Annotated in this window: 56 protein-coding genes, 1 tRNA gene and 1 other RNA gene (2 of these 58 running past the window's edge); 38 read left to right on the top strand and 20 right to left on the bottom strand. The window is 68.0% G+C overall.

The annotated features are described in order from the left end of the window. The 6 genes from ACVCL3_RS09455 to ACVCL3_RS09430 form a co-directional block, all read left to right on the top strand. Positions 1-156, top strand: the final stretch of a protein-coding gene (locus ACVCL3_RS09455) for a hypothetical protein (protein ID WP_447101092.1). Its footprint begins 396 nt before the window's first position; only the last 156 of its 552 coding nucleotides appear in the window; its start codon lies off the left edge, out of view; its stop codon occupies positions 154-156. 74 nt (positions 157-230) lie between these two features. After that, entirely contained in the window at positions 231-1,109 is an 879-nt protein-coding gene (locus ACVCL3_RS09450) for an energy transducer TonB (RefSeq protein WP_447097446.1), read from the top strand. Positions 1,110-1,229: 120 nt separating this feature from the next. Further along, on the top strand, positions 1,230-2,015 hold the full coding sequence (locus ACVCL3_RS09445; protein WP_447101091.1) for a DUF2884 family protein: 786 nt from the start codon (positions 1,230-1,232) through the stop codon (positions 2,013-2,015). 79 nt (positions 2,016-2,094) lie between these two features. Further along, positions 2,095-2,670: a DUF924 family protein gene (locus tag ACVCL3_RS09440; RefSeq protein ID WP_447101090.1), complete on the top strand. Its 576-nt coding sequence runs from the start codon at positions 2,095-2,097 to the stop codon at positions 2,668-2,670. 46 nt (positions 2,671-2,716) lie between these two features. Then, the gene (locus ACVCL3_RS09435; protein WP_395121112.1) at positions 2,717-3,019 is read left to right on the top strand and encodes a hypothetical protein; all 303 of its coding nucleotides are present in this window, start codon (positions 2,717-2,719) and stop codon (positions 3,017-3,019) included. 75 nt (positions 3,020-3,094) lie between these two features. After that, a complete protein-coding gene (locus tag ACVCL3_RS09430; RefSeq protein ID WP_447101089.1) occupies positions 3,095-3,937 on the top strand; it encodes a mechanosensitive ion channel family protein in 843 nt (280 codons plus the stop codon). 9 nt (positions 3,938-3,946) lie between these two features. On the opposite strand, the gene ACVCL3_RS09425 is transcribed toward ACVCL3_RS09430, so the two are convergent. Together ACVCL3_RS09425 and ACVCL3_RS09420 are read right to left on the bottom strand one after the other, a co-directional pair. Next, complete coding sequence (locus ACVCL3_RS09425) at positions 3,947-7,531, bottom strand: ABC transporter permease/M1 family aminopeptidase (protein ID WP_447101088.1); 3,585 nt, start codon at positions 7,529-7,531, stop codon at positions 3,947-3,949. Between the two features lie 23 nt (positions 7,532-7,554). Further along, a complete protein-coding gene (locus ACVCL3_RS09420) occupies positions 7,555-8,439 on the bottom strand; it encodes an ABC transporter ATP-binding protein (RefSeq protein ID WP_447101087.1) in 885 nt (294 codons plus the stop codon). 232 nt (positions 8,440-8,671) lie between these two features. On the opposite strand from ACVCL3_RS09420, the gene aceF reads away from it, so the two are divergent. The 3 genes from aceF to dapB all read left to right on the top strand — a co-directional run bounded on the left by aceF (position 8,672) and on the right by dapB (position 12,839). Beyond that, positions 8,672-10,021, top strand: a complete 1,350-nt coding sequence (gene aceF / locus ACVCL3_RS09415) for a dihydrolipoyllysine-residue acetyltransferase (RefSeq protein ID WP_447101086.1) — start codon at positions 8,672-8,674, stop codon at positions 10,019-10,021. 14 nt (positions 10,022-10,035) lie between these two features. Continuing rightward, complete coding sequence (gene lpdA / locus ACVCL3_RS09410; protein WP_447101085.1) at positions 10,036-11,934, top strand: dihydrolipoyl dehydrogenase; 1,899 nt, start codon at positions 10,036-10,038, stop codon at positions 11,932-11,934. Positions 11,935-12,038: 104 nt separating this feature from the next. Then, complete coding sequence (gene dapB, locus ACVCL3_RS09405) at positions 12,039-12,839, top strand: 4-hydroxy-tetrahydrodipicolinate reductase (RefSeq protein ID WP_447097440.1); 801 nt, start codon at positions 12,039-12,041, stop codon at positions 12,837-12,839. A gap of 96 nt (positions 12,840-12,935) precedes the next feature. Here dapB and ACVCL3_RS09400 read toward each other — a convergent pair whose 3' ends face one another. Further along, positions 12,936-13,400 (bottom strand): hypothetical protein, encoded by a 465-nt coding sequence (locus tag ACVCL3_RS09400; RefSeq protein ID WP_447097439.1) that lies wholly within the window; start codon positions 13,398-13,400, stop codon positions 12,936-12,938. Beyond that, positions 13,397-13,978 (bottom strand): RNA polymerase sigma factor, encoded by a 582-nt coding sequence (locus ACVCL3_RS09395; protein WP_395121126.1) that lies wholly within the window; start codon positions 13,976-13,978, stop codon positions 13,397-13,399. The genes ACVCL3_RS09400 and ACVCL3_RS09395 overlap by 4 nt, the downstream gene beginning before the upstream one ends. A 115-nt stretch (positions 13,979-14,093) precedes the next feature. On the opposite strand from ACVCL3_RS09395, the gene ACVCL3_RS09390 reads away from it, so the two are divergent. The 4 genes from ACVCL3_RS09390 (at position 14,094) to ACVCL3_RS09375 (ending at position 17,487) form a co-directional block, all read left to right on the top strand. Next, on the top strand, positions 14,094-14,420 hold the full coding sequence (locus ACVCL3_RS09390) for a hypothetical protein (RefSeq protein WP_395121128.1): 327 nt from the start codon (positions 14,094-14,096) through the stop codon (positions 14,418-14,420). 57 nt (positions 14,421-14,477) lie between these two features. Then, positions 14,478-15,104, top strand: a complete 627-nt coding sequence (locus ACVCL3_RS09385; protein ID WP_447101084.1) for a trimeric intracellular cation channel family protein — start codon at positions 14,478-14,480, stop codon at positions 15,102-15,104. Positions 15,105-15,223: 119 nt separating this feature from the next. Continuing rightward, positions 15,224-16,174, top strand: a complete 951-nt coding sequence (locus ACVCL3_RS09380; protein WP_447101083.1) for an ABC transporter ATP-binding protein — start codon at positions 15,224-15,226, stop codon at positions 16,172-16,174. After that, positions 16,171-17,487 (top strand): ABC transporter permease, encoded by a 1,317-nt coding sequence (locus ACVCL3_RS09375; protein WP_136257288.1) that lies wholly within the window; start codon positions 16,171-16,173, stop codon positions 17,485-17,487. The genes ACVCL3_RS09380 and ACVCL3_RS09375 overlap by 4 nt, the downstream gene beginning before the upstream one ends. A 7-nt stretch (positions 17,488-17,494) precedes the next feature. Here the strand turns inward: ACVCL3_RS09375 and coq7 are convergent, their stop codons facing one another. Further along, positions 17,495-18,136, bottom strand: a complete 642-nt coding sequence (coq7, locus tag ACVCL3_RS09370) for a 2-polyprenyl-3-methyl-6-methoxy-1,4-benzoquinone monooxygenase (RefSeq protein ID WP_395121133.1) — start codon at positions 18,134-18,136, stop codon at positions 17,495-17,497. A gap of 194 nt (positions 18,137-18,330) precedes the next feature. Here coq7 and rplM point away from each other — a divergent pair, with 194 nt between their 5' ends. From rplM to ACVCL3_RS09350, 4 genes are all read left to right on the top strand, one after another. Then, positions 18,331-18,759: a 50S ribosomal protein L13 gene (gene rplM, locus ACVCL3_RS09365; protein WP_136258848.1), complete on the top strand. Its 429-nt coding sequence runs from the start codon at positions 18,331-18,333 to the stop codon at positions 18,757-18,759. Between the two features lie 10 nt (positions 18,760-18,769). Continuing rightward, entirely contained in the window at positions 18,770-19,162 is a 393-nt protein-coding gene (gene rpsI, locus ACVCL3_RS09360) for a 30S ribosomal protein S9 (protein WP_136258847.1), read from the top strand. Positions 19,163-19,175: 13 nt separating this feature from the next. After that, positions 19,176-19,250: transfer RNA gene (locus tag ACVCL3_RS09355), tRNA-Gln, on the top strand. A 164-nt stretch (positions 19,251-19,414) separates the two neighbouring features. Further along, positions 19,415-21,337, top strand: a complete 1,923-nt coding sequence (locus tag ACVCL3_RS09350) for a chloride channel protein (RefSeq protein WP_395121135.1) — start codon at positions 19,415-19,417, stop codon at positions 21,335-21,337. Positions 21,338-21,405: 68 nt separating this feature from the next. Here the strand turns inward: ACVCL3_RS09350 and rpiA are convergent, their stop codons facing one another. The 6 genes from rpiA to ACVCL3_RS09320 form a co-directional block, all read right to left on the bottom strand. Then, positions 21,406-22,047, bottom strand: a complete 642-nt coding sequence (rpiA, locus tag ACVCL3_RS09345) for a ribose-5-phosphate isomerase RpiA (RefSeq protein ID WP_447101082.1) — start codon at positions 22,045-22,047, stop codon at positions 21,406-21,408. 130 nt (positions 22,048-22,177) lie between these two features. Further along, positions 22,178-22,630, bottom strand: a complete 453-nt coding sequence (locus ACVCL3_RS09340) for an EVE domain-containing protein (protein WP_395121139.1) — start codon at positions 22,628-22,630, stop codon at positions 22,178-22,180. Then, complete coding sequence (locus tag ACVCL3_RS09335; RefSeq protein WP_447101081.1) at positions 22,627-23,259, bottom strand: 5-formyltetrahydrofolate cyclo-ligase; 633 nt, start codon at positions 23,257-23,259, stop codon at positions 22,627-22,629. The genes ACVCL3_RS09340 and ACVCL3_RS09335 overlap by 4 nt, the downstream gene beginning before the upstream one ends. 78 nt (positions 23,260-23,337) lie before the next feature. Beyond that, positions 23,338-23,524: non-coding RNA, 6S RNA (ssrS, locus tag ACVCL3_RS09330), on the bottom strand. A gap of 65 nt (positions 23,525-23,589) precedes the next feature. After that, complete coding sequence (locus ACVCL3_RS09325; protein ID WP_395121142.1) at positions 23,590-23,898, bottom strand: cell division protein ZapA; 309 nt, start codon at positions 23,896-23,898, stop codon at positions 23,590-23,592. Positions 23,899-23,906: 8 nt separating this feature from the next. Continuing rightward, a complete protein-coding gene (locus ACVCL3_RS09320) occupies positions 23,907-24,140 on the bottom strand; it encodes a TIGR02449 family protein (RefSeq protein WP_136258838.1) in 234 nt (77 codons plus the stop codon). Positions 24,141-24,248: 108 nt separating this feature from the next. Between ACVCL3_RS09320 and ACVCL3_RS09315 the strand changes: the two genes are divergently transcribed. From ACVCL3_RS09315 to cydB, 4 genes are all read left to right on the top strand, one after another. Then, positions 24,249-24,812, top strand: a complete 564-nt coding sequence (locus ACVCL3_RS09315) for a UPF0149 family protein (protein WP_447101080.1) — start codon at positions 24,249-24,251, stop codon at positions 24,810-24,812. Positions 24,813-24,883: 71 nt separating this feature from the next. Then, on the top strand, positions 24,884-26,149 hold the full coding sequence (locus tag ACVCL3_RS09310) for an aminopeptidase P N-terminal domain-containing protein (protein WP_447099591.1): 1,266 nt from the start codon (positions 24,884-24,886) through the stop codon (positions 26,147-26,149). A 100-nt stretch (positions 26,150-26,249) separates the two neighbouring features. Beyond that, positions 26,250-27,617 carry a cytochrome ubiquinol oxidase subunit I gene (locus ACVCL3_RS09305; RefSeq protein WP_447101079.1) on the top strand — a complete coding sequence of 456 codons (1,368 nt, stop codon included), beginning with the start codon at positions 26,250-26,252 and terminating at the stop codon, positions 27,615-27,617. A gap of 2 nt (positions 27,618-27,619) precedes the next feature. After that, positions 27,620-28,630 carry a cytochrome d ubiquinol oxidase subunit II gene (cydB, locus tag ACVCL3_RS09300; RefSeq protein WP_447101078.1) on the top strand — a complete coding sequence of 337 codons (1,011 nt, stop codon included), beginning with the start codon at positions 27,620-27,622 and terminating at the stop codon, positions 28,628-28,630. A gap of 120 nt (positions 28,631-28,750) precedes the next feature. On the opposite strand, the gene pepQ is transcribed toward cydB, so the two are convergent. The 6 genes from pepQ to rph all read right to left on the bottom strand — a co-directional run bounded on the left by pepQ (position 28,751) and on the right by rph (position 35,431). Continuing rightward, complete coding sequence (gene pepQ / locus ACVCL3_RS09295; protein WP_447101077.1) at positions 28,751-30,067, bottom strand: Xaa-Pro dipeptidase; 1,317 nt, start codon at positions 30,065-30,067, stop codon at positions 28,751-28,753. Between the two features lie 111 nt (positions 30,068-30,178). Further along, positions 30,179-30,538, bottom strand: a complete 360-nt coding sequence (locus ACVCL3_RS09290; protein ID WP_395121153.1) for a PilZ domain-containing protein — start codon at positions 30,536-30,538, stop codon at positions 30,179-30,181. Continuing rightward, positions 30,535-32,868 (bottom strand): DUF1631 family protein, encoded by a 2,334-nt coding sequence (locus ACVCL3_RS09285; protein WP_395121155.1) that lies wholly within the window; start codon positions 32,866-32,868, stop codon positions 30,535-30,537. The genes ACVCL3_RS09290 and ACVCL3_RS09285 overlap by 4 nt, the downstream gene beginning before the upstream one ends. A gap of 73 nt (positions 32,869-32,941) precedes the next feature. Continuing rightward, a complete protein-coding gene (hemW, locus tag ACVCL3_RS09280; RefSeq protein ID WP_447101076.1) occupies positions 32,942-34,108 on the bottom strand; it encodes a radical SAM family heme chaperone HemW in 1,167 nt (388 codons plus the stop codon). Beyond that, positions 34,105-34,704, bottom strand: coding sequence for an RdgB/HAM1 family non-canonical purine NTP pyrophosphatase (rdgB, locus tag ACVCL3_RS09275; RefSeq protein WP_447101075.1), 600 nt, complete (start codon positions 34,702-34,704; stop codon positions 34,105-34,107). Before rdgB ends, hemW begins: the two co-directional genes overlap by 4 nt. A gap of 1 nt (position 34,705) precedes the next feature. Further along, the gene (rph, locus tag ACVCL3_RS09270) at positions 34,706-35,431 is read right to left on the bottom strand and encodes a ribonuclease PH (protein ID WP_395121160.1); all 726 of its coding nucleotides are present in this window, start codon (positions 35,429-35,431) and stop codon (positions 34,706-34,708) included. 76 nt (positions 35,432-35,507) lie between these two features. Here rph and ACVCL3_RS09265 point away from each other — a divergent pair, with 76 nt between their 5' ends. The 9 genes from ACVCL3_RS09265 (at position 35,508) to ACVCL3_RS09225 (ending at position 41,929) form a co-directional block, all read left to right on the top strand. Further along, positions 35,508-36,368, top strand: coding sequence for a YicC/YloC family endoribonuclease (locus ACVCL3_RS09265; RefSeq protein WP_395121161.1), 861 nt, complete (start codon positions 35,508-35,510; stop codon positions 36,366-36,368). Positions 36,369-36,505: 137 nt separating this feature from the next. After that, positions 36,506-37,045, top strand: coding sequence for an AHH domain-containing protein (locus tag ACVCL3_RS09260; protein WP_447101074.1), 540 nt, complete (start codon positions 36,506-36,508; stop codon positions 37,043-37,045). Further along, entirely contained in the window at positions 37,042-37,590 is a 549-nt protein-coding gene (locus ACVCL3_RS09255) for a hypothetical protein (RefSeq protein WP_447097427.1), read from the top strand. The genes ACVCL3_RS09260 and ACVCL3_RS09255 overlap by 4 nt, the downstream gene beginning before the upstream one ends. Before the next feature lie 96 nt (positions 37,591-37,686). After that, positions 37,687-38,316, top strand: coding sequence for a guanylate kinase (gene gmk / locus ACVCL3_RS09250; RefSeq protein WP_447097426.1), 630 nt, complete (start codon positions 37,687-37,689; stop codon positions 38,314-38,316). A gap of 74 nt (positions 38,317-38,390) precedes the next feature. Next, positions 38,391-39,227 (top strand): ABC transporter ATP-binding protein, encoded by an 837-nt coding sequence (locus ACVCL3_RS09245; protein ID WP_447097425.1) that lies wholly within the window; start codon positions 38,391-38,393, stop codon positions 39,225-39,227. Further along, positions 39,224-40,000, top strand: coding sequence for a lipid asymmetry maintenance ABC transporter permease subunit MlaE (gene mlaE / locus ACVCL3_RS09240; RefSeq protein ID WP_447097424.1), 777 nt, complete (start codon positions 39,224-39,226; stop codon positions 39,998-40,000). The genes ACVCL3_RS09245 and mlaE overlap by 4 nt, the downstream gene beginning before the upstream one ends. 34 nt (positions 40,001-40,034) lie before the next feature. Next, positions 40,035-40,889 (top strand): outer membrane lipid asymmetry maintenance protein MlaD, encoded by an 855-nt coding sequence (gene mlaD, locus ACVCL3_RS09235; RefSeq protein ID WP_395121169.1) that lies wholly within the window; start codon positions 40,035-40,037, stop codon positions 40,887-40,889. A 60-nt stretch (positions 40,890-40,949) separates the two neighbouring features. Next, complete coding sequence (locus ACVCL3_RS09230; protein ID WP_395121170.1) at positions 40,950-41,633, top strand: MlaC/ttg2D family ABC transporter substrate-binding protein; 684 nt, start codon at positions 40,950-40,952, stop codon at positions 41,631-41,633. After that, positions 41,630-41,929, top strand: coding sequence for an STAS domain-containing protein (locus ACVCL3_RS09225; RefSeq protein WP_447097423.1), 300 nt, complete (start codon positions 41,630-41,632; stop codon positions 41,927-41,929). Before ACVCL3_RS09230 ends, ACVCL3_RS09225 begins: the two co-directional genes overlap by 4 nt. Positions 41,930-41,945: 16 nt before the next feature. Here the strand turns inward: ACVCL3_RS09225 and ACVCL3_RS09220 are convergent, their stop codons facing one another. Next, on the bottom strand, positions 41,946-42,746 hold the full coding sequence (locus ACVCL3_RS09220; protein ID WP_395121174.1) for an MlaA family lipoprotein: 801 nt from the start codon (positions 42,744-42,746) through the stop codon (positions 41,946-41,948). 226 nt (positions 42,747-42,972) lie between these two features. On the opposite strand from ACVCL3_RS09220, the gene rpoZ reads away from it, so the two are divergent. The 7 genes from rpoZ to ACVCL3_RS09185 all read left to right on the top strand — a co-directional run bounded on the left by rpoZ (position 42,973) and on the right by ACVCL3_RS09185 (position 51,332). Beyond that, positions 42,973-43,263, top strand: coding sequence for a DNA-directed RNA polymerase subunit omega (gene rpoZ, locus ACVCL3_RS09215; protein WP_007509529.1), 291 nt, complete (start codon positions 42,973-42,975; stop codon positions 43,261-43,263). Between the two features lie 121 nt (positions 43,264-43,384). Beyond that, entirely contained in the window at positions 43,385-45,553 is a 2,169-nt protein-coding gene (locus tag ACVCL3_RS09210) for a RelA/SpoT family protein (protein ID WP_447101073.1), read from the top strand. 253 nt (positions 45,554-45,806) lie between these two features. Beyond that, positions 45,807-46,190 carry a RidA family protein gene (locus ACVCL3_RS09205; protein ID WP_447101072.1) on the top strand — a complete coding sequence of 128 codons (384 nt, stop codon included), beginning with the start codon at positions 45,807-45,809 and terminating at the stop codon, positions 46,188-46,190. A gap of 81 nt (positions 46,191-46,271) precedes the next feature. Continuing rightward, positions 46,272-48,386 (top strand): ATP-dependent DNA helicase RecG, encoded by a 2,115-nt coding sequence (gene recG / locus ACVCL3_RS09200; protein ID WP_447101071.1) that lies wholly within the window; start codon positions 46,272-46,274, stop codon positions 48,384-48,386. A gap of 70 nt (positions 48,387-48,456) precedes the next feature. Then, complete coding sequence (locus ACVCL3_RS09195; RefSeq protein WP_447101070.1) at positions 48,457-49,392, top strand: nucleoside hydrolase; 936 nt, start codon at positions 48,457-48,459, stop codon at positions 49,390-49,392. A 74-nt stretch (positions 49,393-49,466) separates the two neighbouring features. Beyond that, entirely contained in the window at positions 49,467-49,721 is a 255-nt protein-coding gene (locus ACVCL3_RS09190) for a type B 50S ribosomal protein L31 (protein WP_395121183.1), read from the top strand. Positions 49,722-50,036: 315 nt separating this feature from the next. Beyond that, a complete protein-coding gene (locus tag ACVCL3_RS09185; protein ID WP_447097419.1) occupies positions 50,037-51,332 on the top strand; it encodes a citrate synthase in 1,296 nt (431 codons plus the stop codon). An 81-nt stretch (positions 51,333-51,413) separates the two neighbouring features. On the opposite strand, the gene ACVCL3_RS09180 is transcribed toward ACVCL3_RS09185, so the two are convergent. Together ACVCL3_RS09180 and ACVCL3_RS09175 are read right to left on the bottom strand one after the other, a co-directional pair. Continuing rightward, a complete protein-coding gene (locus tag ACVCL3_RS09180; RefSeq protein ID WP_395121187.1) occupies positions 51,414-52,088 on the bottom strand; it encodes a hypothetical protein in 675 nt (224 codons plus the stop codon). A 57-nt stretch (positions 52,089-52,145) separates the two neighbouring features. Continuing rightward, positions 52,146-54,677: a penicillin-binding protein 1A gene (locus ACVCL3_RS09175; RefSeq protein WP_447101069.1), complete on the bottom strand. Its 2,532-nt coding sequence runs from the start codon at positions 54,675-54,677 to the stop codon at positions 52,146-52,148. Between the two features lie 254 nt (positions 54,678-54,931). Between ACVCL3_RS09175 and ACVCL3_RS09170 the strand changes: the two genes are divergently transcribed. After that, positions 54,932-55,114, top strand: the beginning of a protein-coding gene (locus ACVCL3_RS09170) for a pilus assembly protein PilM (RefSeq protein ID WP_395121191.1). Its footprint extends 876 nt past the window's final position; the window shows 183 of its 1,059 coding nt (coding positions 1-183); its start codon is at positions 54,932-54,934; its stop codon lies beyond the right edge, outside the window.

The following is a 55,114-nucleotide window of genomic DNA, read 5'->3' as shown; positions in this document are numbered from 1 at the left end:
CACGACCAGGCCGCCCTGCAACAAGCCGTGCTGCACGCGCGCCGCAGCTACCTGCTGGCGCTGGTGCTGAAAGGCCTCGCCGTGCCGGTGCTGCTGTGGCTGAGCTGGCGGCTAGGCACGCCGGCGGTGCGCATGCAGTTTCACGAGCGGCGCTGAGAAGTCCGGCTGCGCAAAAGCCACGGAAGCATCTTCGGGCGGAACAGGCTGCCCGACAGCCAGGGGGAGAAACAATGAAGCGCTGCATGCTTGTCTTGTGCTGCATGATGTTGGCTGGCGTGGCCATTGCGAACGGGCGCGACGACCTGCGCGACCGCGTTCAGGCGAGCATGCTGGTCACCGGCACGATCGAAGTCGCGCCGGACGGCAGTGTCGTGACATACACGGTCGATCACCCGGACAAGCTGCCACCGGTGGTGAAGGACTTGCTTGCCAGGGCCGTCCCGGCGTGGAGGTTCGAACCGGTGACGCGTGACGGCAAGGCGGTCGGAGCCAAGGCGCCGATGGGGCTGCGCGTCGTGGCGAAGCCGGTGGGTCATGGCGGCTACGCCCTTGCCGTGGCCAGCAGCTGGTTCGGGCATTTGAACGACGAAGGCAGGCACGAGGCCGCGGCGGACGACTTCACGTACAAGCATCGGTTGTCGGTCGCGTACCCTTCCGATGCGGCGAGCGCCGGCGTATCCGGCACGGTGTATGCGCTGCTGAAAGTGGGCCGCGACGGCAAGGTCATCGACGCGGCGGCGGAGCAGGTGAATCTCCGCATTCGTGCCAGCGAGAGGGACATGGCGACATGGCGGAAAAAGCTGGCGGATGCTGCCTTGCGTGCCCTGCGACGCTACACATTCCATGTCCCCACGACAGGCCCGGATGCCGCCGAACCTTATTGGCTGGCCCGCGTCCCCGTGGATTTCGCTCTCCATGGATTCCATGCGCCGAAAGTTGCGCGGAAAGCGGATTACGGCCAATGGCAGCCCTACGTCCCGGGCCCGCTGCAGGAGCCGGACTGGGCCGACAAGCGCCGTCTCGCGGGGAGCCCGGATGCCACGCCCGAGGATGGGTCGCTGCTCGCCGACATGTCATTGCACCTGCTTGCACCGCTCGGTGGCAGCTGACCCGTTCCGCGGCGTGCGAGGCGTGCTGGCGAAGGCGCCTGAGCGGCGCGGTATTCCGTTCAGCACGGGTTGGCGGGTAGCTCGGTATCCATGCAGGTTGTCGTTTAAGGAAGATTGCCGATGCGCGTCCTGTTTTCAGCAGTGATCGCTGCCGCCGTGCTGGCGGCGATGCCCGTGCAGGCGCAGGACCTGGCGGCGACCTGCCACGCCAGCAGCAGCTATGACGTGACCCTGCAGCCGCAAGGCGTGCTGTTCGATCGCTCCACGCCGGCGCCGACGCGGGTGGAGCTGCACGACGGCAGCCTGCGCACGGATGGCGTGGCGGTGGTGTTGACGCCGCCGCAGCAGGATCGGCTCAGCGTGTTCCAGCGCGACCTGCAGGCGCTGGCGCCGCGGGTCCGCCAGGTGGCGCAGAGCGGCGTGGACATGGCGGCGCAGGCGTTGCGCGAGGAAGTGGCCGGGCTGGGCTTGGCGGCGGCGACCCGGGCCGAGTTCGACCGCCGGCTGGCCGCGCACGCGAGCGAACTGAAACAGCGCATCGCGCGCAGCCAGAGCACGCACGACTGGCAAGGCGACCTGATCCAGCAGTATGCCAACCAGGTCAGCGCCGACCTGATGCCGCTGGTCGCCGGCGACCTCGGCCAGCAGGCGATCGACGCGGCGCTGGCCGGCGACCTGCAGAGTGCGGCAGACCTGCGCGATCGCGCCGGTTCATTGGTCACCACCTTGCAGCCGCGCCTGCAGCAACGCATGCAGGCGCTGCGTCCGCAGATCGAGGCGCTGTGTCCGTCGATCCAGCGCCTGGCGCGGTTGCAGCAAGGCTTGCACGACGCGCACGGCCAACCGTTGAACCTGCTGCATGTGGACGCGACCTCCGGCGCATCGGCGGCGGCGCCGGCGGATTGAATCGCCGCGCCGGCTTGCCCGTCGCGTGTCGCCACGTGAAGATGGACGTCCTTCATCGCAGGCTTCGGGCGAGGTGCGCATGGCCGTGCAACCGCGGGACGTTCTTGATTTCTGGTTCGACCCGGCGCATGCCGCGCACTGGTTTGCGAAGGATGCCGCGTTCGACGAGCAGATCCGTCGACGCTTTGCCGTAGCGGCCGACGACGCCGCGCAGGGGCGCCTCGATGCGTGGGCCAGCAACCCCGCTGACTGGCTGGCGCTGCTGATCCTGCTCGACCAGTTTCCGCGCAATCTCCATCGCGGCGATGCGCAGGCCTGGGCGGCCGACGTCAAGGCGCAGCGCATTGCCTTGTCGGGTCTGGCCGGCGGTTTCGATCAGGCACTGCCGCCGCTGCAGCGGGTGTTCGCCTACCTGCCGCTGGAGCACGCCGAGGACATGGGCTTGCAGCAGCGCGCGGTGACCTTGTTCGAGGCGCTGCACGCGCAGGCGCCCGTTGCGGGGCGTGCCCGCTTTGCCGAATTCCTGGACTATGCTCGGCGCCATCGCGAGGTGATCGCGCGCTTCGGCCGCTTTCCGCATCGCAATGCCGTGCTGGGCCGCGACAGCACGGCCGCGGAACGGGAGTATCTGGCGCAACCGGGCGCAGGCTTCTGACCGATCTGCGCGAGCACACCCCCCATCACCGACCAGGGAGCAGGTCATGCGCAAGATTCTCATCGTTGTCCTCGGGTTCGCCCTCGGCACGGCCGCGCAGGCGTCCAGCACCTTGCGCGTCGGCAGCCAGGTGCTGGTGGCTGGCGACAGCCAGGAGCGGGTGGTCGAGCTGCTGGGCAAGCCCTCCTCGAAAGTGCATCCGCATCGCGCGCGACACTCGCGCCGGCGCGTGCAAGTGCTGGAGCGCACCGACGGCGGCGAGCGCTGGCGCTATCGGCGCGAGGGTCACATCACCGTGGTCACGATCGTGGATGGCCGCGTGGTCGACATCGACGACCGCAAACTCTGACGCGACGAGTCGCAAGCGTTTCCCTGATGGCCGATTTGCTAGGCTGTCGCGGCCTTGTCGCAACGAGTCGATGTCATGCACGATTTTCTGGAGCAACTGCTGGGCAGCACGCTTTCCGAGGGCGTCATCCAGGCCGGGCTGAACCTGCTGGTGGCACTGGTGATCCTGCTGGTCGGGACCTGGCTGGCGGCGCGGCTGGCCAATTTCAGCCAGCGCGCGCTGCAGCGCGCCGCGGTCGACGTCACGCTGGCCGGTTTCCTGCGCAACCTGATCTACGGCGTGCTGGTGGCGGTGCTGATCGTGATGGCGCTGACCAAGGCCGGCGTGCCCTCGGCACCGCTGGTGGCGGCGCTCGGCGCCGGCGGGCTGGCGATCGGCCTGGCCCTGCAGGGCTCGCTGAGCAACCTCGCGTGGGGCGTGCTGCTGGTGGTGTTCCGGCCGTTCCGCGTCGGTGACTACGTCAGTGCCGGTGGCACCGAAGGCACGGTGCAGAGCATCAACCTGATGCATACCCTTGTTCTGTTGCCGGACAACCGCGAGGCCACCTTGCCGAACGCGAAGATCGGCAGCGACGTCATCGTCAATTTCAACCGGCGCGGCACGCGGCGTTTCGAACTCAAGCTCGGCATCGGCCATCGCGACGATACCGACCAGGTGATGGCAGGGATCGTGCGCCTGCTCGAAGCGGACGCGCGCGTCCTGAAGGACCCCGCGCCGGGCGTGTGGATCGACAGCCTGGCCGGCCAGACGGTGAACCTGGTGGTGCGCGGCTGGACCTCGAGCGCCGACGGCTGGAACACGCAAACCGACCTGCTGCGTGCGATCAAGCGGCAGATCGACGCCGGCCAGATCAGCATCCCGACCGCGCCGCTGGATGTCCGGCTGATGGGCGATGCGGCGGCGTCCGCGCGGGACTGAGCGCGGACGCTACTGCAGCGTCACCGCACGCCGGTTGTCACTGGAGACCTTGTCGATCAGCTTGTTGTACGGGTCGATGCCGGCCACCGCGGGCTTGCCGTCGACGGTGACGGTGACGGTGCTGTCGCCGTCACCGATCATCCGTTTCTCCAGGTACAGCGGCTTGCCTTCGATGCCGGCGCCTGCGGGCGCGGCGAACACGCCGACCTCGATCGGGAAGTCGATCTTCCCGCGGGTTTCCTTGCCCTTGCCGTCGACGTGGATCTTGCCGGCGTGCAGCTTCATGGTCACCTCGTACTTGCCGTCGGGCAGTTTCTTCGCGGTGGCGTCGGTCATGCGGTTGTCGAACAGGGTGATCTTCCAGAAGAAGTCGTCCAGCATCGGCTGCCACGTCGGGCCGAGGTACTTGCCCAGCGCGTCGACGAAGATCTTCGAGGTCACGTAGGGCGGCTGCTGGAAGCCGTAGTCGACGAGGAACTGCTTGAGGAAGGCGTCGAGCCTGTCCTCACCCACGTAGTCCTGCAGCGCGTAGAAGATCAGCGAGCCCTTGCGGTAGTGGATGTAGGGCTGGTTCTCCACCTTGGCCAGCGGCTCCTCGGCCACCTTCTCCGTGGCGCGTCCGGTGAGGTACATGTCCAGCTCGTACTTGAGGAACTTGCGCATGTGGTCGGCGCCGTACTTGTGCTTGAGCACCATCAGCGAGCTGTACTGCGACAGCGATTCGCTGAGCATGGTCGAGCCCTGCATGTCGGCGCCGATCACCCGGTGCGCCCACCACTGGTGCGCGATCTCGTGCGCGGTGACGTCATAGACGTAGTCGATGCGGCTCTTGTCGCGCAGGTCGGCGATGAATCCGATGGATTCGGAGAACGGAATGGTGTTGGCGAAACTCTGCGCGAACGCCATGTAGCCCGGGAACTCCAGGATGCGCAGCTGCTTGAACTGGTACGGCGTGTAGTGGCTGTCGTAGTAGGCAAGCGAATCGCGCGCGCTCTCCAGCATGCGGTCCACGTTGAAGGCATGCGCGGGGTCGTGATAGACCGACACCTTCACCCCGCCGACATCTTCGCTCTTCACGGCATAGCGCGCGGAAAGATAGGCGAAAAAGTTCAGCATCGGCTGCTGCATCACGTAATGGAAGTAGCGGCGATCGCCCTGCACCCACTCCTTCTGCAGCGTGCCCGGCGCCAGCGCGATCTGGTCGGCGGCCGTCGACACCGTGGTGTCGAAGCTGATCCAGTCGGCGTCGTGGCTGATGTAGGTGTTGGCGCGCGCGGCCTGGTCGCCCAGCGGCGGCATGCGCGGCACGTCGAGCCTGAGGCCGTACTTCCTGCGGTCATTGCGGTCGGTGAGCTGGAACCGACTCTGGTAGCCGAACTGGGGCAGCGTCTGGTTGTTGAAGAAGGTGCCGTTGTGCACCAGGAAGGTTTCGCCCGAGTCGTTGGTGAAGCCCCTGGGTGCGTAGTCGAGGGTGAAGTCGAAGGACATCGACGCGCCAGGCGCCAGCGGCGTCCTGAGCCGGTAGATGGTCACGTTGAGGCGCTTGTCCTGCTTCACCGTGTCGTGCGGCGCGAAGTCCAGCCTCGTGGGCGCGAAGCCGTCGGCATGGTTCACGAACAGCTCGGTCACCGGCACCGCGAGCTTGTTGGTGAGGGTGTAGTGCCCGCGGATGAGCAGCTTGCGCCGGTAGGGGTAGATGTCCACGTCGGCCTTGACTGCCGTGATGCGCGGCTGCGGCATCGTGGCGTATTCCGCATAGCGCTTTTCGTAGTCGGCCTGTTCGCGTTTCTGCTCCGTGCTGCTGGTGTAGGTGTTGAGCACGTGGGTGTTGTAGTAGATGAAGCCGCCCAGCCCGGCGAAGCCGAGCAGCGACAACGTCAGCACCGCGGCCAGCGCCGGGTTCGCCCGCGCGCGCGCCTCGCGCAGGCGGCCGCGCCAGCCGGCACCGGTGCCGCGCACCCACAACAGCGCGGCGAGCACCAGCAGGGCCAGCGCCAGGCAGCCCCAGTACGCGTTGAACCACAGCGCGCCGACGATGAAATGGCCGAAGCCGTTCATGTCCGAGTACGGCACGCTGGGCGCGCTGCCGTAGTTGTAGAGGTTGTCTTCCCAATGCAGCAGGCTGAAAGCCAGTGAGCTGACCAGCCACAGGATGCTGAGCAGATACGCGGCGAACTTGTGGTTGCAGACCACCTGCAGGAACAGCGCCAGCGCCGCCACCAGCACGAACGGGATCGCGTACAACCCCAGCATGCGCAGATACAGCCACGGTTCGATATGCGTGTAGCCGTGGGCGAGTTGCCAGCCCATGCCGACCAGGGCGCCGGCAAGAAGCATCAAGACGATCACCGCGAGCAGCGCGCCGAGCTTCGCCAGCATCGCCACCCAGTCGGGCGCGGGGAAGGCGTCGCTCACTCCGGCCATGCCGTGCGTGCGTTCGCGCCACACCAGTTCGCCGGCGTAGAAGATCACCACGATCATCAGCGACAGGCTGAAACTGCCGTTGATGGTGGCGAGCACCTGGTGGGTGACCGGCCATACCGGCGTGCCGTAGACCAGGCCGGCCGTCGACAGCGAGACGAACATCACCGCCAGCGCCAGCAGCAGCAGCACCAGGAACGCGGCGCCGCGCAGCACGCCCAGCGTGTCGAACACGAACTGTGCACGCAGCTGCGCCAGTCGTGCGCGACGGTCGTTGCCGATGGAAACTTTCGGCAACGCGAGCGCGCTGCTGCCGGCCTGCGGGCGCAGCATCGGCGGCTCCGCGCGTTTCTTGCGCCGCGGCAGCTTCAGGCCTTCGCGGTCGGTGCGGAACAGCGCGAACGCGGCCACCAGCAGCAGCGCCGACACCGCCAGCCACAGCAGGCGGTTGAACAGCAGCACGCCATCCAGCGCGGGCAGCAGGTGGTTGGTCTGCTCGGCCGTCCAGTAGCGGGTGACCAGGCCAACGGTGCGCCCGCCGAAGGGATCGAGCATCGCCGCGAGCCAGCGGTTGTCGAGGTCGCGGCTGAGTGCGCCGACGATGCCTTGCAGCACGAAGTAGGCGATCACGCCGATGTAGCTGGCCAGCAGCGAGCGCGTGACCGTGGCCAGCAGGAACAGCAACGCGGCGATGAACAGCAGATTGGGCAGCACCAGCACGCCGAAGCCCCAGGCGTAGCCGCGCCAGTCGGGCGCGCCCATGCGCGCGGCGTCCACCCACGGCATCGCGCCGCCCAGCGCAATGGCCAGCGCGCAGGCGGCGAGGATCGCCACCAGCACCAGGTAGCCGGCCAGAAAGCGCCCGCCGAGGAAGGCCTTGCGGCTCATCGGCGTGGCGAACAGCAGCTCCGCCGTGTTCTGCTCGAAATCGCGCGTGGCGGCGGCGGCGATGAACACCACCACCAGCAGGATGCTGAACACCGTCATCACGTCGAGCAGGCGCGCGATCACCAGTGGCGCGTTGCGCGTCACGTTGCCGGTGGCGCCGGCCACCACGATGGCATCGGTGCTGGCCAGTGCGAAGGCGATGCCCACGGCGGCGGCGAGGATGACCCAGAACAGCGGCGCCCTGAGCTGCTGGCGCCATTCGAAGCGGAGGATTTCGAGCAACATGGCTTCCTTCCCGATGGGCGACGTCAGGCGGCGCGCGCGGTGGCCTGCGCGCGCAGGCGGCCGAAGTAGACGTCTTCCAGGTCCGGCGCCACCGGTTCGAAGCCCGCTTCGGGCCGCTCGTCGGCGAGCACGTGCAGCAGGGTGCGCCCCGCGGCGAGGCGCGTGGAGAGGATGTTCATGCGCGCGCGGTAGCCGTCCAGCTCGGCCTTGTCGATGCTGCGCCGCCAGACCCTGCCCTCCAGCGCACGGATCGCCTCGTACGGTTCGCCGGTCAGCAGCACCTGGCCCTGGCCGATGATCGCCATGCGCGAGCACAGGTCGGTGACGTCCTCCACGATGTGGGTGGACAGGATCACCACCATCCGCTCGCCCAGCTCGGCGAGCAGGTTGAGGAAGCGGTTGCGTTCTTCCGGATCGAGGCCCGCGGTGGGCTCGTCGACGATGATCAGGCGCGGTTCGCCGATCAGCGCCTGGGCAATGCCGAAGCGCTGGCGCATGCCGCCGGAGTAGGTGCCGAGCTTGCGCTTGCGCACGTCCCACAGGTTGACCTGGCGCAGCAGCGCCTCGACCAGCTCGCGCCGCTCGCCCTTCACGGTGACGCCCTTGAGCACGGCGAAGTGCTCCAGCATGGCCTCGGCCGAGACTTTCGGATACACGCCGAACTCCTGCGGCAGATAGCCAAGCAGGCGGCGGGTGGCCTGCTTGTCGGCGAGCAGGTCCATGTCGTCCAGCGTGATGGTGCCTTCGTCCGGGTCCTGCAGCGTGGCGATGGTGCGCATCAGCGAGGACTTGCCCGCGCCGTTGGGACCGAGCAGGCCGAACATGCCGGCCGGGATGTCCAGCGATACGCCGCGCAGCGCCCGGACGCCATTGGCGTAGGTCTTCGAAAGGTCACGCAGGATCAGCATCGAGAAGGTTCCTGTGCCGCGTGCTGCGGCTTGTCATGGCATCAGGGTAGGGCACGAACGCGAACGCCGCGCCCGCTCAAGGTAATGCATACGCCTGCGAATGGAAGGTGCCGTTGGTATGGCCCGGCATGGCGCCGCCCGGGCGCACCGCGCGCGCCTTGGTTATGATTGACGTCTTGACTGGCGCCGCGCCATCCCCGAGCGCCGCACCAAAAGCCTTGCAGGAGTCATCATGGCCGACCTCAAAGAAGCCCGCGTCCCCGACATCGGCCACGACGGCGTGCCCGTCATCGAAGTACTGGTCAAGGCCGGCGACAGGGTCGAGAAGGACCAGAGCCTGGTCACGCTTGAATCGGACAAGGCCACGATGGAAGTGCCCGCGCCGTTCGCCGGCACCATCAAGGAGATGAAGCTCAAGGTGGGCGACGAGGTTTCCGAGGGCGCGGTGATCGCCCTCATCGAAGCCGACGGCGCAGCCGCCGAAGCGCCTGCCGCCAAGCCTGCCGCCGCAGCGCCGGCTCCGGCTCCGGCGGCTTCCGCGCCTGCCCCCGCCGAACCGAAGCCCGCCCCCGTCGCCGCCCCGGCCGCCCAGCCGGGCCACGCGCCCGAAGGCGACGTGTCGCCGCAGGCGCGCCCGCCGATGGATGCCAGCATCGTGATGCCCGGCGACGCGCCGTATGCCAGTCCCGCCGTGCGCGCCTTCGCGCGCGAGCTGGGCGTGGACATCCGCCAGGTCAAGGGCAGCGGCCGTGGTGGGCGCATCCAGCGCGACGATGTCAGCGGCTATGTCAAGCATGCGCTGGCCTCCGGTGCGCGGCCGTCGGGCGGGGCCAGCGCTGCGGTCGGCGGCCTCAGCCTGCTGCCGTGGCCGAAGGTCGACTTCGCCAAGTTCGGCGCGATCGAGGAGAAGCCGCTGTCGCGCATCCAGAAGATCTCCGGCGCGAACCTGGCGCGCAACTGGGCGATGATCCCGCACGTCACCCAGCACGAGGACGCCGACATCACCGAGATGGAGGCGTTCCGCAAGCAGCTCGGCGCCGAGAACAAGGAGCTGAAGATCAGCCCGCTGGTGTTCCAGATCAAGGCGGTGGTGGCCGCGCTGAAGGCGTTTCCGCAGTTCAACGCCTCGCTCGACGACTCGGGCGAGAAGCTGATCCTGAAGAAGTACTTCCACATCGGCATCGCGGTGGACACGCCCGACGGCCTGGTGGTGCCGGTGATCCGCGATTGCGACAAGAAGGGCCTGCTCGACCTGGCCCGCGACCTGGCCGAGATCTCGAAGAAGGCGCGCGACAAGAAGCTCGGCCCGGCCGAGATGTCCGGCGGCTGCTTCTCGATAAGCTCGCTCGGCGGCATCGGCGGCACCTACTTCACGCCGATCGTCAACGCGCCGGAAGTGGCCATCCTCGGCGTCTCCAAGTCGGTGACCAAGCCGGTGTGGAACGGCAAGGAATTCGCGCCGCGGCTGATCCTGCCGCTGTCGCTGTCGTACGACCATCGGGTGATCGACGGCGCGCTCGCCGCGCGCTTCGCCAGCTTCCTCGCCAATCAGCTCGGCGACATCCGCCGGCTGCTGCTCTGACGGGGGCGATGACCATGGCGAACACGATCGAGATCAAGGTTCCCGACATCGGCGGCCACGACAGCGTGCCGGTGATCGAAGTGCTGGTGAAAGTCGGCGACACGGTGGCGACGGAACAGAGCCTGATCACGCTGGAGTCGGACAAGGCGACCATGGAGATTCCCTCCAGCGCCGCCGGCGTGATCAGGGAGCTGAAGCTCAAGGTGGGCGACGAGGTTTCCGAGGGTGCGGTGATCGCCGTATTGGAAACCGACGGCGCAGCCGTCTCGCCGTCCCCCTCTCCCGCTTCGGGAGACGACCGCAAGGATGCGGGAGGTAGAGCAATGCAAGGAGCAATTGCCGAGGGCAGGGGTGAGGGTGCGGGGTCGCCGGGCAGCCCCAACGAAGAAGCGACCAAGAGCAGCCAGCCTCCTGCGAGCACCCACCCCTCACCTCAATCTTCTCTCCAGGGGAGAGAGGAAGCGAAGGCGCCGCAGGCGGCAGCGGCATCGTCCAAGCCCGCCGACATCGAGTGTCAGCTGGTCGTGCTCGGCTCCGGCCCCGGCGGCTATTCGGCCGCGTTCCGCGCCGCCGACCTCGGCGTCGACACCGTGCTGGTGGAGCGCTATGGCACGCTCGGCGGCGTCTGCCTCAACGTGGGCTGCATCCCGTCCAAGGCACTGCTGCATGCCGCCGCGGTGATCGACGAGGCCGCGGCGATGGCCGCGCACGGCGTCAGCTTCGGCGCACCGAAGATCGACCTCGACAAGCTGCGCAGCTTCAAGAGCAAGGTGGTCGGCCAGCTCACCGGCGGCCTCGCCACGATGGCGAAGCAGCGCAAGGTGCGCACGCTCGTGGGCACCGGCATGTTCGTGTCGCCGCACGAGATGGAAGTCCAGACGGCCGAAGGCACGAAGCTGATCCGCTTCGAGCACGCGATCATCGCCGCCGGTTCGCAGTCGGTGAAGCTCCCGGCGTTCCCGTGGGACGACGAGCGCGTGGTGGATTCCACCGGCGCGCTGGAACTCAAGGACGTGCCGAAGAACCTGCTGGTCGTCGGCGGCGGCATCATCGGGCTGGAAATGGCCACGGTGTACTCGGCACTGGGCAGCGCGGTGACCGTGGTCGAGTTCATGGACCAGCTGATCCCCGGCGCCGACGCCGACCTGATCAGGCCGCTGGCCAAGCGGCTGGGCAGCAGGCTCAAGGGCGTGCACCTGAAGACCAAGGTGGTCAGCGCCAAGGCGACGAAGAAGGGAATCGAGGTCGGCTACGAGGGCGACAGCATCCCCGAGACCACGCTGTTCGACCGCGTGCTGGTCGCGGTGGGCCGCTCGCCGAACGGCAACACGATCGGCGCGGACAAGGCCGGCGTGGCGGTGAGCGAGCGCGGCTTCATCAACGTCGACACGCAGATGCGCACCAACGTGCCGCACATCTACGCCATCGGCGACCTGGTCGGCCAGCCGATGCTGGCGCACAAGGCCACCCACGAGGCGCACGTCGCGGCGCAGGCCGTGGCCGGGCAGAAGAGCCACTTCGACGCGCGGGTGATCCCGTCGGTCGCCTACACCGACCCGGAAATCGCCTGGGTCGGCGTGACCGAGCGCGAGGCGAAGGAGAAGGGCCTGAAGGTCGGCGTCGGCAAGTTCCCGTGGGGCGCCTCGGGCCGTGCCATCGGCATCGACCGCACCGAGGGTTTCACCAAGCTGATCTTCGACGAAGACACCCACCGCATCGTCGGCGCCGGCATCGTCGGCGTGCACGCCGGCGACCTGATCTCCGAGCTGGCGCTGGCGATCGAGATGGGTGCCGAGGCGGCCGACATCGCGCTCACCATCCATCCGCATCCCACCCTGGGCGAGTCGGTCGGCATGGCGGCGGAAGTCTACGAAGGCACCATCACCGACCTGTACCTGCCGAAGAAGAAGTAGGCAGGGCGGTGGCGGAAAACGGAAGCCCGGGGTGATCCGGGCTTTTCCGCGGGCAGATCCGTAAGGTAGCGCGAGCGCCGGGCGCTCAAGGCAGCGAGGCCGCCATGTCATTGAAGGTATGCGTCGCCGGCGCCACGGGATGGGCCGGCTCCGAACTCGCCCGTGGCATCGCCGCGGCCGGGGACCTGGCACTGCTGAGCGCGGTGTCGCGTCGCCATGCCGGGCAGCTGCTCGGTGACGTGCTGGGCGAACCGCGGCTGGCGGCGCCGGTGTTCGCCACGACCACCGAGGCACTGGCGCAACCCTGCGACGTGTTTGTCGAGTACACCCATCCGGACAGCGCCAAGGCGAACATCCTCGCTGCGCTGGAGCAGGGCGCGCACGTGGTGGTGGGCACCTCGGGCCTCACCGACGCGGATTACGCGCAGATCGACGCGCTGGCGCGCGAGCGGCGGCGCGGCGTGCTGGCCTGCGGCAACTTCGCGCTGACCGCAGTGCTGCTGATCAAGTTCGCCGAGATGGCGGCCAAGCTGATCCCGCAGTGGGAACTCATCGACTACGCCGGCGCCGGCAAGCCGGACGCGCCCAGCGGCACCGTGCGCGAGCTGGCCACGCGCATGGGCAAGGTGCGCCAGCCGCAGCTGGAGGTGCCGCTGGAGCGGACGGTCGGCCTGCGCGAGACGCGTGGCGGCACGCTGGCCGGCAGCCAGGTGCACGCGTTGCGCCTGCCCGGTTTCGTGCTCGGCGCCGAGGCGATCTTCGGCCTGCCGGACCAGACCCTGACGATCCGCCACAACGCCGGCGGCAGCGCCAAGCCCTACGTGGACGGCGCGCTGCTGGCGATTCGCAAGGCGCCCGGCCTGCTCGGCCTGCACCGCGGGCTGGACGCCGTGCTGGATCTGTAGGAGCCCGCTGGCGGGCGATGCTTTTACGTCACGCGACGAAGAGCATCGCCCGCCAGCAGGCTCCTGCAAGCCGGGTGGAAGGGCATCGTGGCCGGCTCAGTTTGGCCGCTTCCCTATCTGCCGCTGCCATAGTCCCAGCAGCCACGACGCGCCGAGGCAGCCGCCCAGCGCCAGCAGCCAGTGCGTGGCCGGGGCGTGCGGGGCCGGCAGCAGCGCCGCGAACGAGGGCAGCCAGGTGCCGCCGTAGATCGCCACCACCGCGCCCGCGGCCACGGCCAGGGCAATCGCCAGCGCCAGCGCCAGCAGGGATTCGACCGAGCGACCGGCGGGACCGGCCGCGACCCGCGCAGCCAGCTGTCGCGCGAAATCCGCCGGCAGCGCGTCCGGCAACGGTTCGCGCAGGGTGCGCGCGAGCAGGCGGTAGCGTCGGCTGCGCGCATCGTCGCCGGTGGAGTCGAGCTGCAGGCGCTCGCGCCGCATGGCGTTTTCCTGCGCCAGCCATTCGCGCTCCTGCGCGGCGTCGTCGAAGGGCGGGATGTGGTCGTCGATGTGCTGGATCATGCTGCAACTCCGGTCCGTGTTTCGAGCGCACCGCGCAGGCGCAGGCGCGAGCGGAACAGGTGGCTCTTGATGGTGCCGTTGGCCAGTCCTGTCATCCGGGCGATCTCCGGAATGGTGGCCTCTTCGAGGTAGTACAGGGTCAGCAGCGTGCGCTGCAGGGGCGGCAACTGCTCGATCGCGGCGTGTAGGTGCCGCGCCGTTTCCTCATCCGCGCAGGCCGCCTCCAGGTCGAAGCCGTCGCCGATGTTTTCCACCAGCGCGTAGTCGTCGCTGTCGTCGCTGGGCTCGACCAGCGCAATGCGCTTGTGCTGCAGGTGGCGCAGCGCGATGGTGTACGCCACGCGGCCGATCCAGGATTTCAGCGCGCTCTCGCCGCGGTACTGGTGCAGGCACTGGTGCACGCGCAGGAAGGTGTCCTGGCACAGCTCGCGCGCGTCCTCCGGGTTGCGCACCATGCGCTGGATGATGTGCCAGCACAGCCCCTGGTGTTCGCGCACGAGGCGTTCGAACGCGCCCGGCCGGTTGGCCAGCACGGCGTCGACCAGCTCGCGGTCGGGGCTGCTGCGGATGTCATCCATGGGCAATGGATACGTGCCGGCGGGAAACGGTTGCGGCGATCTTGCTGCAACCGTTCGGTGAAAGCCCGTATCCAAGGTCACGAAGGTCCACCATCCGCCACCGAGGAGTCACCCCATGAATTTCGAAGCCCTGATCCCGATCAGCCTGTTCGTCTGCATTGCCTATGCCATCAAGGTCGTGGTCGACGCGCGGGTGCGCCAGCGCATGGTCGCCGCCGGTGGTTCGGCGGATCTGGTCGACTCGGTGCTGCGCGACGAGGAGCTGCGCCGGCGCCATTCCTCGTTGCGCTGGGGCATCGTGCTGGTCGCGCTGGCGCTCGGCTTCGGCCTGATCCAGTGGTTCGGCTGGCAGGACGTCACCCCCGGCATGGTCGCCGTGCTGGCCGGCGCCACCGGCCTGGGCAACCTGGCGTTCTTCGCGATCTCGCGCAAGCTCGCCTGAAGCTGGTTCAATGGCGGGCATCGCCGCGCTGTCGGCATGCCCGCATGAGCCGGTCGCGTGAACGAACAACTGCTGTTCAACCTGGTGGACCTGGCCGGCACGTTCGCGTTCGCGATCAGCGGCGCGACCGCAGCCAGGCGCGGCAACCTCGATCTGTTCGGCATCCTGGCAATCGCCTTCATCACCGCGTGCGGCGGCGGCATCGCGCGCGACCTGTGCATCGGCGCGATCCCGCCGGCCGGCCTGTCGGACTGGCGCTACCTGTTCACCGCCGTGGTCGCCGCGCTGCTGACCATCGTGGCCTATCCGTGGGTGGAGCGGCTGACCTATCCGGTGCGGCTGTTCGATGCGATGGGGCTGGGCCTGTTCGCGGTGTATGGCGCGCACAAGGCGCTGGCGTACGGCAACAACGCCGAGGTCGCGATCCTGCTCGGCATCGTCACCGCGGTCGGCGGCGGCATGGCGCGCGACGTGCTGCTGACCCGCGTGTCGATCGTGCTGCAGCGGGAGATCTACGCTTCGGCGGCGCTGATCGGCGCCGCACTGACGGTGCTTGGCGAACATCTCCACTGGCCGGCGGTGTGGGCGACCTGGCTGCCGATCCTGGTGTGCTTCGGCCTGCGCTTCCTGTCGCTGCGCCTGCACTGGAACCTGCCGCGCTTCGGACGCAGCAAGCCGCACTGACGTGCCGCTCTTCCTCCCGTGCGCGGCACGCACTGCCATTGGTCACCTTTGCCCGGTTGGCATCGCATGCTAGTTTTCCGGATTCGGGCGGGGAGCCCGTCATTCCAGGGAACTGCTACATGACTGCAGCGAGCGTGCGCATCGAGTCCGTCACCAAGCGTTTTTCCGGGCACACGGCGGTGAATCGCCTGTCCATGGAAATCCCCGGCGGCGGCATCTTCGGGCTGCTTGGCCCCAACGGCGCCGGCAAGTCCACCACGATCCGCCTGATCATGGGCATCCTGGAGCCGGACGAAGGCAGGATCGTGCTGTTCGACTCGCCGCACAACAGCCGCGCGCTGTCCCAGCGCATCGGCTACCTGCCGGAAGAGCGCGGGCTGTACAAGAAGATGAAGGTGCTCGACCACCTGATCTTCCTGGGCGAGACCAAGGGCATCGGCCGCGCCGACGCGCGCAAGCGCGCGCAGGCCTGGCTGGAGCGGCTCGGCGTCAGCGACTGGGCGCAGAAGAAGGTCGAGGACCTGTCCAAGGGCATGCAGCAGAAGGTGCAGTTCGCCGGCGCGCTGCTGCACGAGCCCGAGCTGGTGATCCTCGACGAACCGTTCTCCGGCCTCGACCCGGTCAATGCGCAGGTGATGAAGGACATCGTGGTGGCGATCGCCGCCGAGGGCCGCACCGTGCTGTTCTCCACCCACGTGATGGAGCAGGCCGAGCGCATGTGCGACCGCATCGCGATCATCGCGCGCGGCGAGATGGTGGTGAACGGCACGGTGGCGCAGGTCAAGGAGGATTTCGGCGGGCGCCACGTGGCGCTGGGCTTCACCCACGACAAGGCGCGCGCCGCGAACATCCTGGCCGATCGCGCGCTGATCGCCCGCGTCGACGATTATGGTGCCTCCGCCGAGCTGCAGATGGCCGATGGCGCCGACCCCGAACAACTGCTCGCGGCGCTGGTGCGCGAAGGCGTCGGCCTGCGCCGGTTCGAGGTGGTCGAACCGTCGCTGCATGCCATTTTCATCGCCAAGGTCGGCACCGAAGCCGCCACCGCCCACGCCGGAGTCGCCGCATGAAGAAGATCATTGCCGTTGTCCGCCGCGAGTTCGTCGAACGCGTGCGGACCAAGGCGTTCGTGATTTCCACCGTGCTGCTGCCGGTGTTCATGGTGGCGATGGTGCTGTTGCCCGCGCTGATGATGAGCGGCGGCGACCGCACCAGCCGCGTGGCGCTGGTGGACGCCTCCACCACGAATCTCGGCCAGCGCGTCAGCCAGGCACTCGGATCGGAAAAGATCGGCAAGGGAGCCGACGCCAAGTCGCGCTACACCGTGCAGGTGTTTCCGGCTACCGGCGATGATCTTGCCAAGGTGCGCGACGGGCTGATCGCCGAGACCGGTTTTTCCAGCAGCAAGAAGAAGGATGGCTGGAACGGCGTGCTGGTGCTCACCGACGAGACGCTGGCCACCGGCAAGCTTGCCTACTACGGCGGCAATGTCGGTTCGCTGGAAGCCATGAGCAAGTTGCAGCGCGTGGTGTCGAGTGCGCTGACCGGCGTGCGCCTGGCCAAGTCCGGCGTGGATACGGCCCTGCTCAAGGAGGCGATGAAGCCGGCCGACATGGACACCACCAAGGTCACCGACGGCAAGCAGACCGGCCAGAGCGGCACCGAGTCGTACCTGATCGCGTACTTCATGGGCTTCATCCTGTACATCGCGATCCTGATCTACGGCCAGCAGACGATGACCTCGGTGATCGAGGAAAAGACCTCGCGCATCATGGAGGTGCTGACCTCGTCGCTGACCCCGTTCCAGATGCTGCTGGGCAAGGTGCTCGGCGTGGGCCTGGCCGGGCTGGCGCAGATGGGGATCTGGGGCGGCACCGCGCTGGTGCTCAGCAGCCAGCGGTTGCCGCTGGCCGGCATGTTCGGCATGAGCGCCGATGCGGCGCAGAGCTTCCCGATCCCGAGCATGCCGCCGGGGTTGCTGGTGGTGTTCCTGCTGTATTTCGCGCTGGGTTTCATGCTCTACGGCGCGCTGTACGCGGCGATCGGCGCGATGTGCAACACGATCCAGGAGACCCAGCAGTACGCGATCTTCGTCACCGTGTTCATCATCGTGGGCTTCTTCGCGGTGTTCGCCCTGATCAAGGACCCGACCGGTCCGCTTGGCGTGACGATGTCCTACGTCCCGTTCTTCGCGCCGTTCACGATGCCCGTGCGCTGGTCGCTGACCTCGGTGCCGCCCATGGAACTGGTGTTGTCGCTGACGCTGATGGTGCTCGCCCTGCTGGCCTGCGTGTGGCTGGCCGCGAGGATCTACCGCACCGGTATCCTGATGTACGGCAAGAAGCCGTCGTGGGGCGAGCTGTGGCGCTGGATCAGGGCGTGATGCGGGTTCAGATGCGGTAGGCGACGGTCTTCATCAGCATCGAGCTCACGTGCATCAACTGCGGCAGGGGAAACGGCAGCTCGATGCCGCCACGCTGCTGCGCGGCTTCGGCGTGGCGGATCTCGTCGGCCTGCATGGTGGTCAGCACCGCGCGCGAGCGCGCATCCTGCGGCGGCAGCTTTTCCAGGTGTTCGGCCAGGTGGGTTTCCACCTGGCGTTCGGTTTCCACCACGAAACCGAGGCTGAGCGGGTCGCCGGCCAGTGCGGCGGCGGCACCGATGGCATAGCTGCCGGCGTACCACAGGGGATTGAGCAGGCTGGGGCGGCTGTGCAGTTGCTGCAGGCGTTCGGCGCACCAGGCCAGGTGGTCGGTCTCCTCGCTCGCGGCGTGCAGCAGGTGTTCGCGGTTGTCGGCGTCGCGCGCCAGCGCGGCCTGGCCCACGTAGAGCGCCTGGGCGCAGACCTCGCCGGTGTGGTTGACCCGCATCAGGCCGGCGGCGTGGCGGCGCTCGGTCTCGTCCAGGTCCGACTCGGCGATGCCGGCGGCGGGCGAGGGGCGTGTGGCGGGCGGCGTGCCCGCGATCGCTTCCAGGGCGCGTTCGCCGGCCATCAGCAGGCGATCGAGGCGGCTCAGGTGACGGATGCTCATGGTCTTCCAGGCGGCGGGCAGGGGCGGGACTTCTCAAGCCCGCCGGCGTTCATGCTATCATTGCCGACTCACAGCTCGCCGGCCGGTGGGCTTGCGCCCTGGATGACAGCTCCGCTATCATCTTGCGCCTTTGTTCCACCGAAGCATGCTTCCCATCATGGGTACCGCCTCCCGGCGGTCGACAGGTATTTGAAATGAAAACGTTCAGCGCCAATGCCGACAACGTCAAGCGCGACTGGTTCGTGGTCGATGCCACGGACAAGACGCTCGGTCGCCTGTCGACCGAGATCGCCCGTCGTCTGCGCGGCAAGCACAAGCCGGAATACACCCCGCATTGCGACACCGGCGATTATATCGTCGTGGTCAATGCCCAGAAGGTGCATGTCACCGGCGCCAAGCTGGACGACAAGATGTACCACCGCTTCACCGGCTACGTCGGCAACCTGAAGACCATGAGCCTGAAGGACCTGCTGGCGACCCACCCGGAGCGCGTGATCGAGATCGCCGTCAAGGGCATGCTGCCGAAGAACCCGCTGGGCCGCGAGATGTACCGCAAGCTCAAGGTGTACGGCGGCGCCGAACATCCGCATACCGCACAGCAGCCGCAGGCGCTGGAGATCTAAGGAAATGAGCATGACGACCCAGCAGAATTACGGCACTGGCCGCCGCAAGACCTCCGCCGCCCGCGTGTTCCTGCGCAAGGGCAGCGGCGCCATCGAAGTCAACGGCAAGTCGCTCGAGCAGTTCTTCGGTCGCGAGACCTCCTGCATGATCGTGCGCCAGCCGTTGGAACTGACCGAGAGCACCGGCAAGTTCGACATCAAGGTGACGGTCGCCGGTGGCGGCATCACCGGCCAGGCCGGCGCGATCCGCCTGGGCATCGCCCGCGCGCTGGTCGAGTACGACGAAAGCCTGAAGTCGCCGCTGCGCAAGGCCGGTTTCGTGACCCGCGACGCCCGCGAGGTCGAGCGCAAGAAGATCGGCCTGCACAAGGCCCGTCGTGCGACCCAGTTCTCCAAGCGCTAAACTGAAGCTCTACAGCCCCGTCGCCAAGCGGTAAGGCACCTGACTCTGACTCAGGCATTCGGTGGTTCGAATCCATCCGGGGCTGCCAAATCCGATCGAAAGCCCGCCTTCCGGCGGGCTTTTTCGTTGGCGCGGCCGGTTGTGGCAGCGATACGCAAATTCGCAGAAAATTACGTGATCTGGCGCGGCCTTACCCTTTTTTTCTGCATTGCAGCAGCGTAAAATTCCCGCTTTCCACGCTGTGAAACCTCGATGACGCCAGCCACTGACGATCCTGTCGGGCACGCCGACGTGCGCACGGTCGGCAGCACCGACGCGCTACCGATCGCCCCCGCCCTGGGGCTGTCGCTGGATGCGGCGCGGATGCCGCGCAAGTCCACCCTGGTCAACCACCGCATCCTGCTGATCAGCGTGCTGGCGGTGATCCTGGGCGTGGCCTCGGCCTACGTGGCGCAGCTGCTGATGCTGCTGATCAACCTCATCACCGACCTGTGCTACTACGGCCGCATCTCCGACGTGATCGGGCCGAACGCGAGGCCAGGTTCGTTCGTGTTGTCGCCGGCCGGCACTGCCATCGGCGCCTGGGTGATCCTGATGCCGGCCATCGGCGGCCTGACTGCCGGCATCATGGCGCGCTGGGGCTCGCGCGCGATCCAGGGTCACGGCATCCCCGAGGCAATGGAGCAGATCCTCACCAACGAATCGAACATCCCCGCGCGGATGACCTGGCTCAAGCCGGTGTCCTCCGCCTTCGCCATCGGCACCGGCGGTCCGTTCGGTGCCGAGGGCCCGATCATCTCCACCGGCGGCGCGCTGGGTTCGCTGATCGGGCAGTTGCTGCGCGTCACCGCCAACGAGCGCAAGGTGCTGCTGGCAGCCGGCGCGGCGGCGGGCATGGCGGCGGTGTTCGGTGCGCCGGTGGCCTCGCTGGTGCTGGCCGTGGAGCTGCTGCTGTTCGAATTGCGCCCGCGTTCGCTGATCCCGGTGGCGCTGGCCACGGTGACCGCGGTGGGCGTGCGCTACGCCAGCTACGGCGCGGCGCCGGTGTTCCCGATGCCCGACGTGCCCGAGCCCGGCAGCCTGGCGCTGGCCGGTTTCGTGCTGATCGGCGGGCTGGTCGGCTACGCCTCGATCTGGGTGACCCGCGCGGTGTACGGCGTCGAGGACCTGTTCGAGAAACTGCCGATCCATTGGATGTGGTGGCCCGTCATCGGAGCACTGGTCGCCGGTTTCGTGGGCTGGATCGACCCGCGCACCCTGGGCGTGGGCTACGACAACATCGACGCCCTGGTGCAGGGGCATTTCGGCCTTGCCGTGCTGCTCAGCTTCGGCGCGCTGAAATTCATCTCCTGGGTGATCTCGCTGGGCAGCGGCACCTCCGGCGGCACGCTGGCGCCGCTGTTCATGATCGGCGGTTCGCTCGGCGCGGCGCTGGCCATCGGCTTCAACTACGCGCTGCCGGCATTCCACATCGACCTGCGCATCGCGGCGCTGGTGGGCATGGCGGCGATCTTCGCCGGCTCCTCGCGCGCACTGCTCACCGCCGTGGTGTTCGCCTTCGAGACCACGCGCCAGCCGGCGGCGCTGTTGCCGCTGCTGGGCGGCTGCACGGCGGCCTACCTGATCTCGGCGCTGATCATGCGCAACACCATCATGACCGAGAAGATCGCCCGCCGCGGCGTGCGCGTGCCCTCGGAATACGCCGCCGACTACCTGGAGCAGGTCAGCGTGGGCACGGCCTGTTCGCGCGACGTGGCCACGCTCAAGACCACCCAGGCGCTGGCCGAGGTACGTCGCTGGCTGAACGACGAGGCGCCGCACTCGCATCACCAGGGTTTCCCCGTGGTGGACGAGCGCGGCCGCGTGCAGGGCGTGCTGACCCGGCGCAGCCTGCTCGATCCGCAGTGGCATTACACGCTGACCCTGGGTGAGCTGATCACGCGCCCGCCGGTCGCGGTGAACGAGAACCACTCGCTGCGCGAAGCGGCCGACCACATGGTGGCCGAAAGCGTAGGCCGCGTGGTGGTGGTGAGCAAGGACGACCCGCACAAGCTGGTCGGCATCCTCACCCGCGGCGACATCCTGGCCGCGCACGGCAAGCGGCTGCGCGAGGCGCGCTACGCCGGACGCCACATCAAGCTCGGCAAGTCGAACAAGCCAAGCCCCGCCGCGTAGGGCAGGCACGGCCCGCCGCCCTCCCGCGAGCACCGACGACAGCGGCGCGCCGCGAGCGCCGCTCCGACTTACATCTCGCGATCGCCGACCAGCACCACGTCGGCCGGCCGGCGCGCGAACAGGCCGACGGTGACGATGCCCGGGAGCTGGTTCAGCTTCTCCTCCAGTCCTACCGGGTCGGTGATCTGCCAGCCGTGTACGTCGATGATCCAGTTGCCGTTGTCGGTGACCACGCCATCGCGCCATACCGGATTGCCGCCCAGCTTGACGATCTCGCGGCCGATCAGGCTGCGCGCCATCGGGATCACCTCGATCGGCACCGGGAACTTGCCGAGCAGCTCGACCTGCTTGCTGGAATCGATGATGCAGACGAACTTGTCGCTGGCCGCGGCGACGATCTTCTCGCGCGTGAGCGCCGCGCCGCCGCCCTTGATCAGCCGCTTGTGCCCGTCGCACTCGTCGGCGCCGTCGATGTAGATCGACAGCGGGCCGGTCGCGTTGAGGTCGAGCACCGGGATGCCGAGCTTCTTCAAGTGCGCGGTGGATTGCTCCGAGCTGGACACCGCACCCTGGATGCGATCCTTCAGGTCGGCCAGCGCGTCGATGAAGAACGCCACGGTGGAACCGGTGCCCACGCCGACGATGGCGCCATCCTCGACATAGCGGATCGCGGCTTCGCCGGCCTGGCGTTTTTCGTTGGCGTTGCTCATGGGGGTGCGGTCCCGAAGAAAACCGCATTATGGCGGTCAGCAGTCCGCGCGGCGAGCACGGCTCTTGGGGCTCCCGATTCGGGGGGCGGGCAATGCCACCCTGCGAGCGGAGCCCGGTGGATGCGGGTCATCACTCGAGAGCGAGGATGTACTCCCAGTGCGCCGCCTCCACCGGCATCACCGACAGCCGGTTGCCCTTGCGCAGCAGGGCCATGCCCTCCAGCGCGGGATCGCCCTTGAGCTCGTCCAGGCTGATCGTGCGCTTGAGCTTCTTCACGAACTTCACGTCGACCAGCATCCAGCGCGGGTTGTCGCGCGAGCTGCCGGCGTCGAAGTACTTGCTCTTGGGATCGAACTGGCTGGGATCGGGGTAGGCGTCAGTGGCCACTTCGGCGATGCCGACAATGCCGGGTACGGCGCAGTTGGAGTGGTAGAAGAACACCTTGTCGCCGGGACGCATGCCGTCGCGCATGAAGTTGCGCGCCTGGTAGTTGCGCACGCCGTCCCAGGGTTCGCGCTTCTTGCGTTTCAGGTCATCGATCGAGAAGGCGTCCGGTTCGGACTTCATCAGCCAGTGGTTCATGCGGCGTGCTCCGGCGAGTCAGGATGGTCGGGACCGGTGCGGTTGCAGTCGATCAGTTCGCGTTCGGTGGCGACGAAATCCAGCGGCACGTCCCAGTCCTGCTCGTCGATCTCGGGCAGTTCCTGGAACGCATAGGCGATGCCGACCAGCAGTGGTTCGGTGGGGCGCACCTGTTCATTGAGGAAGGCGAAGCCGCGGTCGTAGTAGCCGCCGCCGTGGCCGAGCCGGTTGCCGCGGCGGTCGAAGCCGAGCAACGGGACCAGCACCAGGTCGAGCTGGAACGGTTCGAACAGTTCGCCCGGCTGCGCCGGTTCGGGAATGCCGTAGCGGTTGGCCTCCACCGCGTCGCCGGGCTTCCAGGCGGCAAAGCGCAGCTGCCGGCCCGGGCCGGTCACCGGCAACAGAAACTGCTGCCCGCGCGTGGCCAGCGGCGGGATCACCAGGTTCAGCGGCAGCTCGCCGTGGCTGGCCCAGTAGCCGGCGACCCGCTGGTCGGTGAAGTACTCCGGAAGTTGTTCCAGGCTGCGGCGCAGACCCTGCGCGGCCGTGATGCGTTCGGTGGGGGGCAGCGCGCGGCGCTGCTGGGCCAGGCGCTGGCGAAGCTCGCGGCGTTGGGCGGGGGCGTCCACGTGTCGCTCGGCTCCGTCATGGGTGCGCCCTGTTCGTCATCCGGCAATCCGGATGACGAACAGGGCGGGAATCAAGTGGCGTAAACCGCAATGCCGCTGCCCACCAAACGACCTTGATCCACGATGGATCAGGTGGGAGGGCAACATGGCCTCGAGGCTTTCCGCACGCGGCGGACATGCACAACAGCCGATGTAGAGCCGACCCGGGGCCGTATTTAGGAACAAGGCAAATGTAAGAGTGTGCTGGCGAACACCGCAGAAAACGCCGAGGTCAATTCTAGGCGCTTGCCCGGAAATGTCCACCGTTCGCCACGGCGCGGCGCGCGCCGTTCAGGACTTGGCCGGGTCGCCTTCGAGCGCCGCGCTGAGCTTGCTGCGCAGGCTGGCCAGCCCGTCGCTGAGGCGCTGGTTCTGCCCCTCGTGCTGCTTGCGCAGGATGATGAACTCGTGCGCGACGCTGATCGCCGCGAGTACGGCAAGGCGCTCGAAGCCCGGTGCCTTGGCGTGGGCGCGCAATTCGCGCATCTTGCGGTCGAGGTATCCGGCCGCCTCCAGCAGGCCTTCGCGTTCTTCCGGCGCGCAGGCGATCAGGAATTCGCGATCGATGAGTCGCAGCGCGACCGGTTCAGTGCTGGACATGGGTTCGGTCAACCGTTGCTCTCAAGCGATTTCAGCCGCTGGATCATCGCCTCGACCCGGCTGCGTGCCTGCTCGTTGCGTGCCAGCAGGCCGGCGCGTTCGCCGGAAAGCTGCTCCTGGCTCTGGCGCAGGCTGCGGTTCTCCTCGCTGAGCCGGCGCACGGTATCGAGCAGGCGATCCATCTGCTGGCCCAGGGCGGCCAACTCTTGCTGGACAGGGTCAACATGGTCTGGCGTGCTCATGCGCGAAACTATAGCAGGACGCCGGCGGATTTCCGCCTCGTGGCGCACGCTGCCGGCAGCGTGCGGCGGCTGCATTAAACTTGGCTCACTGACCGCAGGACAAGCGCCGTGACCGATACCGACGAGATGGACCACGAGGAGCTGCAGGCATTGGTCGTGCGGCTGCGCCTGGGCACCAGCGCCAGCGAATTGCATGGCTCGCTGACCGGCTACCTGGCCGGTGGCGGGGCGGTGGGCGGCGATGCGCTGCTCGGCGTGCTGGAACTGGATGGCGAGGCAACCGAACCCACCGCCACGGACCGCGCCGAACTCGATGCACTGGCACGGCAGAGCCAGGCGGCGCTGGTCGATGCCGAGCTGGGCTTCGAGCCGCTGCTGCCGGCGGACGACCGCCCGCTGCACGAACGCGCCGACGCCGTGGTGGAATGGTGCCGCGGCTTTCTCGGCGGCTTCGGCCTGGCCGGCGCCGCCGTCCAGGCGTCGCTGTCGGGCGAGGCGCAGGAGGTACTGCGCGACTTGGGCACGATCGCCGGCTCCTCGTTCGATTTCGGCAACGAGAGCGAGGACGAGGACGCGCTGATCGAGGTGCACGAATTCGTGCGCATGGCGGCGATGCTGCTGTTCGCCGAGTGCGGCGCGCGCGATGGCGTTGGCGGGAACACCGTGCATTGAATGCTCCCACGGCCAGCCTGGCGGGGCTTGCGATCGCCGCCGAGGAGTTCGCGCGCCGCCGCCGCCAGCTGATGCAGATGGCCGGCCCCGACGCGGTGCTGCTGGTGGCCGCCGCGCCCGAGCGCATGCGCAACGCCGATGCGGCGTGGCCGTATCGGCAGAACTCCGACTTCCACTATCTGGCCGGCTTCCCCGAGCCCGATGCCGTGCTGGCGCTGCTGCCCGGACGCGCGCATGGCGAGGCGGTGCTGTTCTGTCGCGAGCGCGACATCGAGCACGAGCGCTGGCATGGCCCCAGCATCGGCACCGAGCAGGCGGTGGCGGCCTGGGGCATGGACGATGCGTTCCCGATCGACGATATCGACGACATCCTGCCGGGCATGATCGAGGGCCGCGCGCGGGTGTACTGCCACTTCGGCCACGAGCCCGCGTTCGACGCGCAATTGCTGGGCTGGATGCGCCGCCTGCGCCAGTTGCGCGGCGGCGGCGTGGTGCCCAAGGAGTTCGTCGCGCTGGGCCACTTGCTGCACGATCTGCGCCTGTTCAAGTCGCGCGCCGAACTCAAGCTGATGCGCGCTTCTGCGGCGATCGCGGTGGAGGCGCAACTGGCCGCGCTGCGGCTGGCGCGGCCGGGTCGTCACGAGTACGAGGTCGAAGCCGAACTGCTGGGCACGATCCGCCGCCACGGCGCGGTGCCCGCGTTTGCGCCCACCGTGGCCGGCGGCGCGAATGCCTGCGTGATGCACTACCAGGGCAATCGCGCACCGCTGCGCGAGGGCGAGCTGCTGTTGATCGACGCGGGCGCGGAACTCGATTGCTACGCCTCGGACATCAGCCGCACGTTTCCGCCCAACGGTCGCTACAGCCGCGAGCAGCGCGCGCTGTACGAGGTGGTGCTGGCCGCGCAGCTGGCGGCGATCGAGCAGGTGCGGCCCGGCCTGCCGTTCAACGCCGCGCACGGTGCGGCGGTGCGCGTGCTGAGCGAAGGCCTGTGCGCGCTCGGCCTGCTCGACGGCGATGCGGACGCGGCGGTCGCCAGCGGCAGCTACCGGCGGTTCTTCGCCGCCAAGACCGGCCACTGGCTGGGCCTTGACGTGCACGACGTGGGCGACTACCGCATCGACGGCGAATCGCGCCTGCTCGAACCGGGCATGGTGCTGACGGTGGAACCGGGGCTGTACGTGGCGCCGGACGATCGCTCGGTGGCCGAGCGCTGGCGCGGCATCGGCATCCGCATCGAGGACGACGTGGCGGTGACCCGCGACGGCCACGAGGTGCTGACGGCGGCGATGCCGAAGGACCCGGTCGAGATCGAGGCGCTGCTCGCGGGGCGCTGATCCCCGCGCGGCGAAACGCCACGCGGCGTACCGCCGCGCACCACGAGGCGTGCACGTTTGCCGGCTTATAGTCGGGCGATCCAAGCCGCAGGCGATGACGATGACGGCCGAGTTCCTGTCGCGGATCCAGTTCGGTTTCGTGATGTCGTTCCACATCCTGTTTCCCGCGTTCACCATCGGCCTGGCGAGCTGGCTGGTGTTCCTGGAGGCGCTGTGGCTGCGTCGGCGCAGCGAGATGCTGCGCGACCTGTACTTCTTCTGGCTCAAGGTGTTTGCCGGTTCGTTCGGCCTGGGCGTGGTCTCGGGCATCGTGATGAGTTTCCAGTTCGGCACCAACTGGGCCGGCCTCTCCACCGTGGCCGGCAACGTGCTCGGGCCGCTGCTCAACTACGAGGTGATGACGGCGTTCTTCCTGGAGGCCACCTTCCTCGGCGTGATGCTGTTCGGCTGGAATCGCGTGGGCCACCGCACGCATTTCTTCGCCACCTGCATGGTCGCGCTGGGCACGCTGATCTCCAGCTTCTGGATACTGGCGGCGAACAGCTGGATGCAAACGCCGCAGGGCTACGCGGTCGTCGGCGGGGTGATCCATGCCACCGACTGGTGGGCGGCGATCTTCAACCCGTCGTTCCCGACCCGGCTGGTGCACATGGTGCTGGCGTGCTTCCTGAGCACGGCACTGGTGATCGGCGGCGTGGCGGCGTGGTATCTGCTGCGCGGCATCTGGCAGGACAAGGCGCGGCTGATGCTGCGCTGCGCGCTGGTGCTGGTGGCGTTGGTGATCCCGTTGCAGATCTTCGTGGGCGATCTCTCCGGCCTGGTGGTGCGCGAGTACCAGCCGGCCAAGCTGGCGGCGATCGAGGCACGCTGGACCACCGGGAAAAGCGTGCCGCTGACCCTGTTCGCGTGGCCGGACGAGAAGGCCGAGCGCAACGATTACGCGCTCGACGTGCCGCACCTGGGCAGCCTGATCCTCACCCACAGCTGGAGCGGCGAAGTGCGGGGGCTGAAGGATTTTCCCGTGCACGACCGCCCGCCGGTCGCCGCGCCGTTCTTCAGTTTCCGCATCATGGTCGGCCTCGGCGTGCTGATGTTGCTGCTGGCACTGACGGGCGTGCTGCTGTGGTGGCGCCGACGCCTGTTCGAGCACCGCTGGTACCTGCGCTGCTGGATCGCGATGATGCCGGCCGGTTTCATTGCCCTGCTCACCGGCTGGTACACCGCCGAGATCGGCCGCCAGCCGTGGGTGGTCTACGGCGTGATGCGCACGGCCGACGCCGCCAGCGTGCTGGCCGCTTCCAGCGTGATGACCTCGCTGATCGTGTATTTCGTCACCTACATGATCCTGTTCGGCTTCGGCAGCTGGTACCTGCTCAAGGTGCTGCGCCGCGGGCCGGAGGCCGCGCCGCCGCGGTTCGGCACCGCGGCGCGGCCGCTGGCCGTGGTCGACGATGGCGGGGAGGACTGAGCATGGACCTTGCCACGACGCTGCCGGTGGTGTGGTTCCTGATCATCGGCTTCGCGATCATGATGTACGTGCTGCTGGACGGCTTCGTGCTCGGCATCGGCATCCTCACTCCGTTCGCCGACGACGAGGCGCAGCAGGAGCTGATGATGAACACCGCCGCGCCGATCTGGGACGGCAACGAGACCTGGCTGGTGATGGGCGGCGCCGGGCTGATGGCGGCGTTCCCGCGCGCCTATGCGGTGATCCTGTCCAGCCTGTACCTGCCGGTGCTGGCGATGCTGATCGCGCTGATCTTCCGCGGCGTGGCGTTCGAGTTCCGCTTTCGGGCGCATACCTCGCGACGCGTCTGGGGCGTGGGGTTCCACCTGGGCTCGGTGGTCGCGGCGTTCGCGCAAGGCCTGATGCTGGGCGCCATCGTCGAAGGCATGCCGGCCGAGGGCGGCAAGTACCTGCATGGTGCGTTCGCCTGGTTCAGTCCGTTCGCGGTGATGACCGGCATGGCGCTGGTGTTCGGCTACGGCCTGCTCGGCGCCACCTGGCTGGTGCTCAAGACCGAAGGGCGGCCGCAGCGCATCGCACGCGACCTGACCCGGCCGCTGATGCTGGCGGTGATCGCGTTCATGGTGATGGTGAGCGCGTGGCTGCCGTTCCTCGATTCGCGGTTGATGGATCGCTGGTTCGCCTGGCCGAACTTGCTGTATCTGTCGCCGCTGCCGATCCTCACCGTGGCAGTCGCCGCCTGGTTGTGGCGCGCGGTGCTGGCCAATCGCGAGGTGGCGCCGTTCGTGCTCGCGCTGAGCTTTTTCGCGCTGGGCTTCCTCGGCCTGGTGGCCGGCATGTGGCCGAACATCGTGCCGCCCGACATGAGCATCTGGGACGCGGCCTCGCCACCCTCCAGCCAGGGTTTCGTGCTGGTCGGCGCGGCCGTCATGATCCCGGTGGTGTTGTTCTATACCGCGTACTCGTACCGCGTGTTCCGCGGCAAGGTGCGCGCGGGCGAGGGGTATCACTGATTGGAGCAGGGAATCGGGAATGGGGAATAGGGAATAGAAAAATCAAAGCACCCCCTGCACGGCTGGGCGACGCTTTTACCATTCCCTATTCCTTATTCCCTATTCCCTATTCCCTATTCCCTATTCCCGCCCCCAGGCATCGCGGGTGAGATTCTCCGGCTCGCCCTCGGTGCACACCACGTCGTCCTCGATGCGGATGCCGCCGTACTGCTTGAACGCCTCGACCTTGTGCCAGTCGATGTCCTTCGCCAGCGGCTTGTCGCGCAACTCGGCCAGCAGCATCTCGATGAAGTACAGGCCGGGCTCGATCGTCACCACCATGCCGGGCTCCAGCGTGCGGGTCATGCGCAGGTACGGGTGGCCGTCCGGCCGCGGTACGGTGTCGCCGCGGTCGTTCCTGGCGAAGCCGCCCACGTCGTGCACCTGCAGGCCGATCGAATGGCCCAGGCCGTGCGGGAAGAAGGCGCGGGTGACGCCGCTTTCGAGTGCCGATTCGGCCTCCATGCGGATGAAGCCGTGGTCCTTCAGCAGCGTGGCCAGTTGCCGGTGCGCATGCAGATGCAACTCGGCGTAGGGGCGACCGCTGCGCACCATCGCGGCCTGGCTTTGCTGGTTCGCGTCCATCGCGTCGATCAGCGCCTGGAATTCGCCTGCGTCGGCGGCGGCGTGGGTGCGCGTGATGTCGCTGGCGTAGCCCGAGGCGCTGGCACCGGCGTCGATCAGCAGCGAACGCGGGCGTGCCGGCGGTTGCCGGGTGAAATCCATGTAGTGCAGCACGGCGCCATGCTCGTTCAGCGCCACGATGCTGGAGTAGGGCAGTTCGGCGTCGATCTGGCCAGCCGCCGCCAGGTAGGCCTGATGGATGCCCAGCTCGCTGGCGCCGGCACGGAATGCCTGTTCGGCCGCGCGATGCGCGCGCGTGCCGATGCGGCTGGCCGCGCGCATCAGTTCCAGCTCGTACGGCGTCTTGTACGCGCGGTGGTAGTGCAGGTAATCCAGCACCGCGGGAGGGTTGTTGAACGCGATGCCGGCGACGGCGGCGTTCGCTTCGCCGATGCTGGCGCAGCGACCTTGCGGCAGCTCGGCCACCGCTTCCTCGGCGGTGCGCACCACGACGATCTCGAAGCCGTCCACCCAGTAGCCGGCGGGCGCATCCGGCACCACGTGCCAGTAGTCGCGCGGCTGCAGGAAGATCAGCTTCGGCTTGCGGCCCGGGGTGTACGCGACCCAGCTGCCCGGCGCGTCGGTCAACGGCAACCAGTGCTTGAATGGCGGGCTGACGGCGTACGGGTAGTGATTGTCGTCGAGGAACTTGACGCCGGGCATGCCGGCGGCGATCAGCAGGTGGTCGAAGCCGCCGCGGGCGAGCGCCTGCTCGGCATGGTGCTGCACCGTGGCCAGGTGCGCGGGATAAAGCGTGGCGAGTCGATCATGCATGGAGAACTCCCGGCAGGCGCACGGGAAAGGCCCGGCGAATCAGCAAAGACGAATCGCCATGATGACGCCCGCAGGTCGGCAGTTCCAGTGGAGGTGATGCGGCCAGTGCGCCTACGCCTGCGCCAGCCAGCTTTCCAGGCGCGCTGCGTCGATGTCGGTGATGGCGATGATCCGGTAGCCGGCCCAGATCTGGCCGGAGCTGGCGGCGTGCTCGTGCCATTGCTCCTGGATACCCACCTCGATCGGCTGCGACTGCACCAGCGCGCGGCCGGTGGCGGGCAGGTCGATGCGTACCTGGTACAGCGCCTCGCTGCGCGGTGCCTGCGAGGTGATCAGCAGCAGGCCGGTGCTGGACAGGTTGCCCAGGTGGCCGATCGGCTCGCCGCGGATCACGTCGGTGACGATGGCGTTGCCGGGCGCCCGCTTGCGCGGCGCACGACGCTGGTTGGCGGGGCTGTTGGGCGGATTCATCGGTGCCGGAACTCCGCGGGTTTGCCGCTGCGCCCGCTTGCGGCGGCCTGGCGCAGGCTGCCGGTGAGGCCGCGCCACGCGCGGTCGAGCAGGCTTTCCGGTTCGGCCGGCACTTCGCAGACGCGGCCGCGGGCAACTTCGTGGGCGAGCTGGGCCATGGTCATCTCCTCGCCGCGCTGGCCGCGCCGGCTGACCAGCAGGCAGCGTCCCGACATCGGCGAATACCAGGCCAGCTTGCGTCGCGCGATCTGCCCGCTGGCGGGGTCGATGAACTCGAACCAGCTGCCGAACGGCAACTTGCGCAGATGTTGCTCGATGCGCGCCTCGCGCGGATCGACCGCCGGTGGTCGGGTCGATGTCGCCGTTGTCGTTGCGGGCCGGGGCGGCGTCGGCTTGACGATCGGGCTGGCGATCGCGGCTTCGTGGCTGGCCTGCTGTTCACCCAGGCGCTGGTGCTGCTTCAGTCGCAGCGCGAGATCGGTGGCGCTGGGCAGCTCGCTGGCCGGATCGGGCGTACCGACGCCGAGCAGGCGTTGCGCCACCTGCACCGATTCCTCCGCGTGCATGCCGATCTGCTGCAGGCCGCTTTCCACTTCCTGCTGCAGCTGCCGCGGGTCGGGCACCGGCAGGCGGCCGAGCAACTGGTCGGTGATCGCCAGTTGCGCCTTGAACGCGGGGCTGTCCTCGCCATGACGCAGCAGGGTCAGCGCGAGCACGTCGGACCAGGCGCGGTCCAGCAGGGCGCGCAGCAGTCCGCGCGGCGGCGATTGCGCGAAGCGGTCCGCCATCAGCTCGCCGGCGCGATGGCGCGCCTGGTCCAGCCGTTCGCGGCCCTGCGCCGCTTCGACGTGGCGCCGCTCGGCGGCCTGCGCCTTGCGCGTCAGCAGCGCCAGATGGTGTTCGATATCCGCCAGCAGCGTGGTGTAGAGACCGGCGCTGGGCGGCTCCTGGTTGGCGCGGCTGACCAGTTGCTCCAGCTTGCTGGCCAGCGGACGGTTGCTCTCGTCGTCGCTGCCGTCGAGCCAGTCGTTGGCGGCGGCGGCGACGGTGTCGAGCAGCTTGCGCGCGGGATGGTCGCGCTGCTCGAAGAAGTCGTGGTCGGCCACCGCCACGCGCAGCACCGGCAGCTGCAGGTTGCCGAGCAGGCCGCGGGCGTTGCTGCCCTGCTGCAGTTGCTGGCCCAGTTGCTCGAACAGTTCGGCGACCAGCTCCACCGTGTCGCCCTGTTCGCTGGTGAGCTGGGTGCGCGGCGCGCCGGCAGGCTTGCCGAGGTTGAGCTGGGTCAGCAGCTCCTCGCGCAGGCGCGCGGCACTGCGCAGTTCGCGGCTGGCGTGGTCGGTGACCTTGGCCAGATGTTGTTGCAGCGCGCCCAGCGCCGATTGCAGTTCTTCCTCGCTGGCGGCCGGCCCGGCGGCTTCGCCGCTGCCCGTGCCCTGGCCGGCGCGCCGCTGCGACAGCAGGTCGCGCAGCGATTCCAGCACGTGGATGGAATCTTCCGGGGCGCCGCCGGTCGCCGGCTTGGCGGCAGCTTCTGCCGGCGCGGCGGGGGTTTCGCTGGCGGCGCCGATCTCGCCCGTGCCCTGGCGCGGGCGCTTGTTGACGTGGCGCGGTGCCGGCACGCTGCGCAGCTGCGGCAGGATGCCGTCGGACTGCCAGCGCAGGTTGATGGTGCCGTAGAGCTCGCTCAGCGCAGGGAGCACGCACTGGTCGAAGTGCTGCAGCAACAACAACTGGTGCTTGAGTGGCAGCTCCAGCGCGGCGCTGGCCTGGTGGAATGCCTTGGCCAGCGCATGCGGGCCAAGTGGCAGCGATGCGCCTTCCAGCGGCGGCGCGCCGATCAGCACCGCCAGGCGATGGCCCAGTTCGTACAGCGCGCGACCATGGCGTGCGTCGCCGCGGGCGCCGAGCTGGTCCAGCGCCATCGTCATCTCCTGCACGCCGGGGTCGAGCAGTTCCAGCGTCTGCCACGGACTGGCGGTGGCCGCGGTTTCCGCATCGGCGGGCCGGTGCGCATGGCGGTCAAGCTCATTGAGCGCCTTGCCCAGTTCTTCCATGAACGCCTGCACCAGCGCGTTCTGCCCCTGCAGCACGCGTTGGCGGCTGGCGAAGCACTCGTGCTGCTCGTCGGATCGGTGCGCGTGGTCGGCCAGCGCGAAGAGCTGCTTCTCGAATTCGCCGATGCAGCGGCGCACGGGTTCGTGGAGACCTTCCACGCACAGGGTGTAGGCGGTCTCGATCAATTGCTGGGCACGCGCCGGCCACCGCCCCTGGTTGAACTGGGCCGTGCCGCGCGATGCCGACATGCGTCGCCGGTCTTGTCCGACGTCCATGCAAAACCTGTGATTTCCCCGGGTTGGCCAAGTCTATGCTGCTTGCCGGGGCTATGCCATCGCCGCGAGCGCGTCAGTCGAGGAAGCTTGCGATCACGTCGTTCAGGAAGCGCTGGCCCAGCGCGGTGGTCTGCAGGCGTTGCGCGTCGCCGTGCAGCCAGCCGCGGTCGCGGGCGGCGGCCAGCGCCGCGGCGATCGTCTCCGGCACCAGCCCCGTGCGCGCGGGGAAATCGGCCATCGGCACGCCGTCGATCAGGCGCAGCGCGTTGAGCATGTACTCGAACGGCAGCTCGGCGGGGGCGACCACGTGGTCGCCCCCGATCCGGCCCGCGCCGCCGGGTTCGCCCATGTAGGCGCGCGGGCCGCGCGTTTTCCAGCGTCGGTGGATCTGGCTGCTGCCGGCGTCGCTGAGCTTGCCGTGGGCCCCGGCGCCGATGCCGAGGTAGTCGCCGAACCGCCAGTAGTTGAGGTTGTGTGCGCAGCGCCGGCCGGGCTGCGCGTAGGCGGAGATTTCGTACTGGCCGTAGCCGGCTTCGGCCAGGCGCGCCTCGCAGGCTTCCTGCATTGCCCAGGCGTGGTCGTCGTCGGGCAGCGGTGGCGGGTTGGCGGCGAACACCGTATTCGGCTCCAGCGTGAGCTGGTAGTGCGAGATGTGCGTGGGCCCGAGCGCGATGGCGCGCTCGACGTCGGCCAGTGCGCCGTCCAGTTCCTGCTTCGGCAGCGCGTACATCAGGTCGAGGTTGATGTTGGCGTAGCCGGCGTCCTGCGCGGATTTCACCGCGACTTCGGCTTCGCCGGCCGAGTGGATGCGGCCGAGCCGCTTCAGCTTGTCGTCGTCGAAGCTCTGTACGCCGAACGAGATGCGGTTCACGCCGGCGGCGAGATAGCCGTCGAAACGGCCATGCTCGACCGTGCCGGGATTGGTTTCCAGGGTGACCTCGGCGTCCTCGGCCAGCGGCAGGCGCTCGCGCACGCCGTCGAGCAGGCGCGCGATCAGCTCCGGCGCGAACAGGCTGGGCGTGCCGCCACCGAAGAACACGCTGATGACCGCGCGGCCCTCCAGCGCCGCGGCGAAGTCGGCGCGGTCGGCGTCGAGATCGGCCAGCAGGTGGTCGATGTAATCGGCGTACGGCGGCGGCTCGCTGCGCAGGCCGTGCGAGTTGAAGTCGCAGTACGGGCACTTCTTCACGCACCACGGCATGTGCACGTACAGCGACAGCGGCGGCGCGACGATGCTCATGGGCGAAGTTCGCGCAGGCGGTCGTGCAGTTTCGCCAGCGCCTGGCCGCGGTGACTGAGGCGGTTCTTCAGCGCCGGCTCGAGTTCGGCGGCGCCGAGGGTCTGCCCTTGTGGCAGGAACAGCGGGTCGTAGCCGAAACCTTGCGTGCCGCGCGGGGCGTCGAGCACGCGACCGTGCCAGCGGCCTTCTGCGATCAGCGGCGCGGGGTCGTCGGCGTGCTGCAGCAGCGCCAGGACGCAGATGAAGAACGCGCCGCGTCGTTCCGTCGGCACGCCGTCCAGTTCGCGCAGCAGCTTCGCGTTGTTGGCGGCGTTGTCGCCGTGGTTGCCGGCATAGCGCGCCGAGTACAGGCCGGGCGCGCCGCGCAAATGGTCCACGCACAGACCGGAGTCGTCGGCCAGCGCGGGCAAGCCGCTGGCGCGGGCGGCGTGGCGTGCCTTGAGCACGGCGTTCTCCACGAAGGTGAGGCCGGTTTCCTCGATGTCGTCCACGCCGAGGCTGGCCTGCGGCACCACCTCGAAGCCGGCGTTGGCGAGCAGGGCATGGAACTCGGCGAGCTTGCCGCGGTTGCTGCTGGCGAGGACGATGCGCCGCATGTCAGAGTGCGAGCGCCGCGCGCTGCGCGGCGACCAGTTCGCCGATGCCTTTTTCGGCCAGCGCCAGCATCTGGTCCATCTCGTCGCGGCGGAAGGCGTGGCCTTCGGCGGTGCCCTGCACTTCGATGAAGCCGCCGCCGTCGTTCATCACCACGTTCATGTCGGTGTCGCAGTCCGAATCCTCGGCGTAGTCGAGGTCGAGCACCGGCACGCCCTGGTAGATGCCGACCGAGACCGCGGCGACCGCGCCCACGATCGGGTTGCGCTTGAGGTTCTCGCGCTTCATCAGCAGGTTCACCGCATCGACCAGGGCCACATAGGCCCCGGTGATCGCCGCCGTGCGCGTGCCGCCGTCGGCCTGCAGCACGTCGCAGTCCAGCGTGATTACCCGCTCGCCCAGCGCCTGGCGGTTGACGCAGGCGCGCAGGCTGCGGCCGATCAGCCGCTGGATTTCCATGGTGCGGCCGCCCTGGCCGCCGCGGGCGGCCTCGCGCTGGGTGCGGGTGTTGGTGGCGCGCGGCAACATGCCGTATTCGGCGGTGATCCAGCCCTCGCCTTTGCCGCGCAGCCAGGCCGGCGCGCGATCCTCGATGCTGGCGGTGCACAGCACGCGGGTGTCGCCGAAGCTGACCAGCACCGAGCCTTCGGCGTGGCGGGTGTAATGACGTTCGAGGCTGACGGTGCGCAGCTGGTCGCTGGCGCGGCCACTGGGGCGGCTGGGATTCATGAAGGGTGGCCGGATTGGGCAAGGGGGACCGGAGAGTTTACCATTGCGTCCTTTCCCCGATGTCCGGAAGGCGCCGATGATCCGCAGCATGACGGCCTACGCCAGTGCCGAAACCACCGGCCCCGCGGGCACGCTCAGCTGCGAGCTGCGCACGGTCAACCATCGCTACCTGGAGCTGAGCCCGCGCTTGCCGGACGACCTGCGCGCGTTCGAATCGCAGTTGCGCGAGCGGGTGGCGGCGAAGCTGTCGCGCGGCAAGCTGGACCTCACCGTGCGTCGCGCGGGCGAGGGGCGCGGCGAGGCGTTGCAGGTGAACGGCGCACTGCTCGCGCGGCTGTCCGAGCTGAACCTGGACATGGCCGCGCTGTTCCCCGGCCTGCAGGTGCAGTTCACCGAGCTGCTGCGCTTTCCGGGCGTGATGCAGCAGGCCGAGGTCGATCCCGAAGCGCAGCAAACCGCGCTGTTCGACGTGCTCGACCGCGCGCTGGATGCGCTGGCGGCCACCCGCGAACGCGAGGGCGAGAAGCTGGGCGCGATCCTGCACGAGCGGCTCGACGCGATCGAGCGCGTGGTCGCCGAGGTGCGCGGCTGGATGCCGGAGATCCGCACCGCGCTGCGCACCCGGCTGGAAACCCGGCTGGCCGATCTCAAGCAGCCGGTCGAGCCGGGCCGGCTGGAGCAGGAGCTGGTGCTGCAGATCACCCGCAGCGACGTGGACGAGGAGCTGGACCGGCTCGCCACCCACATCGCCGAGACGCGCCGCGTGCTGGGCCTGGCCGAACCGGTCGGCCGCCGGCTGGATTTCCTGATGCAGGAGTTCAACCGTGAGGCCAACACGCTCGGTTCCAAGTCGGTCGACGCGCGCAGCACCAACGCGGCGGTCGAGCTCAAGGTGCTGATCGAGCAGATGCGCGAACAAGTGCAGAACATCGAGTAGTGCCGGCCGGCCCGGATCGAGCCGCGGTTGTGGTTTCAAATGCATGCGTTCTGGAGATGGGCATGGCAAGAGACGGAAGGCCGGGTGCGCCCCGCGGGGGGTTGCGCCAACCACGGCGCACCACGGCGCAGCTCAGGGTGAATGCGGCTCGCGTAGTAGGCGGGCTCAACCCGAACGCTGCCGTCAATGATGTCATCCTCGAGGCCGCGAAAGCGGAGGTCCGTTACCGGAATGGAGTGACGCTGCCCGCAAATGCAGAGCGGCTTCTGGCAGACGCCAGACGCGAGGGTGCGAGACACTCGACTGACTTGGCGCGGAACTTGGCGTCGGCAAATATCGACCGGCCGAAGGGCGCCGCGGCCCACCACATCGTGGCCCATGGAGACTCGCGAGCTTTTCCGTCGCAGGAATTGCTGTTTGGCTGGGGTATCGCCATCAATGACGTTGACAATGGCGTCTATCTGCCCCGCTTCAAGAAAAGCATCGTCACCGGCATGCCTGACGCCATCAAGCACTCGGTTTTGCATACAGGGCTCTACCATCTTGAGGTCTATGCGCGACTGGTCGACATTGATCAGGGTGCGGAGCACAGTCAGGCAGGACGCGAAGCGCTTCGGGGAATCAAGACGCAGCTGCTTGACGGAACCTTCCCCTACCGGTCGGGAGACGGGGCATGACAGTCTGGGAGATCAAGGCTGGCCCAGCCGACCGGATGGCGATGCTGGTGGTGCCGCAGGCCGAACAGGTCATGGGCGCGATGAAGCGCTTCGGTGGCAATGGCAATGTTCTGCATTGGCACGAGCGACCAAAGCTGCAGGTGTACGCCGACAAGCGCCGGAAGCGCCTGCCACGAAGCGACGTCAGCCCCTTTGTCCCCGGGGCGTTGGTGTTGAATTCCAAGGCGTTCGCCACGCTGGGCGGGTTCCTGGCTGATTTCGGGCAGTTGCTGGAGCTCGATGTCGACGGCGAGGTCGAGTACTTCTTCAACGCCACGCACCTCGTGCCGTGCATAGACCGCGAGCGATCCGAAACGCGCCCCGGTGGCACGGTGGGCCGGGAAGCGTTTCTCGCCAACGCCGTTCCGTCCGAGGCTGCGGTGTTCAAGGATCCGGCGACCGCACGCTCGCGTCTTTACACCAATGATGCCGGCAAGCGAACCTTGGAGGATGTCGCCGCTGCACATTCCGTCAGCGGCTTGGTCTTTACTCGGGCCGGCCTGTGATGTGCGATGCCCTCCATGGTGGCTTGATTCGATGCAAGCGCGTTTGCCATGGAGCTTGCCGGGCATGACGAGGCACGCGAAAGGTTGCTTGTCACCATGATGGAAATCGGAACGCTGTTCGTGGTTGCCGCGCCTTCGGGCGCCGGCAAGTCGACCTTGGTCAATGCGCTGCTGGAGCGCGACAGCGCGATTTCGCTGTCGGTGTCGCACACCACGCGACCACCGCGGTCGGGCGAGCTGTACGGACGTCACTACTATTTCGTCGAGCGCGAAGTGTTCGAGCAGCAGGTCGCGGAAGGGATATTCCTGGAGCATGCCGAGGTGCACGGCAACCTCTACGGCACCTCGCGCAACACCGTGCAGAAGCTGCTGGCGCAGGGGCGCGACGTGCTGCTGGAGATCGACTGGCAGGGTGCGCAGCAGATCCGCGCGAGCAAGCCCGACTGTGTCAGCGTGTTCATCCTGCCGCCGTCGCGGGCGGAACTGGAACGGCGCCTGCGCGGCCGCGGGTCGGACAGTGCCGAGGTGATCGAACGCCGGCTGCGCAACTCGCGCGGCGAGATCGCCCACGCCCACGAGTTCGACTACATCATCGTCAACGACCGCTTCGAAACGGCGCTGGACGATCTGCAGGCGATCGTGCGCGCGGTGCGCCTGCGCGGCGCGCTGCAACTGCGCCGGCACGAGGCGCTGATCGCCGAACTGCTGGACGGCGAGGCCGGTTGAACCGCGGCGCCTGCGCATGGTCTTAGTCCGACGCTTCCGCTACCTTGTCCGCTTACCCACCTCCTTTGCCGCCCATGAACGAAACCGCTCGCGCCACGCCTGACGACGCCACCCTGGTGCGCATCCGCGGGCTGACCACGGTGCTCAACGGCAAGACCATCTTCGACACGCTGGATCTCGACATCCCGCGCGGCAAGATCACCTCGATCATGGGCCCCAGCGGCACCGGCAAGACCACCCTGCTCAAGCACATCACCGGGCAGATGCGCGCCGATGCCGGCAGTGTCCACGTCGATGGCCACAATGTCGCCGAGCTGTCGCGCGAGGAGCTGTACAAGCTGCGCGAGGGCGTGGGCTACCTGTTCCAGAACTCCGCACTGCTGACCGATTTCGACGTGTTCGAGAACGTGGCGTTCCCGCTGCGCCAGCACACGAAACTGCCGGAGGTGCTGATCCGCAACCTGGTGCTGATGAAGCTGCAGGCGGTGGGTTTGCGCGGCGCGGCGCGGCTGATGCCGAACGAGCTGTCCGGCGGCATGGCGCGGCGAGTGGCGCTGGCGCGGGCGATCGTGTTCGACCCGCAGCTGATCCTGTACGACGAGCCGTTCGTGGGGCTGGACCCGGTGGCGCTGAACCAGGTGCTGAAGCTGATCCAGACGCTGAACCAGACCCTCGGCATCACCAGCGTGCTGGTCTCGCACGAACTGCCCGCGGTGCAGCGCATCGCCCACCACGTGGCCCTGCTGTCCAACGGCAAGGTGGTGGCACAGGGCAACCCGGCGACGATCGCCGACGACGGCTCGCCGTGGACGCGGCAGTTCTTCGGCGGCGAAGCGGACGGCCCGATCCCGTTCCGCTACCCGGCTGGCGACTACGCCGCCGCGCTGGGCTTTGCCGAGGCAACGAAATGAACGCGCACGCCCCGCAACCCCGCAACGTGTTGACCCAGTCGCTGGCGCAGATCGGCGGCTGCGGCCTGTTTCTGCTGACCCTGCTGGCGGCGATCCCGCGCAGCTTCCGCTACCTGCGCGAAACCGTCCGTCAGCTGTGGTTTGTCGGCGCCATGAGCCTGACCATCATCATGGTCTGCGGCCTGTTCGTCGGCATGGTGCTGATGCTGCAGCTGTACCACGTGCTGTCGATCTTCGGCGGCACCTCGGCGAGCGGCATGGTGGTGGCGCTGTCGGTGTACCGCGAGCTGGGGCCGGTGGTCACCGCGCTGCTGTTCGCCGGGCGCGCCGGCACCGCGATCACCGCCGAGATCGGCCTGATGCGCGCCACCGACCAGATTTCCGCGATGGAGATGATGGCGGTCGACCCGATCGCCTACGTCGCCACGCCGCGCTTCCTGGCCGGCCTGATCGCGATGCCGCTGCTGTGCTGCGTGTTCTGCGCCATGGCGATCTTCGGCGGCCACCTGGTCGGCGTGACCTGGCTCGGCATCGACAACGGCACGTTCTGGTCGAACATGACCGCCCAGGTCGACGTGCATACCGACATCGTCAACGGCGTGCTGCTGAAGAGCCTGGCGTTCGGCGCGGTGGTGGCGCTGATCGCGGTGTTCCAGGGCTTCACCACGCCGCCGACCAGCGAGGGCGTGGCGTACGCCACCACCCGTACCGTGGTCGCCTCGTCGATCGCCATCCTGGCGCTCGACTTCGTCCTCACCGCCTTCCTGATGTGACTGCCATGACCCATCGTTTTCCGAGGATTCTGCCGTGAGCCAACCGAGAAGTTCCTATGCCGTCGGCACCGGCCTGTTCATCGTGCTGGGCTTCGCCGCGCTGGCCTACCTGGCGACGCAGACCAGCTCGGTGGCCAACAACGTGCGCCAGGGCGACAGCTACGACGTCACCGCGCAGTTCACCAACATCGGCCAGCTGAAGGAGCGCGCGCCGGTGAAGATCGCCGGCGTGCGCGTGGGCCAGGTGCAGGCGATCACGCTGGCGCCGGGGCGCGACGCGGCCGAGGTGAAGCTGTCCATCGACAAGCGCTACGACCACATCCCGCAGGATTCGGTGGCGACGATCTTCACCAGCGGCCTGCTCGGCGACCAGTACGTGGGCATCGACTACGGCAGCGCGAAACAGATGGTGGCCGCCGGCGGCACGCTGGCGCGGACCAAGTCGTCGCAGCCGCTGGAGGAGATGCTGGGCAAGTTCTTCGGCGCCGGCGGCGTGGTCGACAACATCGGCGGCAGCTACACGGTCAAGGCCGATTTCACCAACGTGGGCACCTTGTCGGCGGGCGCGCCGGTGAAGATGGCCGGCGTGGTGATCGGCAGCGTGCAATCGGTGCGCGCCGACCCGACCAAGCTCAACGCCGAGGTCATCCTGGCGATCGACAAGCGCTACGACCAGATTCCCGACGATTCGGCCGCCGCGGTGTTCACCAGCGGTTTGATCGGCAGCCAGTATGTTGCGATCCAGCCGGGCGGCTCGCCCGACGTGCTCAAGAACGGCGACGAGATGATCCTGACCCAGTCCGCGATGCAGCTGGAGGATCTGATCGGCAAGTTCCTGGTCAACGGTTCGCCCGGCGACAAGAAGGACGCCGGCAGCGGCAAGCAGTAGAACCCCATCGAATCCCCGTCGGCGGCGCCTGCCGCCGGCCATGCCCCAAGGAGTAACCCCATGCTGCGCAGACTGGCCCTTGCCACCGCCCTTGCGTTCGCCACTGTTGTGGTCGGTGCCCCGGCGTTCGCCCAGGATGCGGCCACGGCCGCCGCGCCGGCGGCCGTCCAGCAGACCCCGGTGCAGATCGTGCAGGGCATCGCCGACCAGCTGGCCACCGCGATCGAGGGTCACCGCGACGAGCTCAAGCGCGACAAGGAAAAACTGATCGCCATCATCGACGACGTGTTCCTGCCGCACTTCGACATCGACTACGCCTCGATCCTCGTGCTCGGCCGGCATGCACGCGAGGCCACCCCGGCACAGCGCGACCGCTTCGCCAAGGCGTTCTACAACTCGATCACCCATCGCTACGCCGAGGGTCTGCTCAACTACACCCGCGGCAAGGTCAAGGTGCTGCCGTTCAACGGCGACCTCAACGACAAGCGCACCGTGGTGCGCACCCAGGTGGTGCTGGACGACGGCAAGCTGGTGTCGATCGACTACGCGTTCCGCAAGAGCCGCAGCGGCGACTGGAAGGCGTACGACGTGATCATCGAAGGCATCTCCTACGTCACCAATTACCGCAACCAGGTGGACGCGGAGATCCGCAAGGTCGGCATCGAGCAGCTGATCACCAACCTGGAAACCCAGGGCGAGAAGGCACTCGACACGCTCGACAAGGACAGCAAGGACAGCCAGTGAACGCGCCCACGGGTTTCCGCCTGGACATCGTGGCGCCGACTGTCCTGGCGGTGAACGGCGTGCTTGATTTCGGCACCGCCGCGGCTGCGCTCGCAGCCATGCGCGCGGCGCTGGATGGCGAGGTGACGCAACTGGACCTGGCGGGCGTCAGTCATTGCGACAGCGCCGGCCTGGCCTGCGTGCTGGCTGCCGCCGCGGAAGCGAACCGGCGAGGTCGTCCGTTGCGGGTGGTCGGGATGCCGGCCAGCATGCAGGCGCTGGCCCAGGTCTGCGAGGTCGATACGCTGCTGGCGTGAGTCGTGCCCGCAGGGCTCAGTGCTGGTCGTCCTGCTTGGGGTGACCCTTTTCCCAATCGTGCTGCTGTTCCAGCAGCTCGTCCGGGTCGAAGCCGGGCGTATCCAGTCCCTGCATCCGTTCGATCAGCGCCGCCGGCGGGTTGCCGTCGTAAAGCTTGTACAGGCGCTGTTGCCGGTAGGCGTCGCGGATGAACACGTACGGGTCGTAGGCCGATTGCAGGAAACTCTCCGCGTCGATCGCGCGCGAGCGCAGCGTGATCAGATACATCGCCTGCGGCGCGTACTGCAGGCCGTTGTAGTGGTGGTTGGCGGCGTACAGGCTCAGCGGATCGAAGAAATAGCTGTCCACCGGCATCCGCCACATGTCGCGTGCGGTGCTGGGGCCGAACAGCGGCAGCATCAGGAAATCGCCTTCCGGCGCACCCCAGCGTGCCAGCGTGATGCCGAAGTCGTTGTCCTCGATCGGCAGTCCCAGTTGGCTGGCCGGGTCGAAGAAACCGCCGATGCCCAGGGTGAGGTTGACCAGGAAACGGGCAGTGCTCTGCAGGGCCTGCTTGGGCCGCGCCTGCAGCAGGTCGTTGGCGACCGTGACCGGGGTGCGGATATTGGTGAAAAAGTCGCTGAACGAACGCCGCACCGGCGGGTTGGTGACCTTGCGGTAGACCAGCGCCACCGGCCTTATGGCCACTTTGTCCACTGCAGTATTGAACTGGTACGCCTCGCGGTTGTACTTCTCCAGCGGGTCGTCGGTGCGCGGCTTGGCAATGGCGCAGCCCGCCAGCAAGGCGATCGCGAGCACGGCCAACCAGCGGCTCATGGAATGGGGGCGAGGCAATGAGGGCATCGTGCGGTGGGGATTCGCGTCGGGGACAGTATAAGTGTACTGTCTGGTTTTATATCTTGCACGGCTTTCGGGCCGCTTTCGTGAATGCAGCCGTATTCGCGGCCAGCCCACCATGATACGCGTCGCCCGCATTGCCAGCAAAGCACCTGCTGGCTACACTGGTCGACCGTATAAGTCACTATTCTCCGAAGGATTTCACATGGCACGCATTACCGTGGAGGACTGCCTCGAGGTGGTCGACAACCGATTCGAGCTGGTCCTGATGGCCACCAAGCGCGCACGACAGCTCGAGAAGGGTGCCGAACCGGCGGTCAACCCCGACCACGACAAGCCCACGGTGCTGGCGCTGCGCGAGATCGCGGCCCGTCGCATCGACCAGGCCACGATCGACCAGATCGACAAGGCCGAGCGCGAGCGCGCCGAGCGCGAAGCGCTGGAGTGGGCCGCCGCGGAAGTCGACGACGACCTTTCCAAGGGCGGCGACGACTGATGGGCGATGACTGCCGGCGCTGCCGCGATCATGCCTTGCAGGGCATGAGCGAGCGCGCGCGCCCGACAGTCTCCGGACACCTCGCTTCCGGGGTGGGCGCCTGAGCCGGCGCCAGGCACCGATGCCCGCGACCGCTCCACCGGCTCCGGTCGATCCGGCCGCCTGGCCACCCTACGTGCTGGCGCTGAAAGAGCGCATCGCTTATCTGCCCCCCGCACAAGTCACCCTGGTGTTGCGTGCGTACGCCGTCGGCGCACAGGCGCATGCGGGGCAGGAGCGCAAGAGCGGGGAGCCGTACATTACCCACCCGGTGGCAGTGGCCAGCATCCTGGCCGAGCTGGGGCTGGATGCCGAAACAATCATCGCGGCCATCCTGCATGACACGCTGGAAGACACCGAACTGAGCCGCGAAGCGCTGGCCGGCGAGTTTGGCGAGGTGGTGGCCGAGCTGGTGGACGGCGTCACCAAGCTGGACAAGATGCGCTTCGGCACGCGCCAGGAAGCCGATGCGGAAAGCTTCCGCAAGATGCTGCTGGCGATGGCGCGCGACATCCGCGTGATCCTCATCAAGCTGGCCGATCGCCTGCACAACATGCGCACGCTGGGCGCCAAGGACCCGGTCTCGCGCCGCCGCATCGCGCGCGAGACGCTGGAGATCTTCGCGCCGATCGCGCAGCGCCTGGGCATGAACAAGTTCAAGGCCGAGCTGCAGGATCTAGGCTTCCGCGCGCTGTATCCGGACCGCTACCGGGTCATCAGCGAGCGCATCCGCGCCGCGCTGGGCAATCGCCGCGAGGTGATGAGCAAGATCGAGACCGCGCTCACCACGCAGTTGGCGTCCGAGCATCTGAGCGCCCACGTGGTCGGCCGGATCAAGTCGCCGTGGAGCATCTACTCGAAGATGCGCAACGAGCACAAGACGTTCGCGCAGCTGATGGACGTGTACGGTTTCCGCGTGGTGGTCGACAGCGCCACCAGCTGCTACGTGGCGCTTGGTGCGGTGCACGCGCTGTACAAGCCGGTGGACCGGCGCTTCAAGGATTTCATCGCGATCCCCAAGGCGAACGGCTACCAGTCGCTGCACACGGTGCTGCTCGGGCCGTTCGGCGCGCCGATCGAGGTGCAGATCCGCACCGCCGAAATGGATTCCGTGGCCGAACGCGGCGTGGCGGCGCACTGGGCCTACAAGACCGATTCGGGCCCGGCCAACAGTGCCCAGGTGCGCGCGCGCGAGTGGCTGGCGTCGATGGTGGACAGTTCGGCGAACACGGTGTCCTCCTCGGAGTTCATCGAGAACGTCAAGATCGACCTGTTCCCCGACGAGGTCTATTTGTTTACCCCCCGCGGCGACATCCTCTCGCTGCCGCGCCATGCCACTGCGCTGGATTTCGCCTACGCGGTGCACACCGACGTGGGCGACCACGCGGTGGCCGCGCGCGTGGACAAGAAACTCACCCCGCTGCGCAGCCGGCTCGAATCGGGCCAGCTGGTGGAAATCATCACCGCGCCCTCGGCCGTGCCCAACCCCGCGTGGCTGGAGGTGGTGGTCACCGGCAAGGCGCGCACCGCGATCCGCCAGTACCTGAAACATCTGCAGCACGAGGACGCGGTCGATTTCGGCCACCGGATGCTGGATCGCGCGCTGGATGCGCTCGGCAGCAGTCTCGACGCGATCGCGCCGACGACGCTCGACCGCTTCCTGAAGACCTCCAAGTTCAAGCGGTTGGAGGAGCTGCTCTCCGACATCGCGCTGGGCAACCGCATGCCTGACGTGGTCGCGCGCCAGTTGCTGGGCTCGCGCTGGAAGAAGGCCGCCGGCTCCAAGGCAGGCGTGGCGCTGGCGCAGGAGAAGATCCGCATCAGCGGCGGCGAGCGCGGCGTGCTCAGCTTCGCCAACTGCTGCCACCCGTTGCCCGGCGACGACATCGTCGGCTACCTGTCCTCCGGCAAGGGCATCGTGGTGCATCGCGTGGAGTGCCCGAACGTGGTCGAGTTGCGCCGCTCGCCGGAACGGCTGGTGGCGATCGAGTGGGATCGCGACGTCAAGGGCGACTACCGCGCGCAGTTGCACATCGAGGTGATCAACCGCCCGGGCGTGCTCGCCACCGTGGCGGCGGCGATTGCGGCGGCCGATTCCAACATCGAGAACGTCGAGTACGTCGAGCGCGATGCCTCGGCGGCCACGCTGCTGTTCTCGATGGAAGTGAAGAGCCGCAAGCACCTGGCCGACGTGATCCGCCGCGTGCGCCGCACCGGCGTGGTCAGCGCGGTGCGACGGTATCCGTTGTAATGACCGGGAATGGGGAATAGGGAATAGGGAATAGGGAATAGGGAATAGGGAATAGGGAATAGGGAATAGGGAATAGGGAATAGGTCGCTCCGACCGATGCCGCGCGTAGGGCGGGCAACGCCCGCCGGCCTTGCATCGCAGTGGTGCGGGCGCCGTGCAGTGAAGCGGGGCCGAGTTATCATCGGCGGTCTCAATCGGCTGCAGCACGCTCCTTCGAATCTCCAATCCCGACTCCCGCCCCCAAGGAAACGCCATGCCTTTCGACATCATCGCCACCGACCAGGCACCGGCCGCCATCGGCCCGTATTCGCAGGCCGTGCGTGCCGGCAACACCGTCTATTTTTCCGGCCAGATCCCGCTGGACCCGACCACCGGCAGCCTGGTCGACGGCGACATCGGCATGCAGACGCGACGGGTGTTCGACAATCTCGCCGCGGTGGCGCAGGCTGCCGGCGGCTCGCTGGCGCAGATCGTGCGCGTGGGCATCTATGTCACCGACCTCGCCAACTTCGCCGCCGTCAACGCGGTGATGGCCGAATACTTCCAGCAGCCGTATCCGGCGCGCTCGACCATCGAGGTTTCCGCGTTGCCGAAGGCGGCGCAGGTAGAGGTCGATGCGATCATGGTGCTGGACTGATCCACGTCGCGGCTGTCGCCGACAGCCCGCAGCGGCGGCATCCTTACGACTGACGGGGATGCTCGGTTAGGCTTGGGTTTCATGGCCACGCGCAACGCCCGTCCCGTTTCTCCCGCCATTGCCGACCCCGGCATCGCGCCGCTCGCCACGCTGCCCGGCGTGGGCCCGGCGCTGGTCGCGTCGCTGGGCAAGCTCGGCCTGACGCGGGTGCAGGATCTGTGGTTCCACCTGCCGTTGCGCTACGAGGACAAGACGCGCATCACCGCGATCGCGGACTTGCGCGCCGGGGAACGCGCGCAGGTCGAGGGCGTGGTCGAGGCCGTCGAGCGCGGCTTCCGCCATCGCCCGCAACTCAAGGTGGCGATCGGCGACGCCAGCGCGCAGACCCTGCTGCTGCGCTTCTTCCATTTCAATCGCGCGCAGGCCGAACAACTGGTGCCGGGCACGCGGCTGCTCTGCTACGGCGAGGTGCGCCACGCCGCGCAGGGGCTGGAGATGGTGCACCCGAGCTACCAGCGCCTGGGTGGCAGCGAAGCCTCGGTGGTCGACGAGCAGCTCAGTCCGGTGTATCCCACTACCGAGGGCCTGGGCCAGAAGCGCCTGGTCGCGGTGATCGGCAAGGCACTGGCCCTGCTGCCGCCGGCCGGGCAACTGGAGCTGATTCCGCCGGCGCTGTGCCGCACGCACGGCCTGACCTCGCTGCGCGATGCGCTGCTCTACGTGCACCGGCCACCGCCGGACGCGCACCTGGGCCAGTTGCTGCTCGGTCGCCACCCGGCCCAGCAGCGGCTCGCCTTCGAGGAGTTGCTGACCCAGCACCTTAGCCTCAAGCGCCTGCGCGCCGTGGTGCGGCAACGCCGTGCGCCGGTGCTGGGCGCACCGCGGCAGCTGCATCGGCAATTGCTGCGCGCATTGCCGTTCCGCCTCACCGCGGCGCAGCAGCGCGTGAGCGAGGAGGTCGCGCGCGACCTGGCGCAGGCCCAGCCGATGCTGCGCTTGGTACAGGGCGACGTCGGCAGCGGCAAGACCGTGGTGGCCGCGCTGGCCGCGCTGGCCGCGGTGCACGCGGGCTACCAGACCGCCCTGATGGCACCGACCGAATTGCTGGCCGAGCAGCATCTGCGCAACTTCCGGCAGTGGTTGCAGCCGCTGGGCATCGAGGTGGAATGGCTGGCCGGCAAGGTCACCGGCAAGACACGCCGGCAGGCGCTGGCCCGCGTGGCCGACGGCGCGGCGGTCGTGATCGGCACGCACGCCTTGATGCAGGAGGGCGTGGCATTTGCGCGGCTGGGCCTGGTGATCGTCGACGAGCAGCACCGCTTCGGCGTGCAGCAGCGGCTGGCATTGCACGAGAAGGGCCGCCAGGACCGACTGGTGCCGCATCAACTGGTGCTCACCGCCACGCCGATTCCGCGCACGCTGGCGATGAGCGCGTATGCCGATCTCGACGTCTCGTCGATCGACGAATTGCCGCCCGGACGCACGCCGGTGCAGACCATCGCGGTATCCAATGCGCGCCGCGCCGAAGTGATCGAGCGCATCCATGCCGCCTGCGCCGAGGGGCGGCAGGTGTACTGGGTGTGCACCCTGATCGAGGAATCCGAGCAGCTGCGCGCGCAGGCGGCCGAAGTCGCCCACGCCGAGTTGTGCGCGGCGCTGGAGGGCTTTGCCGTGGGTCTGATCCACGGCCGCATGAAGGCAAAGGACAAGCAGGCGGTGATGGACGCGTTCAAGGCCGGCGAGCTGGCCGTGCTGGTGGCCACCACGGTGATCGAGGTCGGCGTCGACGTACCCAATGCCAGCCTGATGGTGATCGAGAACAGCGAGCGGCTTGGCCTGGCACAGCTGCACCAGTTGCGTGGTCGCGTCGGCCGAGGCGCGGTGGCCTCCAACTGCGTGCTGCTGTATCAACCGCCGCTGGGCCAGCTCGCGCGCGAGCGCCTGCAGGTCATGCGCGAAACCAGCGACGGCTTCCGCATCGCCGAGAAGGATCTGGAACTGCGTGGCCCCGGTGAAGTGCTCGGCACCCGCCAGACCGGCCAGCTCGCCTTCCGCATCGCCGACCTGTCGCGCGACGCGCACCTGCTGCCCGCGGTGCAGGCGGTGGGCGAGCGCATGCTGGCCGAGTTCCCCGACCAGACCAGCCGGTTGATCGAGCGCTGGATTGGCGGCGCCGCGCGGTTCGCAGATGCGTGAGCGGTCATCGGCAGTCGCCCCCCGCCGTTTCATCCCATAAACTGGACGGCTGGACAGGAACCCGATGCACATGACCAAGCCGCAACTCCTGATCGACACCGATCCCGGCGTCGACGACGCCCTCGCCATCCTGATGGCCGCCGCGCATGCCGATATTGCCGGCCTCGGCATTGCCGCCGGCAACGTCGGCCTGGAGCACACCCTGCGCAACGCACGCACGCTGGTCGACCTGCTTGGCCTGGCCACGCCGGTGTTCGCCGGTTGCGCCATGCCGCTGGTGCGTGCGCCGGAGGAAGATGCCGCGTTCGTGCATGGGCGTGACGGTTTCGGCGACGTCGGCTTCGCCGAGCCCGGCGCCGCGGTCGCCGCCGAGTCCGCTGCGCTGGCGCTGCTGCGCCTGACCCTCGAGCGTCCCGGCGAGCTGACCCTGGTGGCACTGGCGCCACTGACCAACCTGGCGCTGGCGTTGCGGCTCGACCCCGGCCTGCCGCAGCGGGTGAAGCGGCTGGTGGTGATGGGCGGCGCGGTGACCGGCCACGGCAATACCGGCAAGGTGCCGGCCGAGTTCAACATCGGTTTCGACCCCGAGGCTGCGCACGTCGTGTTCGAGGCGTTCCCGTCGTTCGACCTGGTGGACTGGGAGGCAACCCTGCGCCACGCCTTCGACGACGCGGAGTTCGACCGCTGGCTCGCTGCCGGTGACCGGCGCGCGGCGTTCTTCGGCAAGATCGCGGCGACCGCGCGGGGCTACAACGCCAAACACGACCGCCACGGGCTGGTGGCGGCCGATGCGCTGGCGATGGCGGTCGCGCTCGACCCGACCATCGTCACCCGCAGCGAACGCCGCGCGGTCGCGGTAGAGCTGGACGGCCGCCTGACCCGCGGCGCCACCGTGGTCGACTGGAAAGGGCGCCTGGGCCGGCCGGCGCAGGCCAACATCGTGCTGGAGGTCGACCACACCCGCTTTGCCGCGATGGTGCAGCGCGCGCTGGGGGTGCCCGGCTGAACCCCCGTGCTTGCGCGTTCCCGGCGTTGCCCGCTACAATGCCGCTCTTTTCACCGCCGCATTCAGAGTCTGTCATGAAAGCCGATACCCATCCGAACTACGCCCCGGTGGTGTTCCAGGATCTGTCGTCCGATTTCTCGTTCCTCACCCGGTCGACCATGTCCAGCAAGGAAACCGTCAAGTGGGAAGACGGCAATGAGTACCCGCTGATCAAGGTGGATATCTCCAGCCATTCGCACCCGTTCTACACGGGCAAGCAGAAGACCCTGGACGTGGGTGGCCGCGTGGACAAGTTCCGCCGCCGCTACGCCGGTTCGGTCAAGGAATAAACCCTTTTACCTCCGCTCCCTCCGGGTTGCGGGCGGTTCGAGACACGGGGCAGGCGCAGGCTTGCCCCGTGTCTTTTTCGTGCCCGGCGTACGACCATTCGCCATCGAATGCGCGACCGCCGTTGTGCGATAATGGGCAGTGGCCCGATGCCTGCAGCAGAGTGGCGCAAGTCTTCGCGGAGCTTGTTCCAGCCGGTTTCCGGCATCGGTTGCGTCGCGTGCTTTCCCCGGCTGCCGACATCCACCCTTTCCCTTGCCGCGCGATGACGTCCCCACCGTCGTCGCCGGCGACGAACCACATGCGAGGAGGTTTCCGTGTCCGACCCCAAGACCGTCAAGCTGGTCGATGAATCGAGCCACAAGAGCAGCGAACTGCCGCTGGTTTCCGGCACGCTCGGTGCCGCGTGCATCGACATCGGCACGCTGTACAAGGACACCGGCCATTTCACCTATGACCCGGGCTTCGGCAGCACTGCCAGCACCAAGAGTGCCATCACCTACATCGACGGCGACAAGGGCGTGCTGCTGTATCGCGGTTACCCGATCGAGCAGCTGGCCGAGAAGTCCAGCTTCCTCGAAGTGGCCTATCTGTTGCTCAACGGCGAGTTGCCCAATGCTGCCGAGTTCGACACGTTCGAACATGACATCACGCATCACACGATGATGCACGAGGCGCAGAAGAACTTCTTCCAGGGCTTCCACCACGACGCGCACCCGATGGCGATGCTCGCCGCGGCAGTGGCGTCGCTGTCGGCGTTCTACCACGACAAGCTGGACGTGGAAGACCCGGCCGACCGCAAGATGGCGGCGATCCGCCTGATCGCCAAGATGCCGACCATCGCGGCAGCCTGCTACCGCTACACGATCGGCTGGCCGGTGCGCTACCCGCGCAACAACCTCGAGTACGTCACCCGCTTCCTGCACATGATGTTCGAGGTGCCGAGCGAGCCGCTGCAGATGAACCCGGTGGCGGCCAAGGCGCTGGACCTGCTGTTCATCCTGCATGCCGACCACGAGCAGAACGCGTCCACCTCCACCGTGCGCCTGGTCGGTTCCACCGGCGCCAACCCGTATGCCTCGATCGCCGCCGGCATCACCGCGCTGTGGGGCCCCGCCCATGGCGGCGCCAACGAGGCGGTGCTCAAGCAGCTGGAGGAGATCGGCACGCCGGACAACGTCGAGTCGGCGATCCTGCGCGCCAAGGACAAGAACGACAGCTTCCGCCTGATGGGCTTCGGCCACCGCGTCTACAAGAACTTCGACCCGCGCGCCAAGATCATTCGCGAGATGTGCCACAAGGTGCTGGACGAGCTGGGCGTCAACGATCCGATGCTGGACGTGGCGATGAAGCTGGAAGAGGCGGCGCTGAAGGACGACTACTTCGTCGAGCGCAAGCTGTATCCGAACGTCGATTTCTACTCCGGCATCATCTACAAGGCGCTGGGCATCCCCACCGAGATGTTCACCGTGATGTTCGCCATCGCGCGCACCGCCGGCTGGATCGCGCACTGGATCGAGCAGCACGAAACGCCCGGATCGCGCATCGGCCGTCCGCGCCAGGTCTACACTGGCGCCGACGTGCGTGATTACGTGCCGGCCGGCAAGCGCTGATTCACCGCTTGGGCTGATCCTCGGTTTCGCGCAGAACGCCCCGGCCCGGCCGGGGCGTTCTGCATCTGGCGCTCGGCGCGGTCAGCGCAACGCGGCGCGCAGGCGCTGTTCGAAGCCCTCGTCGGCATCGTCCTCGGCCAGCAGCATCTCCACCTGGGCCAGCGCGGCGCGGCGCATCGGCCGGTCGTCGGTGCGATCCAGCGGCGCCTGGCGCAGCGCGTTGCGCGGCAGCACGGTGAGGTCGAACGGCACGGCGTCGGCGGCGAACAGCAGCACCGGGTACTCGGGCTGCTCGGTGCGGCTGTAGCGCAGGCGGCGCACCTGCATTTCCAGCGGCACGCCGTGCTCGCGCAGGAAGCGCACCACCGCTTCGGCATCGTCGCTGTACACGTGCAGGCACACCGCCGAATGCATGTCGGCGGTGCCGTCGAGCACGGCGCCGACCAGGCGCGGTTCGAACGGGGCGAGGAAGGTCATCGCCTCGACCGCCGCCTCGCGCCGCTGGCGCAGCAGCTGGGGTTGGCTGTCGCCGAGGAACAGGCGCTGGTGTTCGCGCAGCGCCTGTTCGATCTCGAGGTTGCGCGGCAGCGCCTGGCTGTCGAGTATGCCCAGCCGTTCGGCGGCCTTGAGCTTGGCATGGTGGAAATTGCGGATGCCGTGCTCGCTCATCAGCCGGGCCGCTTCCTGGGCCACGCGCAGGCGATTGCGTTGCAGCCGGTCATGGGCGTGGATGCGGTGGTGTTCGCCTCGGGACATGACGCACTCCTCGACATTGGATGGCGGCGTCCGGGAGCGGCGTGGCCTGCCCCCGGGTCAGAAGATCTCGTAGGCGTGCTGCTTGTCCTGCTCCTTCTGCTGGGCGGCCTGGCTGCGCAGGCGGTCGACGTCTTCCACCTTGAACATCTCGTTCATGCCGTTGGGGTCGTCCGCACCGGTCGGCAGGCCGCTTTCGCGGTTGATCCATACCGTACTGATTCCGGGCGGCATCGGCAACGTGCTGGGCGGCAGCCCCTTCAGCGCCGCGCCCATGTACTGCATCCACACCGGCAAGGCCGCCTTGGCGCCGAATTCGCCGCGGCCGAGCGAGCTGTAGTCGTCGAAACCCACCCAGACCGCGGTGGACAACTCGCCGTCGAAGCCGACGAACCAGGCATCGCGATGGTCATTGGTGGAGCCGGTCTTGCCGGCCAAGTCGGGGCGCTCCAGCGCGCGCGCGGCCGAACCGGTGCCGCGCAGGATCACGTCCTTCATCAGCGAGGTGATCAGGTAGTCGTTGCGCGGACCGATCACCCGCGGGGCGAGCACCGGCGCATGCCGGGCGCCGTCGTGGATGTCGGCCGGCAACACCGCATCGCCGACGCCGTCGACACTCTCCGACTCGGCGGGCGCGTCGGTGCTGCCGGCGGTCGCCAGGCGATTGGCCGGCGGCCGGGTCATGTCCGGCGGCGGCGGGCCGGGCGGGCGCGTGTCGAGCAGGCGTTCCTGGCAGTTGCGGCAGGCGCGGGCGGGATTGGCCAGGTACACCGGCTTGCCGTCGCGGTCGTCGATCTCGTGAATGAAATACGGCGTGACCAGGTAGCCGCCGTTGGCGAACACGGCGTAGCCGCGCGCCATGCCCATCGGCGAGACCGAGGCGGTGCCCAGCGCCATCGACAGGTTGGCCGGGATCGCGTCCTGCGAGAACCCGAAGCGGGTGGCGTATTCGCGCATGTAGCTCACCCCGATGGCATCCAGCAGTCGCACCGAGACCAGGTTCTTCGATTGCACCAGCGCCTCGCGCAGGCGCATCGGGCCGGCGAACTTGCCGTCGTCGTTGGACGGCGTCCAGATGCCGTTGGGGCGCGAGGGGTCGGGCAGCGCCAGCGGTGCGTCGTTGACGATCGAGGCCGGGGTGAAGCCGCGATCGAAAGCGGCGGAATAGAGGTACGGCTTGAAACTCGAACCCGGCTGGCGCGCGGCCATCACGGCGCGGTTGAACTTGCTGCGGTTGAAGTTGAAGCCGCCCACCAGGGCCTCGATCGCGCCATCTTCCGGATTGAGCGAGACCAGCCCGCCCTGCACGGCGGGTATCTGCGCCAGCTGCCAGTTGCCCTTCTCGTCGCGGGCCAGGCGGATGACGTCGCCGCGCTTGAGCACGGCATCGACCCGCGTGGGCGCGGCGCCGACGCGGCTGTCGCTGATGTGCGGCCGAGCCCATTTCACCGCGTCGAGGTCGAGCCGGGCGCTCTCGTGACTGGACAGGTACACGCTGGCATGGTCGGCATCGCTGCTGATGACCAGTCCCGGCTGCATACCCGAGACGCTGCCGTAACTGGCCAGCGCCTGGTCGAAATCCGCCTCGCCGGCGCCCTCGGCCAGCTCCTTGTGCGCCTCCGGCCCACGCCAGCCATGGCGGTGGTCGTAGGCGACCAGGCCGTCGCGCAGGGCGTCCACCGCCTCCTGCTGGCGCATGCTCTGCACCGTGGTGCGGACCACGTAGCCTTCGGTCAGTGCGTCATTGCCGAGGCGGTCGAGCACCTGCCGGCGCACCATCTCGGCGAGGTAGGGCGCGTCGACCTCGATCGGCTGCTCGTGGGCAAAGGCGCGATTCGGCTCGGCCACCGCCTGTTCGTACACTGCCTGGGTGATGTAGTTGTGCCGCAGCATCTCGCCGAGCACCCAGTTGCGCCGTGCCATCTCGCGCTTGGGGCTGTTGATCGGATTGACCGCCGAGGGCAGCTGGAAAGTGGAGGCGATCGCCGCGCATTCGGCCACGGTGAGCTGGTCCAGCGTCTTGCCGTAGTAGTACTCAGCCGCCGCCGCCACGCCATAGGAACGATGGCCGAGGAACATCTTGTTGAGGTAGAGCTCCAGGATCTGGTCCTTGGTGAGCTCGTGCTCGATGCGCAGGGCGATGAAGATCTCGGTGAGCTTGCGGGAGTAGAGCTTTTCAGGGCTCAGGAAGAAATTGCGCGCCACCTGTTGGGTGATGGTCGAGCCACCGGGGCCCTTGTCGCCGCCGGTGATGATCACGTGCCAGCCGGCGCGGGCGATGCCCCGCCAATCCACGCCCGGGTGGTGGTAGAAATCGGCGTCCTCGGCCGACAGCACCGCATGCTTGAGCCGGTCGGGCACTTCGGCGATGTCCACCGGGATGCGGCGGGTTTCGCCGAAAGTCGCGATGAGCTTGCCATCGGCGCTCAGCACGCGCAGCGGCACCTGCATGTGATAGTCCTTGAGCACCGCCACCGAGGGCAGCCGGGGAGCTATCAACCAGTACGCCACGCCTGTCGCGAGCACTGCCAGAAGCAAACCGGAAAAGGCCAGGAGCAGTGCCCAGCGCAACAAACGCTTGAAAATTCGCATGGTGTGGATAGCGAGACCTGAGTCAAAGCATGACAGAGTATAGATGTAGCAACATGCTCGTCAGGCAACCGAGGACGGCTCCGCAAAGCAAGAGGCGCGCCAGCCGGGCAAGCTCTGCAAATGTGGTGGACATCACGCCAATTACTTGAGAAAGTTCCTGTAGACCGTTGCCATTGCGTTAATTTTTAGATTTAATGCCACTGCGCATCCCGCCAGAACTCTGGTCAGGGCGTCAGCGGCAAGGGGGACACACCGTGGGGCTCTTTACACCGAAGAAGCCGGCGCTGATCGGCGTCGACATCAGTTCGACCGCCGTCAAGCTGCTGCAGCTGAGTCAGGCGGGCGGGCGCTATCGCGTGGAGCACTACGCGGTGGAACCGCTCCCGCCCAATGCGGTGGTCGAGAAGAACATCGTCGAGGTCGAGGCGGTGGGCGAC

Source organism: Rhodanobacter sp. UC4437_H4, from assembly GCF_052978425.1.
This window is presented reverse-complemented; position numbering and strand designations above follow the sequence as displayed.

Coding starts and splice junctions, on each gene's coding strand:
- dapB (WP_447097440.1), top strand. CDS start 12,039: ATGTCATTGAAGGTATGCGTCGCCGGCGCCACGGGATGGGCCGGCTCC.
- ACVCL3_RS09380 (WP_447101083.1), top strand. CDS start 15,224: ATGACTGCAGCGAGCGTGCGCATCGAGTCCGTCACCAAGCGTTTTTCC.
- ACVCL3_RS09195 (WP_447101070.1), top strand. CDS start 48,457: ATGACCAAGCCGCAACTCCTGATCGACACCGATCCCGGCGTCGACGAC.
- lpdA (WP_447101085.1), top strand. CDS start 10,036: ATGGCGAACACGATCGAGATCAAGGTTCCCGACATCGGCGGCCACGAC.
- ACVCL3_RS09180 (WP_395121187.1), bottom strand. CDS start 52,088: ATGTCCCGAGGCGAACACCACCGCATCCACGCCCATGACCGGCTGCAA.
- rpiA (WP_447101082.1), bottom strand. CDS start 22,047: ATGAGCAACGCCAACGAAAAACGCCAGGCCGGCGAAGCCGCGATCCGC.
- aceF (WP_447101086.1), top strand. CDS start 8,672: ATGGCCGACCTCAAAGAAGCCCGCGTCCCCGACATCGGCCACGACGGC.
- rpoZ (WP_007509529.1), top strand. CDS start 42,973: ATGGCACGCATTACCGTGGAGGACTGCCTCGAGGTGGTCGACAACCGA.
- ACVCL3_RS09320 (WP_136258838.1), bottom strand. CDS start 24,140: ATGAGCACGCCAGACCATGTTGACCCTGTCCAGCAAGAGTTGGCCGCC.
- ACVCL3_RS09430 (WP_447101089.1), top strand. CDS start 3,095: ATGCACGATTTTCTGGAGCAACTGCTGGGCAGCACGCTTTCCGAGGGC.
- ACVCL3_RS09425 (WP_447101088.1), bottom strand. CDS start 7,531: ATGTTGCTCGAAATCCTCCGCTTCGAATGGCGCCAGCAGCTCAGGGCG.
- hemW (WP_447101076.1), bottom strand. CDS start 34,108: ATGAGCATCGTCGCGCCGCCGCTGTCGCTGTACGTGCACATGCCGTGG.
- ACVCL3_RS09445 (WP_447101091.1), top strand. CDS start 1,230: ATGCGCGTCCTGTTTTCAGCAGTGATCGCTGCCGCCGTGCTGGCGGCG.
- ACVCL3_RS09390 (WP_395121128.1), top strand. CDS start 14,094: ATGAATTTCGAAGCCCTGATCCCGATCAGCCTGTTCGTCTGCATTGCC.
- ACVCL3_RS09440 (WP_447101090.1), top strand. CDS start 2,095: ATGGCCGTGCAACCGCGGGACGTTCTTGATTTCTGGTTCGACCCGGCG.
- coq7 (WP_395121133.1), bottom strand. CDS start 18,136: ATGAGCATCCGTCACCTGAGCCGCCTCGATCGCCTGCTGATGGCCGGC.
- rdgB (WP_447101075.1), bottom strand. CDS start 34,704: ATGCGGCGCATCGTCCTCGCCAGCAGCAACCGCGGCAAGCTCGCCGAG.
- ACVCL3_RS09175 (WP_447101069.1), bottom strand. CDS start 54,677: ATGCGAATTTTCAAGCGTTTGTTGCGCTGGGCACTGCTCCTGGCCTTT.
- ACVCL3_RS09290 (WP_395121153.1), bottom strand. CDS start 30,538: ATGAATCCGCCCAACAGCCCCGCCAACCAGCGTCGTGCGCCGCGCAAG.
- rplM (WP_136258848.1), top strand. CDS start 18,331: ATGAAAACGTTCAGCGCCAATGCCGACAACGTCAAGCGCGACTGGTTC.
- gmk (WP_447097426.1), top strand. CDS start 37,687: ATGATGGAAATCGGAACGCTGTTCGTGGTTGCCGCGCCTTCGGGCGCC.
- ACVCL3_RS09310 (WP_447099591.1), top strand. CDS start 24,884: ATGCAGATGGCCGGCCCCGACGCGGTGCTGCTGGTGGCCGCCGCGCCC.
- ACVCL3_RS09340 (WP_395121139.1), bottom strand. CDS start 22,630: ATGAACCACTGGCTGATGAAGTCCGAACCGGACGCCTTCTCGATCGAT.
- mlaE (WP_447097424.1), top strand. CDS start 39,224: ATGAACGCGCACGCCCCGCAACCCCGCAACGTGTTGACCCAGTCGCTG.
- ACVCL3_RS09220 (WP_395121174.1), bottom strand. CDS start 42,746: ATGAGCCGCTGGTTGGCCGTGCTCGCGATCGCCTTGCTGGCGGGCTGC.
- recG (WP_447101071.1), top strand. CDS start 46,272: ATGGCCACGCGCAACGCCCGTCCCGTTTCTCCCGCCATTGCCGACCCC.
- rph (WP_395121160.1), bottom strand. CDS start 35,431: ATGAATCCCAGCCGCCCCAGTGGCCGCGCCAGCGACCAGCTGCGCACC.
- pepQ (WP_447101077.1), bottom strand. CDS start 30,067: ATGCATGATCGACTCGCCACGCTTTATCCCGCGCACCTGGCCACGGTG.
- ACVCL3_RS09255 (WP_447097427.1), top strand. CDS start 37,042: ATGACAGTCTGGGAGATCAAGGCTGGCCCAGCCGACCGGATGGCGATG.
- ACVCL3_RS09450 (WP_447097446.1), top strand. CDS start 231: ATGAAGCGCTGCATGCTTGTCTTGTGCTGCATGATGTTGGCTGGCGTG.
- ACVCL3_RS09325 (WP_395121142.1), bottom strand. CDS start 23,898: ATGTCCAGCACTGAACCGGTCGCGCTGCGACTCATCGATCGCGAATTC.
- ACVCL3_RS09230 (WP_395121170.1), top strand. CDS start 40,950: ATGCTGCGCAGACTGGCCCTTGCCACCGCCCTTGCGTTCGCCACTGTT.
- ACVCL3_RS09420 (WP_447101087.1), bottom strand. CDS start 8,439: ATGCTGATCCTGCGTGACCTTTCGAAGACCTACGCCAATGGCGTCCGG.
- rpsI (WP_136258847.1), top strand. CDS start 18,770: ATGACGACCCAGCAGAATTACGGCACTGGCCGCCGCAAGACCTCCGCC.
- cydB (WP_447101078.1), top strand. CDS start 27,620: ATGGACCTTGCCACGACGCTGCCGGTGGTGTGGTTCCTGATCATCGGC.
- ACVCL3_RS09190 (WP_395121183.1), top strand. CDS start 49,467: ATGAAAGCCGATACCCATCCGAACTACGCCCCGGTGGTGTTCCAGGAT.
- ACVCL3_RS09400 (WP_447097439.1), bottom strand. CDS start 13,400: ATGATCCAGCACATCGACGACCACATCCCGCCCTTCGACGACGCCGCG.
- ACVCL3_RS09435 (WP_395121112.1), top strand. CDS start 2,717: ATGCGCAAGATTCTCATCGTTGTCCTCGGGTTCGCCCTCGGCACGGCC.
- ACVCL3_RS09305 (WP_447101079.1), top strand. CDS start 26,250: ATGACGGCCGAGTTCCTGTCGCGGATCCAGTTCGGTTTCGTGATGTCG.
- ACVCL3_RS09265 (WP_395121161.1), top strand. CDS start 35,508: ATGATCCGCAGCATGACGGCCTACGCCAGTGCCGAAACCACCGGCCCC.
- ACVCL3_RS09350 (WP_395121135.1), top strand. CDS start 19,415: ATGACGCCAGCCACTGACGATCCTGTCGGGCACGCCGACGTGCGCACG.
- ACVCL3_RS09245 (WP_447097425.1), top strand. CDS start 38,391: ATGAACGAAACCGCTCGCGCCACGCCTGACGACGCCACCCTGGTGCGC.
- ACVCL3_RS09285 (WP_395121155.1), bottom strand. CDS start 32,868: ATGGACGTCGGACAAGACCGGCGACGCATGTCGGCATCGCGCGGCACG.
- ACVCL3_RS09375 (WP_136257288.1), top strand. CDS start 16,171: ATGAAGAAGATCATTGCCGTTGTCCGCCGCGAGTTCGTCGAACGCGTG.
- ACVCL3_RS09210 (WP_447101073.1), top strand. CDS start 43,385: ATGCCCGCGACCGCTCCACCGGCTCCGGTCGATCCGGCCGCCTGGCCA.
- ACVCL3_RS09395 (WP_395121126.1), bottom strand. CDS start 13,978: ATGGATGACATCCGCAGCAGCCCCGACCGCGAGCTGGTCGACGCCGTG.
- ACVCL3_RS09205 (WP_447101072.1), top strand. CDS start 45,807: ATGCCTTTCGACATCATCGCCACCGACCAGGCACCGGCCGCCATCGGC.